This is a genomic window from Bradyrhizobium sp. S3.2.6, assembly GCF_040546885.1.
Lineage (GTDB): Bacteria > Pseudomonadota > Alphaproteobacteria > Rhizobiales > Xanthobacteraceae > Bradyrhizobium > Bradyrhizobium cytisi.
The window spans coordinates 162,770-219,396 of the sequence record NZ_JBEPOS010000007.1; the positions used below are offsets into that span (position 1 = coordinate 162,770).

Consider the following 56,627-nt stretch of genomic DNA (forward strand, 5'->3'; position numbering starts at 1 on the left):
GTTTCGAGCAATTGGCGCCAAAACTGTCGGTGCACGGCTTCAAGATCCTGCTCGATCTCGTCGCAAGCGCGCAGGGCAATTTGCGCGCGGTCGAGATTCCCTACACCTTCGGCGCCCGCCAGCATGGCGAGAGCAAGCTCGATTCCATGGTGGCGCTCGACTTCCTTGGCCTGGTGCTGGCGAAGCTGACCAACGATATCGTCTCGCTGCGTTTCATCCTGTTCGCGATGGTGGGTGGCATCGGCCTCGTGGTGCATCTCACCACGCTGTTCATCGCGCTCCAGCTGATCAAGGTGCCGTTCGCGGAGGCGCAGGCCGCCGGCGCCATCGTCGCCATGACCACCAACTTCGTCCTCAACAACTTCCTCACCTATCGCGACCAGCGGCTGAAGGGCTTTGCGATCCTGCGCGGCCTGATCATGTTCTATATCGTCTGCAGCGTCGGCCTGCTCGCCAATGTCGGCGTTGCTTTCTCGGTCTACGACCAGGAGCCGATCTGGTGGCTGGCGGGCCTCGCCGGCGCGCTGATGGGCGTAGTGTGGAATTACGCGATGTCCGGACTGTTCGTCTGGCGCAAGAAATAGCGCGTCAAGGCTTGCAAGGAAGCTTGTATGGGCGGGGCTGACGCGCGGATCGTCCGCAATACGGCGCTGGTGATTCTTGCGCTGGTCGCACTGCGGCTGGTCGCGGCCGCCTTCACTCCGATCACCTTCGACGAAGCCTATTACTGGATGTGGTCGAAGAACCTGGCGGGCGGATACTACGACCATCCGCCGATGGTGGCTTACGTCATCCGCGCCGGCACCATGATCGCCGGCGACACCGAGCTCGGTGTTCGTCTGGTCTCGATCCTGCTCGCGCTGCCGATGAGCTATGCGATCTATCGTTCGGCCGCGATCCTGTTCGGCGGTGCCCGCGTGGCGGCGACCAGCGCGATCCTGCTCAACGTGACGATGATGGCCTCGGTCGGCACGCTGATCGTGACGCCGGATGCGCCGCTGCTGGTCGCCTCCAGCTTCGTGCTGTTCTTCCTCGCAAAAGTGCTGGAGACCGGTCGCGGTATCTGGTGGCTTGCGGTCGGCGCCGCAATCGGCGCGGCGCTGCTGTCAAAGTACACTGCGATGTTCTTTGGTGCCGCGATCCTGATCTGGCTCGCCTCCGTGCCGAAACTGCGGCGCTGGTTCCTCTCGCCCTGGCCCTATCTCGGCGGCCTCGTCGCGCTCGCGCTGTTCTCACCGGTGATCCTCTGGAATGCGGATCATCAATGGGTCTCGTTCGTCAAGCAGCTCGGGCGCGCCAGGATCGAGGATTTTCGCCCGGTCTTCATTGCCGAGCTGATCCCGACCCAGATTGCATTTGCGACCCCGCTGGTCTTCATCCTTGGCGCGATGGGGCTCCATGCGCTGACCTGGCGCCGGGCAGGCGCGCTCGCCTCGCGCGTGCTGATCGAGACGATGTTCTGGACCATCGTCGCCTATTTCGTCTGGCACTCGCTGCACGCCCGCGTCGAGGCCAACTGGTTTGCGCCGGTCTATCCGCCGTTCGTCGTTGCCGCCGCTGCCGCAGCCAACCTCGTACAGTGGAAACCGCGTGCGCGACGCCTGGTGGATTTTTGCCTGCGCTGGGCCGCGCCCACCGGCATCGTGATGTTTGCCGCACTGATCCTGCAGGCCAATACGGGGCTGCTGTCCGGCTATCGCCGCGATGCGACCGTGCGCAGCGTCGGCGTCGGCTGGCGCGAGCTCGCAGCTAACGTCGAAGCGGCGCGTGTCCGCAGCGGTGCGCCTTGCGTGCTCACGCCGGATTACGGCACCACTGGCTGGCTCGCCTTCTATCTGCCGCGCGGCACCTGCGTGGTGCAGCAGAACCAGCGCATCCGCTGGGTCAACATGCCCGAGCCCGATCCAAAGCTGCTCGCGGGCAAGCTGATCTATGTCGACGAGCTGCGCCCCGGCGGCCATCCGTTCCTGAACGACCTCTTCACGCAGGTGACGCGTGTCGCCGAGCTGCAGCGCAAGCGCGGCCCGCTCGTGGTCGAGACCTACGGCGTCGATCTGCTTGAGGGCGCCAAGGGCGATGTGCTGGACCGCTCGCCGCCGCCCGAACTTATGCCCTGAACCGGGCGCACCTCGCGGCACTCACCAGCGGGGGATTTCACCGGTCGGAACGGTTGTCGAGACGGCGTTGTTGTTTTTGGGAATGACAAGCGGGCTGAGGCAGGCGAAGGCCTCGATCGAATTGTAGATGAAGTTCATCATGCCATCGACCCCCATCACCGGGATGGTGCGATTGAGCGCCGCAACCCGAAGAAACCGGTTTTCCATCGGAAAACAGAGCTCCAGAAGTCTCTTCGCGCCTCGGGGCGAAACCGCATAACCTGCCGTGCCGAAGCAATTGACGAGCCGAAACGCGGCGACCTCTGCGCTTGACCTCCGAAAAACCGCCGCGCTTTCGTCGCTTGGCTGCTTGGGCGTGAACACCATCTCGGACTTGAAGCCGGGCGTCAGCTCAAGTTCGAGAACGGAGTCCGTATTGTAGCCGAGCGCGACGTAATCCCAGTCTTTGAGACGGCGAAGGAAATCCAGACGCTCGGTGATGTCATCGCGGACAATCGCATCGTCCTCGAACACGAGCGCCGGCACTTCGGATTGAGCCGTCTGTTGCCAGATCCGGAGATGTGAGGCCGCGCAGCCGACGGCACCGGGCGTGAACTGTGCTCCGGGCACAACCAGGTTCATCCCAAGCGCATCCTGCGATGAGAACGATGCGCCATCGGACGCCTCAAATCGTTCGAAGGCGATCTTCGACCCGGCATTCAGTCTCAAGAAGCTTTCGTACTTCTCCGGCTGACGGTTGAGGTTGACGACAAAGTTCTTCATGCAAGGGCCAGCTTCAAAGATCGGATAAAGCGCCGATCGCTGGTTGAGGCATATCAACCGCTCCCTTGATTCGCCACGCGCCGGCGTGCCGAGGCGAAGGCGGCGCCCAGCTTCGAGCAAGCTCCAGGGAATAATTGAGAATCGGCAACCTTCCTGCAGGCTCGGGAATCGGGTTGCTGCCCGCTCTCCCTTGATCCGGAAGGTCCCCGATGAATTATCACGACGGCACTCTCGCAAGAGCAAACGAGATCTCGACAGAGCCGTCTTCGCCGACGCGGGATGAATACTACAAGATCTGCCTTCAACACTTGAAAACGGGTGAGCTTGAGCAAGCCGAAGCCCGTTGCCGGGAAGGGCTGGCCTCAGACGCGAACCATGCCGGCTTGCTTCATCTGATGGCTGGCGTGTCCCTGCTCAACGGGAATTACGACGCCGCCGTGGAATGGGCTTGCCGCGCTCTCACGAGCGAGATGAAGGCGACCTATCTCGCAACGCTCGGGACCGCTCTGCAAGGGAAGGGACTTCAAGAACAGGCGTTCGAGGCGTTTCAGCGGGCGGTCGCGCTTGATCCGGTTGACCCGACTGTCTGGGAAAATTTTGGCAACGCCTTGAACAGGGCGGGACACGTCAACCAGGCGAGCCTTTGCTTTCTGATCGCTCGCGCTTATCAGAAATTGCCATTCCTTGCGGAGTGCCGTTCTGTCCCTCGCAACGGGTGGAATGCGCTCACAAGGCAATTCAATCCGCATCTTCAAAGCCGCCCGGGGTCGGGAGAAGCCCGCGACCCCATTCACTGCTTCTGGTCGAATGCGCCGCTGAGCGAGATGTCGCGTCTCTCGCTTCAATCGATGGTCCGGCAGGGCCATCCGGTGAAGCTGTACACTTACGACAATGTTGGCGCCATGCAGGCACGTGTGCCGCCCGGCGTCATGGTGGTCGACGCCGGAGATCTCGTCCCGGGTGCGATCTACCAGCATGCCGTCCTGAACAGCGAGATCCGCTACTTCAGCGACATCTTCCGCTATGCCGTTCTTCATGAATTCGGCGGCTGGTGGCTCGATACGGACATCGTGCTCGTGAAACCCCTGGATTTTGGCAGGGAGCACGTGTTTTCCGCGCAATGGTCGGGAGTCGAGAACGGGCATGTGTGCGTCGGCGACGTGATGCGCGCGCCCAAGGGCTCGCCTCACATGGCCAATCTGTATGCGCTGTCGCTGCAGCGGATGTTCAGCGAAAAGCGTGTCGAATACGGCGCGGTGGGGCCGCTGTTGCTGAGCGAATATCTGCTCGTGGCAGGCGACGAGGAGCTCCAATCCTCGATTCTCCCGCCGACGATCTTCAACGCGATCGACTGGCGTGAAGTGGATCTGTTTGCCGCCGAAGGCCGGGCCGGCTTCGATCTCTTGAGCGATTCCCGTGTAACGGGTGTCCATCTCTGGGGAAAAATGTGGGCCGAGAGAGGGCTGCGCTTCGATGCGGTCCCCGAGCAGAGCGTGGCCGGCTATCTCAAGAAGCTGGTGCTCGAGCCGAACTGGTTGACGCAGCTTGCGGCGAAATACGATTCCGACAAGGGCGCGGTCTACAAGGGCCAGCTCGCCCATCACTATACGCGAATCTATCACGAGCTGTTCCGATCGAAGGCCCTTGAACCCATTCGCATCCTGGAAATCGGTCTGTGCCGGGGGCGGGTCGAAGGCTGGACTCAGGATGAGGTGCCGTCGCTGCAGATGTGGCTGGACTACTTCCCGAATGCCGAGGTCATCGGCGCCGACATCGAGGATTTCAGCTGGTTCTCCCATCCGCGGGTCAGGATCCATCGCGTCGATCAGGGCGATCGCAGCATGCTGGAGCAGCTGGCGGCCAAGGAAAAGCCGCTGGACATCGTCATCGACGACGGCTCTCACGCCTCGGTGCACCAGCACCTGACACTCGGCGTGCTGTTCCCCTCGCTGAAGCCGGGCGGCTTGTTCGTGATCGAGGATCTCGATTGGCAGCCGCCGGAGATCCCGTCCAACGGCGCGCCCCTGGTCAAGGATGTGCTCAACGCCATGAAGGTGAGCGGCTCGTTCACGTCCAACGTCATGACCGAGGCCGAGGCGAAGTTGATCTCGGACGAAGTCGACGAGATCCTCCTCAACGACAGTTTCCGCGAGTTGATGTCGCGCGGCAAGCTGGGCGGCCTGGGCGTGCTGAGGCGCAAGCGGCAATAGGCGGACGCGCCAGCCGCCTCAGTCGATCATCTCGACCTTGGCCGCGGCCTGGCTCGGCCTGTCCTGGTCGCGCCAGAACCAGACGGTCACGACGCCGGAGCGGCCACGGATCTGCGTGTGCAGGGGGCCCGACAGGACACCGTCGGGGGCCCCGTGAAAGTCGGCCGCATCGAGCAGCGCGTCGGTCAATGCGAGCCGCGCATGGTTTTGCGCGGCGACCTCCATCAGCCGGCTCGCGAGATTGACGGTGTCGCCGTTTGCCGTGATGTGCTGGTGGCTCTCGCCGAGACGGGAGGCGACGATCGGGCCGAAATGCGCTCCGATCTTGAACCCGAGCCGGCCGCCGATCGCTGTTGGCAGCGACGCCATCCAGCGCTCGACGCCGCGATGCAGGTCGATCGCACATTTCAGCGCACGCGCCGCGTCATCCGGCATCGCGCTCGGCAGGCCGAACAGGATCATGGCGCCGTCACCGAGAAAGCTGGTGATCATGCCGCCGCAATCGACCGCGGCCCGGTCGATCAGCGCGTGGAACGCTTGCAGGATGTCCTGGAGTTCGTCCGGATCGATCTGCTGGCTCAGTGCGGTGAAATCGGAGAGATCGATGAAGACGATGGCCGCATCCTGCCGGACCGGCTTCGCCAGGAAATTGGGATCGCGTGCGAGCCACGCTTGCACGGCCGGTGCCTGGAATTGCGCCAGCGACCGGCTCTTGGCGGCGAGATATTGCGTGCGGCGGCCTCCTGCCCACAATTGTACGCCAACGAACAGTGCGACCGGTGGCACCGCAGCCGCGAGCGTGGTCGCGGCATCGAGCCAGACGCCGCGCGTGAACGCGAACAGATTGAGCCCGGCCCAGGCGACCATCACCGCGGCTGCCACGATGAAGCCGACCGCGCTCCGGCGCCAGGCAAGCAGGCCCACCAGCAGCATCGGCAGCAGGATCGCGGTGAGCGCGTCGACGATGTGAACCCTGCGGTCGCGCACGATGCCGTCGCCGGCGACGAGATGCGTGATCGCGGTCGAGATCACCTCGACGCCGGGCATCAGGGAATCGAACGGCGTCGGGAAGAAGTCGCCGCCGCCGGCAACGGCGGCGCCGATCACGACGATCCGGTTCTCGATCGCCTTGCGGTCGAGCGTGCCGTCGAAAATGCTCTGTGCGCTCACGGTGCGGATGGTGCGGCGCGGCCCGTAATAGGTGATCGGCAGCGCAAAGCCGGTGTCGGTCGGCACTGTGCGATCGCCGAGCATGAGATGATCGGGCGCGATCATCAGTGGCTTGTCGAGTGCGCGGCTTGCGACCCGCAGCGGAAACGACAGCTCGACCTTGTCGTCTGTCCGGAACAGCATCGGCACCGAGAGCGGCGAGCCCGATTGCCCGGTCGCGACGTTGACGATTCCGACCTCGGCGTGATCGGCGAACGCCGGCAAAGGCAGCAGGAAGCGCTCGGCCTGGGGCAGGCCGGCGAGCGGGCCTGCGCTTCCGGACGCCACGGTCTCGCTCGCGCTCGGGAAGATCGCGGCGGCTGCGAGCACCACGGGACCGGTGGCAAGCGTGTGAGCCAGCGTGGCGTCGCCGATCGCGGCGCTGCGGTCGATCAGCAGCAGGTCGATCGCGACGACCTTCGGCTTGAACTGCACGATGGTGTCGACGACGCGGGCGAGGTCGGCGCGCGGCAGCGGATAGCTGCCGCCGCGTTTCACCACGGTATCGTCGACGGCGACGATGGTGACGAGGTCGGGCGGAGCTTGCACGCCGCGGACCTGTGTTCGCCAATCCGTCAGCGTCGCCTCGAGCCGATCGAGAAAGCGCAGATGACCGTTGGCGTGACCCGCATAGATGCCCGCGCCCCACAGCGCAGTGAGGACAAGTGCCACCAGAATTTGAACGCGTCGCTTCATGCCGTCGTACTGCAATCTTCTTTGCTATCCCGGCCCGACCGGGCAGGCCTTATTGGCCGAGTCTTGCCATCAGCGCGTCGACGCGCGGCTGGCCCCATGTCTTGACGGTCAGCGTCTTGACGGTCAGCGGACCCGCCGCTTCCACGTCGACGCCTTGGCCGGGGCCCAGCACCACGCCGCGTCCACGCGCCGCCCTGCGGGCCACGCCGACACGGCCGTTGGCGACGAACACGGAGGTCTTGGCCTCGGCGACATCGACCGCCCATTTGGTGCCGCGGACGGCGGCGATCGCCTGCGGCGTCAGCACCTTGAAGGGATTGCCGCCGGGCTTCTTGGGCACCTCGACCAGCAGCGCCTTGCTGCTCAACTCCACGGAGTCAATATGTCCGTCGCGGTTGGCGTCGTTCAGTTCAAATCTGGCGCCACTTTCTGCGACGATCGTGATGCCGTTGTTGCAGCGCCAGGTCTGCGTCCCCGCGGCCGATGGTGTTGCCGTGCAGCCCGCATTGGCGGCCGGCTGTGCAATTGCAGATCCGATCAACACAAATGACCACGCCAGGGCGCAAAACCCGCCGCGCGAAATCCCTCTCATGCCAGCCTCCCTTTGGGTAGCTATTTTGTCGCTGCGTCCATTTCCAGCCCGGCGCGATCAACTTTCAGTCAAGGCGCGCCGTGCCGCGAGCGATCGTCGCGCGATGTGTGATGTGCGTGATCTGCTGCCGCCGTTGTGCTGACATTTGCAGTTGAACGCACCAGCCTCGCGCAACGTATCCCCGCTATCTTTCGGATATTGATGACCACGAAAACGACTTGGTTGGTGCGTCCAAAGATGCGGCCGGAGACGTCCGCCCACCGTGCCGAACCGGCCGAGAAGTATGGTTAACAGCTTCGCCTAAGTCCGTAGTTCTGCGGGCTTTTTTCTCGAAATGGCACAGCGTTAACGACCTGCCCTACATACGCCCGAACTTAATCCGCATTTAACTAAAAGTCGCCTTAATGACGCTCCGACCCTCTGCGAGATGCTGTTCCCGGAACGTGACCAGCGGCACTTCGAAGGGGGACTGAGTGACACCGTCCTGGACGCAAGGCGAATGAGTACGAGTATCGCTGCGCAAAGTTACGCGGCACGGAAGCCCAAGAATCCGAACAAGAATCCGAATAAGCATTCTCATCGGAAGTCTTCCCGGAAAATGACCACCCAAAACGTGCTCGGCGCGGCCGTGATTGGCTGCGTCGTGCTTGCCGGCTGGACCGTCTACAACAACATCTTCGCCGCCAGCGTCTATCCGACCGTCGGCAGCTCCGGCTACGACGAGCCCGTGGTCAAGCGTGCGCCCAAGGTTGCGCTGCGCGAGGCGGGCGAGGCCATCCGGGACACCTTTGCGCTGCTGCCCGACCGGCTGCAGGTGGCTGCACCGATTTCACGCGAGATGTTCAACGAGCGCTTTGCCGCCGCAGCGACGCAGGGCGTCGAGTCCAACGCGGCGAGCGCTGCGCCTGCGGCGAAGGTCGCCGACGCCAAGGAAGCGGCGAAGCCGACCGTCGTCGCCAGGGTCGCGGACGTGCTGAAGAGCCCGGCCAAGGCTGCCGAGAAGATCGCGGACGCCGCGAAGACCAAGCGCGCTGACGCGCCGGTGCAGCTCGCGTCGGCCGATCCGGCCGAGATCGTGCCGGCGCCCGAAGCGAAGCCAAAGTCGTTTGCCGATCGCGCCAAGGCCGCGGTGATGTCGATCACCGGTCCGCGCCAGTCGATGGTTGAAAAGCTCTGGGGCAAGCGCGAGCCGTCCGGCGGCTTGCTTGCTTATGCTTCGGCCGATGCCAGCGTGACCGCTTCCATCGCGCCGAAGGAGCAGAACCCGATGCTGGGCGGCTCGCCGCCCTATGACCGCTCGACCGCGGTCTACGACATCACGGCGAAGACTGTGTATCTGCCCGATGGCACCAGGCTCGAGGCCCATTCCGGCCTGGGCTCCAACCTCGATGATCCCCGTTCCTCGCGCGTGCGCATGCGCGGCGTGACCCCGCCGCACATCTACGAGCTGAAGCCGCGCGAAGCGCTGTTCCACGGCGTGCCGGCGCTGCGGCTGACCCCGGTCGGCGGCGAGAACGCGATCTACGGCCGCGACGGTCTGCTCGCGCACACCTTCATGCTCGGGCCGAACGGCGATTCCAACGGCTGCGTGTCGTTCAAGGACTATTACGCGTTCCTCGACGCCTATCGCAACAAGGGCATCCGCAGGCTCGCGGTGCTGGCGCGGGTCGACTGAGGCGCGCTCAAGCCGCCATGGCCTTGCGCAGCGCCGTCTCGGTGGCGATCGCTTCCCGCACCATGGGCCGCGCCCGCATACGTTCGAGATAGGCCGACAATGACGGCCATTGCGCGATGTCGACGCCTGCGGCACGGAGCAGCAGCAAAGCCCAGGTGAGATGTGCATCGGCAACGGTGAAGCTGTCGCCGACGAGGAATTCACGATCGGCAAGATGTGCTGCCGGCACCGACAAGGTCTGAGCGATCCTCGCGCGCGGCTTGGCGAGCGAGCCCTCGTCCTTGTACCAGAAGGTCGGAAACAGGAACGCCTTGTGGATCTCGGCGCCGGTGAAGCTCAGCCATTCCTGCAGGCGGTAGCGATCCGCTTCGCCCGGCCGCGGAGCAAGGCCGCGCTCAGGGTTGAGGTCGGCGATGTATTGCAGCACCGCCGCGCATTCCGTCAGCCGCTCGCCGTTCTCCAGCACCAGGACCGGCACCGCGCCCTTCGAGATGCCGCGAAAATCGCTGTCGTCGTCCGCGACTGTCTTGCTCGCGAGATGCACCAGGTGATAGCGCGCATCGAGGCCAGCTTCCATCAGCGCGATGCGGCTCGCAAGCGAGCAGGCCATCGGCGAGAAATAGAGTTGCAGCATCGCGTTGCTCCGTTATGTCAGCGCATCGCCGCGCGCGATGATCGCGAAGCGGTCAGATAGCTCGGCGAGTGCAACCTCGTGGACGGTCCGGGCGTCCAGCGTGCCGCCGCGCCCGTCAGGCAGATCGCGCGTGGCGCAGGCGTCGGCATCGATCGTGGTGCGAAAGCCGAGGTCGAGCGCGGCGCGCGCCGTGGAGCTGACGCACATATGCGTCATGAAACCGGCCAGTACGATGTTCTTCCTGGCGGTTGCGGCAAGGCGCGCCTGCAAATCCGTGCCGGCAAACGCATTCGGCAACTCCTTCTCGATCACCAGCTCGCCGGCGCGGGGGCTGAGCTCGGCGACGATGGCGCCGCGGTCGGCGCCGCGATCGAACAGGCTGCCGGCCTTGCCGCGATGGGCGATATGGACGATCGCGGCTCCGCTCTCGCGGGCCCGTGCCAGGAGTGCAGCCGCCCGCGCGATCGCGGGCCGGGCGTCGGGCAAGGCGAGCGGGCCTGCGAGATATTCGTTCTGGATATCGATCAGCACCAGCGCGGCGTCGCCGAGACGCGGCGGGTTGAGATCGGCACCGGCGAGCTGCAGCAGGGTCTTTGCGGTCGTCATGGTCTTTGACATCTCCGGGGGCAAGAGGCGCGGCAAACATAGCTCCGGGAATGCCTGCCGATATGCAGGGAAATTGCAGCGGGTGGCTGCGATATTGCAGGCTGCTTCCGGCCGGTATAGCCTCGGTCGATGAACTGGGACGATCTGCGCATCATCGCTGCGGTCAGGGACGAGGGCACCTATGCGGGCGCCAGCGCGCGGCTGCGCATCGACGAGACCACGGTCGGGCGCAGGCTGTCGCGCATCGAGCGTGCGCTCGGTTTGCGTCTGTTCGAGGCCGCCGACGGCGTCCGCAGGCCGACGCGGCAATGCGAGGCGGTGCTGGCCCATGTCGAGGCGATGGCCGCACATGCCACCGAGATCGGTCGCCTCAGTGAGAGCCTGGCAGGTCCGGTGGGACGCCTGCGCATCGCCTCCACCAACACGGTCGCCGAGGAGGTGCTGGCGCCGCGCGCGAGCGACTTCCTGCGCGCCAATCCCGGCCTGACGCTGCAATTCCTCACCTCGAGCGAGAACGTCAACTTCTCGCGCTGGGAAGCCGATCTCGCCATCCGGCTGCGCAAGCCCGACAAAGGTGACTTTGCGATCTCCAGGCTCGGCGATATCAGCATCTATTATTTCGAGCCTGTTACGACCGAGGGTGAGCCGGTGCTGTGCGCCTATCCGGACGAGCTCGGTGACATTCCCGAGATGCAATTCCTGCGCACGAGGCAAGCCCGCGCGCGCTGCGTCACCGACAACGTCCGGGTCATCCGTAACCTGATCCGCTCGTATCAGGTCGCCGGCGTGTTGCCGGAGTATGTTTGCGCGGATCTGCTCGGTGATCGCCGCCTGCGCGCGACGCTGCTGCCGAAGCGCCGCGACGTCTGGCTGCTCGTGCAGAACCACCTCAAGCGCGACGCAGCAACGCGCGTGACGATCGACTGGGTGAGAACGTGTTTCCAGGACATGTCGTGCAGTTGATCGCCAGCAGGCGGCCCTTTGAACGCAGCTTCGCAAATTGACGACCAACTCAAGTAGGCCCGGGATTGCGCGCGCCCATAGGTTGCGCAATCCTGTGGCGACGACAATCCCGGGCAGGGCAGGCGATGACCACTCTTGAGAGCACCAACCGGCCGCGCGCCAGATCCAGCGAATGGAAGGCGATCGTCATCCTGATCCTGCTCGTCCCCGTGCTGTGGTCGCCACCGTTCCTGCTTCGAATTTTCCTGTATCAGCCGTTCAACATCCCGTCCGGCTCGATGACGCCCACGCTGGTGGTCGGCGACTACGTCTTCGCCGCCAAATATGCCTACGGCTACGGCCGCTACTCGTTTCCCTTCGCGCCGTCATGGATCTCCGGCCGCTTTCGCGCCGCCGATCCCGCCTACGGCGATATCGTCGTATTCCGGTCGCCGAAAGATACGTCTGTCGATTATGTGAAGCGCGTGGTCGGGCTGCCCGGAGATCGCATCCAGATGCGGCAGGGGCAGCTCTTCCTCAACGACCAGCCGGTGACGCGCGTTGCGCTCAAGGACGTGTCCGCCGGCGCCGCCTGCGGCGGCGAGGTCGGTGCAAAGGTGAAGCGCTGGCGCGAGACGATGCCGAACGGCGCGAGCTACGTCACGTATGACTGTGTCGACAATGGTTTTGTCGACAACACCGAAGTCTACGCCGTGCCTCCAGGCCATTTCTTCGCGCTCGGCGACAACCGCGACAACTCGACCGACAGCCGCTTCAAGTCGGCGATGGGTTTTATTCCGATGGACAATCTGGTCGGCAAGGTGACGCGGATCTTCTGGTCGCTCGATTCCAGAGGCGAGCTGCGCCCGGAACGGATGGGGAAGGTGGGGTAAGGGGCCGTCATTCCGGGCTCGCGCCCAAGCGGGCGCGCTCCGGAATGACGGGCCCAAAACAAAAACCCCGGCATCGCTGCCGGGGTTTCGCACTTCAACGTTTGCCTGAGTGGCTGGATCAGAAGTCCATGCCGCCCATGCCGCCGCCCGGGGGCATCGCCGGACCGGCGCCGCCCTTCTTGGGCAGCTCGGCGACCATGGCTTCCGTGGTGATCAGCAGCGCCGCAACCGAGGCTGCGTTCTGGATCGCGGTACGGACCACCTTGGTCGGGTCGATGATGCCCTTGGTGACCAGGTTGACGTACTCGCCGGTCTGGGAGTCGAAGCCGTAAGCGTAGGTCTTGTTCTCCAGGATCTTGCCGACGATCACCGAGCCGTCTTCACCGGCGTTGATCGCGATCTGGCGAGCGGGCGCGGACAGCGCCTTGCGCACGATCTCGACGCCGGTCTTCTGGTCGTCGTTCTTGGTGCGCAGGCCCTTGAGCTGCTCGGAAGCACGGAGCAGGGCGACGCCGCCGCCCGGGACGATGCCTTCCTCGACAGCCGCGCGGGTCGCATGCATCGCGTCATCAACGCGATCCTTGCGCTCCTTCACCTCGACCTCGGTCGCGCCGCCGACGCGGATCACCGCGACGCCGCCTGCGAGCTTGGCGAGACGCTCCTGGAGCTTCTCACGGTCGTAGTCCGAGGTGGTTTCCTCGATCTGCGCCTTGATCTGGGCCACGCGCGCCTCGATGTCGGCCTTCTTGCCGGCGCCGTTGACGATCGTGGTGTTCTCCTTGTCGATCATCACCTTCTTGGCGCGACCGAGCATGTTGAGCGTGACGTTCTCGAGCTTGATGCCGAGATCTTCCGAGATCGCCTGGCCGCCGGTCAGGATCGCGATGTCCTGCAGCATGGCCTTGCGGCGATCGCCGAAGCCCGGAGCCTTGACGGCCGCGACCTTCAGGCCGCCGCGCAGACGGTTCACGACCAGGGTCGCGAGCGCTTCGCCTTCGACGTCCTCGGCGACGATGATCAGCGGCTTGCCGGTCTGCACCACGGCCTCGAGCAGCGGGAGCAGCTCGTTCAGCGAGGAGAGCTTCTTCTCATTGATGAGGATGTAGGCGTCATCCATCTCAACGCGCATCTTGTCGGCGTTGGTGACGAAGTAGGGCGAGATGTAGCCGCGGTCGAACTGCATGCCCTCGACGACGTCGAGTTCGGTCTCGAGCGACTTGGCTTCCTCGACGGTGATGACGCCCTCGTTGCCGACCTTCTTCATGGCGTCGGACAGGAACTTGCCGATCTCCGCGTCACCGTTGGCCGAGATGGTGCCGACCTGGGCGATCTCGTCGTTCGAGGTGACCTTCTTGGAGTTCTTGACGAGGTCGGCGACCACGGCTTCCACGGCCAGGTCGATACCACGCTTCAGGTCCATCGGGTTCATGCCGGCGGCAACCGACTTGGCACCTTCACGAACGATCGCAGCAGCAAGCACGGTTGCAGTGGTGGTGCCGTCGCCGGCCGCATCGGCGGACTTGGAGGCGACTTCGCGCACCATCTGCGCGCCCATGTTCTCGAACTTGTCGTCGAGCTCGATCTCCTTGGCGACGGTGACGCCGTCCTTGGTGATGCGGGGAGCGCCGAACGACTTGTCGAGGACGACGTTGCGACCCTTGGGACCGAGCGTGACCTTCACCGCGTTGGCGAGGATGTCGACGCCGCGCAGCATCTTGTCGCGCGCATCTACGCCGAATTTGACTTCTTTAGCTGACATCTGGATTTTTCCTTGAGGGGTTTAGCTGGGGGAGAGAGGGGGCTGTTAGGCCGCCTTCTTCTTGGAAGCGGGGACGTCGAGGACGCCCATGATGTCGCTTTCCTTCATGATCAGCAGGTCGACGTTGTCGATCTTGACCTCGGTGCCGGACCACTTGCCGAACAGCACGCGGTCGCCGACCTTCAGGTCGATCGGGATCAGCTTGCCGGCTTCGTCGCGGCCACCAGGGCCGACGGCGACGATTTCGCCCTGCGAGGGCTTTTCCTTGGCAGTGTCGGGAATGATGATGCCGCCGGCGGTCTTCTCTTCTGCGTCGATGCGCTTGACCACGACGCGGTCGTGAAGCGGACGGAATTTCATGCAGTCCTCCTAAGTAGTTGCACGGTATGGGAATTTTTAGGCGTTAGCAGTCTGTGCCCACGAGTGCTAGCACAGGTGAGGCTGAAATAGGACAGGAATTTTGCGGGGGCAAGGGCTTCTAGCAGAAAAATCGGCACTCAGAAGGCCTGTCTGCCAGAATCCCTTTACCATCGTTAACCGGTCTTGGAGGGCCCTTGGGGCCGTATTAGCACGGAGCCGCGTCTGCTGCTAACGCATTGAATTTCAACAGCTTGTTAAACTTTTGGGCTTGAGATGGATTGTCAGTTTGCGTCACATTTCTCTCATGTGAGCGCATCTCCACCGGGTGGCTCGTCAGCAGCGTACCGGCAAGCCATCCCTGAATATGCGCTCCTGCAAAGGAGGTTGGCATGGGCTTGCGGGCGGGCGCCGTTTCCGACGATTTCCGGAAACAGCTATTGGGTTACGGGCTGACGACGGCACAGATTCTCTATCGGATGCCGGATCATCCTTCGCTGCTTCAGACCTATGTCTGGCAGAACTACGACATGTTTCCGAAATTCCCGGCGCTGAAGGATTTCCTGGCGTTCTGGGAAGAGAAGCTCGACGGCCCGCTTCACTCGGTGACGGTCGCGCATTCCAAGCTGATCAAGCCCGCCGAGCTGCGCGCCGTGGATGGCGTGTTCCGGCTGAATTGAGGGCTTGGACGGTGCGGTAGGGTGGGCAAAGGCGCTCGCACTTCGCGCGCCGTGCCCACCATCTCTCCGCGCTTCCATTTGCAATGGTGGGCAGGCTTCCCGCTTTGCCCACCCTACGAGATATGTTTCCGTGCTAGCCTTTCCCGATAACACCAGGGGAGGCCGGCCCATGGCCAAGAAGACAAGCAAGAAAACAAGCAAGAAAACAAAATCGCGCAGCGCAGCCCAGACTGCGGTGAAGAAGCGGAGCGGCGCCAAATCCGCCGCGCGATCCTCCGCGCGCAAAGCCGTGAAAGCGAAGGCGCGCACGACGCCCGCCAAGACAACAACCAAGGCCACAACGAAGAAACCCGCGCGCCCGAAGCAGCGCATCGCCATCAGCCACCATCGCGAGGAAGATTTCAAAGCCGACGGCCTGCGCGCCTACGCAAAATACCGCGACCTCGGCATCGCCGCTGCAAGCCATGGCCTCGCGCAAGCCCATGTGATCCGCCTGCAAGGCCCCTGCGATCCTGCCGAGGTCTCAAAACTGCACTTCCACGACGTCGACTTCCAGATGGTCTACGTGCTCAAGGGCTGGGTGAAGACCTACATGGACGGGCAGGGCGAGACCTTGATGAAGGAAGGCAGCGCCTGGACCCAGCCGCCGAAGATCAAGCACATGATCTTGGATTATTCTGACGACGTGGAGTTACTGGAGGTGATTTTGCCTGCGGAGTTCAAGACGGTGGAGTTGAAGGCGTAGCGGCCCGACTCGCTCCGTCGTCATTGCGAGGAGCCCTTGCGACGAAGCAATCCAGACCGCCGCCGCGGAAAGATTCTGGATTGCTTCGCTGCGCTCGCAATGACGGGCCCCCCGACTACCGCTCGAGATAGCCCAGTTCTTCGCTCATGATCTTGCGCGCATATTCGCCGAAGACATCGATCAACCGGCCGCGCGCGGCATAGGGCGGATAGAGCAGCGCGATCGTGACGGGGACAGCAGGGTTGAAGGGACGCGCAATCAGGGCCGCGCCAGAGCTCTCGTCATGCGCGGCAATCGGATTGATGATGCTGATGCCGAGACCCGCCGCGACCAGGGCACAGACGGATGCGCCCAGATCGGTCTCGGCAACGACGCGGCGCGTGACGCCGGCCTGCGCAAAGATCATATCGATGCGATCGTGGAGCGGGCTCCCCGTGGCGAAGGAGATGAAGGCCTCATTGGCGAAATCGGCAGGGCGCAGCGTCTTCTTCTGCGCAAGACGATGCGCCTTCGGCATGATCGCGACGCAACGGGTCTTGAGCACCGGTTCGACATGCACCCCCGCAACCTCGCCGTAAAGCATTGCGAGCCCGGTGTCGCAAAGCCCTGAACTGACCCAGTCGTGCACGGCGCTCGCCGAGCCGGATCGGATCGAGATCATCACATGCGGATAGTCGACCTTGAAGCGCGTCGCGATGCGCGTCAGCAGGCCGCCGGCCAGGCGCGGCATCGCCGCAACGCTTAGCCGACCCATGCCGAACGAGCGGATGCTGGCTGCGCTGGTCTCCAGTCCCGCCAGGCCGATGAAAGTCTTCTCGACCTCCTGGAAAAAGCGCGATCCGTCCACGGTCGGACGGAGGCGGCCGCCGCTGCGGTCGAACAGCGGGAATTGCGTGATCGCCTCCAACTGTCCGATCAGGCGGCTGATCTGGGGTTGCGAGGTATGCATGCGCTGAGCCGCCTGCGTCATCGATCCCGTCACGAAGACCGCCCGAAAAGCCTCCACATGCTTCAAGCCCATGCGTCTGGTGGCCATATCAAATCCGTATAAGGGAGTGTGAAACTGGAATTTCATCAGATCGGTCTTTTGGACGATAGTCCAGAGCGTGACGCCGTTCGCACGGAGCTGCCCTATCGTTGCTCACCGAGCGCGGACGGCGTCACGAACATTCGCCAAGAGAGGGACGACATGAAAGCGACAACGATCAAGGCACTTGCCGCGGCGAGCGTCGCTGCAGGTCTTCTTTCCGGCGAGGCCATCGCTCAGGGTGCGGGCAGGCTGGACAAGATCCGTGAGACCGGCTCGATCACATTGGGGTATCCCGAGACCTCGGTGCCCTTCGCCTATCTCGACGGTAACCAGAAGCCGATCGGCTATACCGTGGAAATCTGTGAACAGGTGGTGCAGGCGATCAAGACGGCCCTCAAGCTCCCCAAGCTCGAGACTCGCTATAACCCGATAACCTCGGCGACACGCATTCAGCTGCTCGCCAACGGGACGATCGATCTCGAATGCGGCAACACGACCAATAATGTCGAGCGGCATAAACTTGCCGCCTTTGCTCCCACCACCTTCGTTGCGCAGGTCGTCCTCGTCGCGCGCAAGGATGGCGGGGTCGATGTCAACGACCCCACTTCGTTTCGCGGCAAGGCCATCTCCGCCCAGGCCGGCGGCCAGACTTTCAAGGTGATTACGCTGATCAACGCCAGGAACAATCTCGGCATCACGGTCGTGCCGGCCAAGGACACCGCCGAGACCTTCTTGTTGGTGTCGACGGGCCGGGTGGCCGGCTCAGCCAACGATGACGGTCTCGCTTATGCCACGGTCGCCTCGTCCAGGACGCCGGATGACTACCTGATCGGTAGCAAGGGTCTCGAGATGGCGCCTTACGGTATCGTCGAACCCAAGGACGATCCTGCTTTCAAGAAGGTGGTCGACGACGCCGTGATCGACCTGATGAAGAGCGGACAGGTTGCGGCGCTGTACGACAAATATTTCAATTCACCAATCCCGCCGCATGGCCTCAACCTGAAATTTCCGATGAGCGCCGCCCTCAAGCGGGTGCTGGCCAACCCGACCGATTCCGGCGATCCGGCAGCCTACGAATGACGCGCCAAGCGCTTTAGAGGTTATCGCAATGGCACAACACGACACGAGTCCGGCGGGCGCTGGGTCGCCACCGATCGACCTGCGCAGCGATACGGTCACCAAGCCGACCGATGCGATGTATGCCCGCATGGCCTCGGCGCCGCTCGGTGATGAGGGGCTGGATGGCGACCCCACGGTGCAGGAGCTGGAGGCCGTCGCAGCTGCGGCGTTGGGCAAGGACGCCGGCCTGTTCGTGCCGAGCTGCACCATGGCCAATCTGTTGGCGACGCTGGCGCAGTCGCAGCGCAGCGAACAGATCGTGCTGGAGGCGAATGCCCATATGTACAGCTCCGAACGTGGGGCGGCGACGTTTACCGGGCAGTTCTACCTCGCCATTGCCGGAAGCGACGGCGCGATGGACCTGAATTTGCTGGAAGACGCCTTGCAGGGCGAAGGGCTCAAGCTCAGGACCGCCCTTGTCGCGATGGAAACCTCGCACAACAACGCGAGCGGCGCCGTGCTGCCGCTGGAGCATATGCAGGCCGTGCACGCCATGGCCTCGGCCCGCGGCGTTCCGGTGCATCTCGACGGCGCGCGGCTCTTCAACGCCGCGGTCGCGCTCGAAACGGTGCCGGCCGAGGTTGCGAGGCATAGCGACACGGTCTCGCTGTGCCTGTCGAAAGGCCTGAGCGCGCCGGCCGGTGCTGTGCTCGCCGGGCCGCGCGCCGTGATCGACCGGAGCCGCAGGTTTCGCCGGATGCTGGGAGGCACGCAGCGCCAGATCGGCATCCTGGCTGCCGCCGGCCTCGAGGCGGTTCAGGTCATGGGTGCGCGTCTGGGCGAGGACCACCGGCGTGCGCGAGCCCTGAGTGATGCGCTGAACGCGATCAACCCAAAGCTCAGCGCGACAATCCCGCAGACGAATATCGTGCAGGTCGATGTCTCTCTCTCCGGGCGCGACAGCGCCGCGTGGTCGGGGGCGCTTGAGAAGGCGGGGCTGAGGGTGAGGCCCTGGGGGCGGCATCGCTTGCGCTGTGTGACCCATCGCCATATCGACGACGCCGATATTGATCGCGCGGTCGCGGCATTTCGCACCGTAGCTGGAGTCTTGGCTTAGACTCTCTCCGCCGTCATTGCGAGGAGCCCGCGACAAAATCGCGAAGCGATTTTGCGCTGGTGCGACGAAGCAATCCAGACTATCTCCAAGGATGCATTTCTGGATTGCTTCGCTTCGCTCGCAATGACGGCGGAGAGACCTACGTCAACACCCCCACGATCGCGCCCATCAGACACGTCGTCAGCGTGCCCGACACGATCGACTTCAGTCCGAGCGCATTGATTTCGTCGCGCCGCTCCGGTGCCATGACGCCGAGCCCTCGGATCATGATGCCGAGGCTGGCGAAATTGGCGAAGCCGCACATCGCGTAGAGCATGATCAGGCGCGAGCGCGGATCGAGCGTGCCCGGCGGCAGCTTCGAGAAGTCGACATAGGCGATCAGCTCGTTGAGCACGGTCTTGGTGCCCATCAGGCTGCCAGCGGTGACGGCCTGATCCCAGGGCAGCCCCATCAGCCAGCACACTGGCGCCATCACGAGGCCGAGCAGGCGCTGCAACGAGATTGCGGCGCCGCCGATGTTTGGCAGCAGGCCAAGGATGGCGTTGACGAGGTAGACCAGCGCCACCAGCACCAGCAGCATCGCGACGATGTTGATCAGCAGCTCGATCCCCGCGCCCGTGCCCTTCACGATCGCATCCATCGTGCTGGAGACTTCCATCTCGGGATCTTCCAGCGCGCCGCCGGTGCGCTTGCCGGATGTCTCCGGCACCATGATCAGGCTGACGAGGATCGCGGCCGGTGCGCCCAGCACGGAGGCAATAACGAAATGCGCGGCCGCGTCGGGGATCAGCGGCGCCAGCAGCGTCGCATAGAGCACCAGCACGGTACCAGCGATGCCGGCCATGCCGCCGGTCATCACCAGAAACAATTCGCTCCGGCTCATCTGCGCCAGGTACGGCCGCACGAACAGCGGCGCCTCGACCATGCCGAGGAAGATGTTGGCGGCGGTCGAGAGCCCGACCGCGCCGCCGACGCCGAGCGTGCGCTCGAGCAGCCAGGCCATGCCGCGCACGATCGGGGGCAGCACGCGCCAATAGAACAGCAGCGTGGTCAGCACGCTCATCACCAGCACGATCGGCAGCGCCTGGAACGCCAGGATGAAATCGGCGCCCGGCGTCTTCAAGTCGAAGGGCAGGGGACCGCCGCCGACATAGCCGAACACGAATGAGGAGCCGGCGCGCGAGGCCGCGGAGATGGCGCCGACCGCGTCGTTGATGGCGCCGAAGGCATGCGCCACGATCGGCACCTTCAAGAGCACGATCGCGGTGGCAAAAGTCACGACAAGGCCGATCAGCGCCTGGCGCACGGAGACCGCGCGGCGATTCTCCGCCAGCGCGAACGCGATCAGCAGCAATGCGAAAACGCCGAGTGTCGATTGCAGCCGCAGCATGATGTCCCCAAACCCCGATGATTATGGCCGCGCCTGCGTTGCAAACGCAATGCCGAATGGCCCAGGTGCCGCCCGCTGTTGACAAGCAGGCCGGCGTCAGCCACGCGGGGCACCTCGATACCAGGGGCGGACCAGCCGAGCGTGACCGAAGGGGCGATGCCAGAACAGCCAGTTTCAGCCAGTCCGGCGGTCAGCGCCGGTGAGCTCCTCCGCCACCGCGCCTTCCTGTTCTTCCTGCTCTCGCGCAGCCTGTCACGCTTTTCCAGCCAGATCGCGGCGGTCGCAATCGGCTGGCAGATCTACGACCTCACCGGCTCGGCCTTCGACCTCGGCATGGTCGGCCTCGTGCAATTCGCGCCGACCGCACTGCTCGTCTTTGTCGCCGGCCACGCCGCCGACCGTTTTGAGCGCAAGCGCGTGGTCCAGCTCTGCCAGCTCGTGGAAGCCGCGACCGCGCTTTATCTCGCAGGGATCACCTATCTCGGTGCGGTCAGCGAGGTGCAGATTTTCGTCGCGACCTTCGTGCTTGGCATCGCCGGCGCCTTCGAGAGCCCGACCACGGCGGCGCTCTTGCCGCTGATCGCGCCGCAGGGATCGCTCCAGCGCGCAACGGCAGTCGCAAGTGGCGCAGGGCAGGTCGCGACCATCACGGGGCCGGCGCTCGGCGGCTTTGCCTATGCGATCGCACCGCATCTGGCCTATGCGGTGATGCTGCTGTTCTGGATTTTTGGGATGATCCTCACCGGCTTCATCCAGCCGCGCCCGCAGGCCGTCGCCAAGGAGGGCACGAGCTCGGACAATATCTTTGCCGGCGTCCGCTTCATCCGCAGCAATCCGGCGATCCTCGGCACCATCTCGCTCGATCTGTTCGCCGTGCTGTTCGGCGGCGTCACCGCGCTGCTGCCGATCTATGCCCGCGACATTCTCCAGACCGGCCCGATGGGACTCGGCGTGTTGCGGGCGGCGCCAGCGGTCGGCGCACTGCTGATGACCGTGGTGCTGGCGCGCCATGCCATCACGCGGCATGTGGGCCTGCGCATGTTCCAGGCGGTGATCGTGTTCGGGGTCGCCACGATCGTGTTCGCGCTGTCGTCCTGGATGTGGCTGTCGGTGCTGTCGCTCGCGATCCTGGGTGCGGCCGACACCATCAGCGTCGTGATCCGCTTCTCGCTGGTGCAGCTCTCAACCCCCGACGAGATGCGCGGCCGCGTCGGCGCGGTCAATTTCCTCTTCATCAACGCATCGAACCAGCTCGGCCAGTTCGAGAGCGGACTGACGGCCGCGCTGTTCGGCGCCATGCCCGCCGCCGTGCTCGGCGGCGTCTGCACCGTCGCGGTGGCGCTGCTCTGGATGAAGCTGTTCCCCACCCTGCGGCAGGTGGAAAGTTTGGAGTAGGACCACTCTCTCCCCGTCATTGCGAGGAGCCCTTGCGACGAAGCAATCCAGACTGCTTCCGCGGACGCATTTCTGGATTGCTTCGCTGCGCTCGCAATGACGATTGTTGAAGCGGTACGCGAACTTACTTCGCATCACCCCCGCTGCTAACGCCCCACGCTTCCTACTGTGCATGGGGTTGTTTTCGCGTTTTGGCTTCAGCCGCGTCCCACGAACGGCATCTTGGTGGCCATGACGGTCATGGTCAGCACGTTGGCGTCGAGCGGCAGGCCGGCCATGTAGGCCACCGCATCGCCGACCGCTTTCGCATCCATGCGCGGCTCGTGCTTGGTGGTGCCGTCCGGCTGCAGCACGCCTGGGCCGTTGACCATGCGGTCGGTCATGGGCGTGGCGGCATTGCCGATGTCGACCTGGCCGACCGCGATGTCGTACATGCGGCCGTCGAGGTTGGAGGCCTTGGTGAGGCCGGTGATGGCGTGCTTGGTCGAGGTGTAGGCCGCCGAGAACGGCCGCGGCGCATGCGCCGAGATCGAGCCGTTGTTGATGATGCGCCCGCCGCGCGGGCTCTGGTCCTTCATGATGCGGAAGGCGTGCTGGGTGCACAGGAACGGGCCGGTGAGGTTGGTGTTCACGACCGCCTGCCACTGCTCGAGGCTGAGGTCCTCGAAGTTGACGGCGGGTGCGCCCATGCCGGCGTTGTTGAACAGCACGTCGAGCCGGCCGCAGGTCGCCTTCACCTTGTCGAACAGCGCGGCGATCGAGTCCGGCTTGGTCATGTCGGCGGTGATGCACAGGCTCTTGCCTGCTGGGCCGAGCTTCGCGGTCTCCTCGAGCATGTCGAGCCGGCGCCCGACCAGCACCACGGTGAAGCCGATGTTCATCAGCGCCAGCGACGCGGCGCGCCCGACGCCGGTGCCCGCACCCGTCACCAATGCGATCTTTTTTGCTTCGCTCATCGTTTCCTGCCTTTTCTTCAGTTGTCAGGTTTTCGGTTCTTTTTCGTTCTTGTAGGGCGGACGCGGAATATTCTGATGCGCCGCGCGCAACGCCGCCGACCAGCGCGAGCGCAGGTCGTGGAAGTAGGGCTCGCCTGCCTCGATGCGATGGTTGAGATCGGCGTCGCATGCATCCGCGCGCACCACCAGCACGTCGATGGGGAGGCCGACGCCGAGGTTCGAGCGCATGGTCGAATCCATTGAGATCAGGCCGGTCTTCAGCGCCTCGTAGAGCTCGACGTCGTAATGCATGGCGCGGTCGAGCACCGGCTTGCCGTATTTGTGCTCGCCGATCTGCAGGTAGGGTGTATCGGTGGTGCACTCGATGAAATTGCCGGCAGTGTAGACCATGAACAGGCGCATGCGCGCACCCTTGATCTGGCCGCCGAACAGGAAGGAGACGTCGAAGGAGACGTCCTCGGATTTCAGCGCCGGCCCTTCGGTCGCGTGCACCGCCCGGATCGCCCGGCCGATGCGCTGGGCGGCCTGGAACATGGTCGGCGCGTTCATCAGCGTCTCGATCTCACCCGTGTCGGGGTCTTCCAGGCCCTCGGTCAGGGTGGAGAGCACCGACTGGCTGATGGCGAGGTTGCCGGCGCTGGCGATCGCCATGATGCGGTCGCCGGGCTTGGAGAAGATATGCAGCTTGCGGAAGGTCGAGACATTGTCGAGGCCGGCATTGGTGCGGGTGTCGGCGATCATGACCAGCCCGTCCCGAACCAGGATTCCACAACAATAGGTCATTTCCAGTCCCCGACGCGTTTTGGCTCAAGCAACAGCTAGTTGCGCGGAATTACTAGCCAATTTCAAAGGGCCGGTCCAATCCCAATGCGCCCCTGAATGAAGCTAGCTCTGCCGCTGCGACTGCGACTGCGATTGGCCGCCGCGGCCGGCCTGCTCGACCTTGACCGCGACCGTCAGCGTCTCCGCGCCGCCGCCATAGCGGGTGCCGCGCACCGGTGCTGCGCCGAGATAATCGAGCCCGATCGCGACGCGGACATGGGCGTCGGTGGTGCAGATGCTGTTGGCGGGATCGAAGCCGACCCAGCCGAGATCGGGAACATAGGCTTCCGCCCAGGCATGGCCGGCGTCCTGATGCACGGTGCCGTCGGAGCGCAGGAAGTGTCCGGAGACGAAGCGCGCCGGCACGCCGCCGGTGCGGGCGCAGGCGATGAAGATATGCGCGTAGTCCTGGCAGACGCCGCGCTTGAGCGTGAACGCCTCGGCCGCCGACGTGCCGCTGTTGGTTGGATCTTCGTCGAAGGTCATGTGGTCGCCGATTTGCGACATCAGCGTGTGCAGGAAGCCGAGCCTGTCGGTCTCGGCCTCGCTGCGCAACTGCCGCGCGACCGCTGCCATCGCCGGATTGACAGTAGTGAGGTCGGTGGTGCGCAGAAACATGTCGGCGGGAAAGCGCTCGTCGGCGCCGCGCAGCACACCGCCGGTATCGTGGGTCTCGATCAGTCCTTCGGCGGTGATCTTGATGTCGGAGACCGGCCCGCAGGACAGCACATGGGTGACATTGCCGAAGGCGTCCTCATGGATGTCGAGCTTGGTGTCGGTCGAGACGTCGATCTGCCATTCCGCCACATATTGCCCGTCATGACTGCCCGGCGTCATGCGCAGGATCTGGATCACGCTCGTCGCCGGCGGCTCGTAGCGATAGGTCGTGGTATGCAAAATTCGCAGGCGCATGGTGGACCATGGTTTCTATGCGTCATTCCGGGACGATGCGATAGCATCGCTCGAGATTCCGGGTCTGGTCCTTCGGACCACCCCGGAATGACGAAGGTCAGATCAGATACTGCTTCGTGATGATTTCGCCCAGCCTGGAATTGTCGGTGATGAATTCCTGAATGAATTCATGCACGCCATGCTGGAAAATGTCGTTCATGTTGCTGTGTTCCAGCCGGTTGCGGATGCCGCGGGCGTGGCGTTGCGCCGGGCCCTGGCGGCCATAGTCGACGCCAATCTGGTCGAGGTTGCGAACGAGATTGTCGTAGCAGCTGGCAAGCGAGCGCGGCAGCGTGCCGTTGAGAATCAGCAGATCGGCGACCAGCCACGGTTTCAGCGTCTCGCGGTAGACCCAGTGATAGGCCGTCAGTGCCGACACCGAGCGCAGGATCGAGCTCCACTGATAGAAGTCGAGCGGACCGCCGACGTGCTCCTCTTCGGGCAGCAGCACGTGATACTTGACGTCGAGGATGCGTGCGGTGTTGTCGGCGCGCTCCAGATGCAGGCCGAGGCGCGAGAACCAGTAGGCGTCGTTGCGCAGCATGGTCCGGTAGGCCGAGCCGTCGAAGCGCAGCGAGGTCTCCTGCACGAAGCGCAGGAATTTTGCGAGGTCCTCGCGGGTGGAGGTGCCTTTGCTCCAGACCTCCTGAAGCTCGATCCAGGCCGAGTTGATGGTGTCCCACATCTCGCTGGTCAGCGCCGTGCGCACCGAACGCGAGTTCAGTCGCGCCGCCTCGATGCAGTTCCTGATCGAGGACGGGTTGTCGGCCGAGAACGAAAGGTAGTCGACGACGTTGTGCTCGTTGGCTTCCTCGTGGGTCTGATAGAAGCTTTCCGCGACGCCGGCGGTGAGCAACGCGGAGTCCCACTCGTTGGTCTTGCCGATATAGGCGGCGGGAAGCGCGGTGACGCGTAGGGTCGCATCGATGGTGCGCGCGAGGTATTCGGCCCGTTCGACATAGCGGGCGAGCCAGTAGAGGTTTTCGGCGGTACGCGACAGCATCTCTCTACTCGTCCAAAATCCAGGTGTCTTTGGTGCCGCCGCCCTGGCTAGAATTCACCACGAGCGAGCCTTCCTTCAGCGCAACACGTGTTAGCCCGCCCGGCACGATCGTCGTGCTCTTGCTGCCGGTGAGCACGAAGGGCCGCAGATCGACGTGGCGCGGGGCGAGGCCGGAGGCCGTGCAGGTCGGGCAGGTCGAGAGCGCCAACGTCGGCTGGGCGATGAAACCTTCCGGTTCGCGCTTGAGCTTCTCGCGGAAGGCTTCGATCGTTGCTTTGGTCGCGGCAGGGCCGATCAGCATGCCGTAGCCGCCGGAGCCGTGCACTTCCTTCACGACAAGCTCGCTCAAATTATCCAGCACGTAGGCGAGATCCTTCGGCTCGCGGCAGCGCCAGGTTTGCACGTTCTTCAGGATCGGATCCTCGCCGAGATAGAATTTCACGATCTCCGGCATGTAGGAGTAGATCGCCTTGTCATCGGCGATGCCGGTGCCGACCGCGTTGGCGAGCGTGATGTTGCCGGCCGCGTAGGCCGACATCAGCCCGGGCACGCCGAGCGCCGAGTCGGGCCGGAAGGTGAGGGGATCGAGGAAATCGTCGTCGACGCGGCGATAGATCACGTCGACCCGTTTCACGCCCTCGGTCGTGCGCATGAACACTTCGTTGTTCTTGACGATGAGGTCGCGGCCCTCGACCAGCTCGATGCCGAGCTTGTCGGCGAGGAAGGAGTGCTCGTAATAGGCGGAGTTGTAGACGCCAGGCGTGAGCAGCGCGACCGTCGGCTCGCCTGAGGCACTGTTCGGCGCGACCGAGCGGAGAGCGGAGAGCAGCTCGTCCGGATAGCGCTCGACCGGCGCCACCCGGTGGCGGGCGAACAGATCCGGAAACAACCGCATCATGATCTCGCGGTTTTCCAGCATGTAGGACACGCCGGACGGCGTGCGCGCATTGTCCTCCAGCACGATGAAGTCCTCGGCATCGACCCTGATGATGTCGATGCCGGCGATGTGCACGTAGACGTCGTGCGGCACCTGCTGGCCGTTCATCTCGGGGCGGAAAACCGGGTTCTGGAAGATCAGATCTTCAGGCACGATTTCGGCGCGGAGGATGTCGCGGCCGTGATAGATATCGCGCAGGAACATGTTGAGCGCGCGCACGCGCTGCTTCAGGCCCTTCTCCAGCAGCGACCATTCCTTGCCGGACATGATCCGCGGGATCACGTCGAAGGGGATCAGGCGCTCGGTGGATTCGGAATCGCCATAGACGGCAAAGGTGATGCCGATGCGGCGGAACAGGAGCTCGGCCTCCTGGCGGCGATATTCGAGCGCCTCGGGAGGCGTCTCCTTGAGCCAGCGGGCCAGCTCCTGATAGGCGGGGCGAAGGTCCCCGCCGGGAATGTTCATTTCGTCAAACGCGACTGCCATAGATCCCGACTTGTCCCCGCAAGGCGTTGCGCCATTTGGCAGGTCGTCAGGCCTTGGTGAAGACCGCAACGTCCTGGCCATGCGGCAAGAGTGCATGACTCTGAGGAGGTAGCAAGGGGCGGGCCAGCGCGATAAGCATGGAGAAAGGGCATTTGCCGGATATGGCCGGGAAGGTGCCTGAAAAAATGGCTGAGGACTGCTTATTTCGGCAGCAAAACCGCGTGACTTCAACGCGTTACCCCGGCAAATTCCGTGGGACAGCGAGGGACTTTAGGTATGAGCGAGATCGTCACGGCGGGCATTCTGGTCATCGGGGATGAAATCCTGTCCGGCCGGACCAAGGACAAGAATATCGGCTTCATCGCCGAATACCTGACCAATATCGGCATCGACCTGAAGGAAGTCCGGATTGTTTCCGACGACGAGGACGATATCATTGCCGCGTTGAATGCACTGCGGCATCGTTACAATTACGTATTCACCACCGGCGGCATCGGACCGACCCATGACGACATCACCGCCGACAGCGTCGCCAAGGCCTTTGGCGTGGGCATCGACCACCACCCCGAGGTGGTTGCCCGTTTCCGCGAGCGCTGGAGCGAGCAGGACCTCAACGAGGCCCGCCTGCGCATGGCCCGCATCCCCGACGGCGCCGAGCTGATTCAGAGCGCGACCATCCTCGCCCCCGGCTTCAAGATCGGCAATGTCATCGTGATGGCCGGTGTGCCCTCGATCATGCAGGCGATGATGGACATCGTCTCGCCCAAGCTGAAATCCGGCGTCCGCATGCTGTCCGAATCGGTCCGCGCCAATGCGCGGGAAGGCGACATCGGCAGCCCGCTGCGGGCGATCGCCGCCGCGCACCCCGACACCATCATCGGCAGCTATCCCTTCATGGACGAGGAGCAAAAGCCGAACACCAATCTGGTGGTGCGCTCGCGTGATGCGGATAAGCTGGCATCCGCGATGGCGGCGGTGAAGGAAATGCTGGCGGGGTTGAACATCACCCGGTAGCAAATGAACTGCCGACAGTCGAATGCAGGAGATGATGATGGCTGGTGAAGCACCGGAACTGAGCGCGCAGGAGCGCGCGGGCAAGGCCTTCCCCGTTTCGTGGGACCAGTTCCACCGGGATTGCCGGGCGCTGACCTGGCGGCTCAACGAGGTTGGCCCCTTTCACGCGGTGATCGCGATCACCCGCGGCGGTCTGGTGCCGGCGGCGATCGTGGCGCGCGAGCTTGGGGTACGCGTGATCGATACGGTCTGTATCGCCAGTTACGATCACACCAAGCAGGGCGATCTCCAGGTCCTCAAGGGCATCTCGGATCAGGCGATGAAGCTCGGGGGCGGTACCGGCAAGGGACTCCTGATCGTCGATGACCTCGTCGACACCGGCAAGACCGGCAAGCTGGTGCGCGAGATGCTGCCCGACGCGCATTTCGCCACCGTCTACGCCAAGCCGAAGGGGCGCCCGCTGGTCGACACCTTCATCACGGAAGTCTCGCAGGACACCTGGATCTTCTTCCCCTGGGACACCGCGCTCTCCTACCACCCGCCGCTCCGCGACGGGGCGGCGTAAGTATCGCCGTCATTGCGAGCGAAGCGAAGCAATCCAGACTGCTTCCGCGGAGACATTTCTGGATTGCCTCGCTTCGCTCGCAATGACGGGCGGAGCCAGCCATGCCCCTGCAAAACCGCGTCACGCCGACCGGCGAGATCATCGCCACCACGCATCGCGGCCTGTTCACCGGCAATCGCGGCATCATCCATGATCCCGCGACGAAGACGCTGCTGAAGAAGCGCTGGTCGTCGCCGGCCTGGCTCACCTGCACCTGCGAATTCCGCGGCCGCCGCCGCGAGGTGATGGCGCAGCAGAGCTGGACCGAGCTGTTCTTTCTCGATGAAGCCACCGCGCTCGCCGCCGGGCATCGTCCCTGCTTCTATTGCCGACGCGACGATGCCAATCGCTTCCGCGCCGCGTGGGAGAAGGGCAACCGCGTGCACGACGTCCGCATGCACGACATCGACACGGTGCTGCACCACGAGCGGCTCAATCACGGTAAGAAGCGGCTTCACACTCTGCTGGTGCCGGTCGCTCAGCTTCCCGACGGCGCGATGCTGCAGCAGGGCGACAAGAGTTATTTGATCACGCAGGGCAGGGCGCTGCTGTGGTCGGCTGCCGGTTATGTTGCGGTGGAGCAGCATCCGGACGAAGCAACGCTGCTGACGCCGCCATCGACGCTACGCACGATGAATGCCGGCTTCCGGCCCGTGCTGCATCCGACCGCGTTGCCTTAGCGCAGCGGCTTACCCTCTTCATCCACCGTCGTCCGCGCATCGCGCAGTGCCCATTCGCGGATCACCTGGCGACAGCGGGCGAGCTCGGCCTCGCTCGCCGCATCCGGAACCTTCAAAGCGCGTTCCACCATCGCCTTGCAGATCAGCAGAACGGAGCGGTCCTCCGCGTGCGTCGGCGGTGCAAGCGCAGCCAGAGTGGCGGCGACGAGCACAGGTCGGATCACCACCATCACCCGAGCTTGTCGCGCGCGAGCGCCGCACCCGCGCCGAGCGCCATCAGCTTGGCTTCCGCGATCTCGCGGCGCATCGGCGCCATGCCGCAATTGGTGGTGGCGATGATGTTGCTCTTGGGCACGAACTTCGAGACCGCGTCGATCACCTTGACGACGTCCTCGGCCGTCTCCACCGTATCGCTGGCGACATCGATCACCCCGGCCTGCACGATCTTGTTTTTCAGCAGCCCGAGCAGATCAAGCGGCACTTTGGAATTGCGGCACTCGATCGCAACCTGCTGGATCGGGCTCGCATCGATCGCCGGAAAAATCTGCTCATACTGCCGCCACTGCGCGCCGAGCGTCTCCTTCCAGTCGGTGTTGGCCTTGATGCCGTAACCGTAGCAGATGTGCACGGCGGTGGCGCAGGTGAGCCCCAGCGCGGCGCGCTCCAGCGCCTTGATGCCCCAGTCGTTGACCTCGTCCATGTAGACGTTGAAGGCGGGCTCGTCGAACTGCACGAGATCGACACCGTCGGCTTGCAACGCCTTGGCTTCCTCGTTCAAAAGCTCGGCGAAGGCGAACGCCATTTTCACCCGATCGCCATAGTAACGATCGGCGATGGTGTCGATGATGGTCATCGGGCCGGGCAGGGTGAATTTCAGTTTCTTCCTCGTGTGCGTGCGCGCCACGCGCGCCTCGTCGGCATGGACGCGGCCCTTCAGGCGGAGCGGCGCGACCACCTGCGGCACCATCGCCTTGTAGCGATCTTTCCGGATGCCCATCTCGACCTTGTGGGCGAAATCGATGCCCTCGATCTTCTCCAGAAAACCGTGCACGAAATGCTGCCGGGCCTGCTCGCCCTCGGTGACGATGTCGATCCCGGCGTCCTCCTGGACCTTCATCGCAAGCATCGTCGCGTCGCGCTTGGCGCGTGCAAGCTCGTCACCTTGCGACTTCCAGGGCGCCCAGAGCATGTTGGGCTCGGCGAGCCATTCCGGCTTGGGCAAGGAGCCCGCGATCGTCGTTGGAAACAGCATGGGTCCCTCCCGGCGGGTTGTGATTGCGCCTCTGTCTGCCATGTCTTAACGTCGAGGTACAGAACAACAAAAGTCGGCCCCGCCGCGCGTCATTGCGAGCGAAGCGAAGCAATCCAGAAACTTTCCGCGGCGGCAGTCTGGATTGCTTCGCTGCGCTCGCAATGACGGAGGAGAGAGCGTACCGAATACAAACAAAGGAAACGCCATGATCGAATTCTTCTTCGACTGCTCCAGCCCGTGGACCTATCTCGCCTTCCACAATATCCAGCCGCTGGCCAAGGAGCTAGGCGCCGAGATCATCTGGCGGCCGATCCTGGTCGGCGGCATCTTCAACACCGTCAATCCGAGCGTCTACGCGCAGCGGGAGACGCCGGTGCCGCTGAAGGCGCGCTACATGAAGAAGGACCTTCAGGACTGGGCGCGCTCGACGGGCCTAGCGATCAAGATGCCGCCGACGGTGTTTCCGGTGAACAGCGTCAAGGCGATGCGCGGCTGCATCTGGTTGGGCAAGGCGATGGTGCCGTTCGCAACCGCCTTGTTCGAGACCTATTGGGGTGACGACAAGGACATCTCGCAGGACGCGGTGCTGGCCGAGATCTGCACGAAGGTCGGCGTCGACGAGCAGAAATTCTTTGCTGGCATCTCGGAGCAGGCGATCAAGGACCAGCTCAAAACCAATACGGAAGAGGTCGTCGCGCGCGGCGGGTTCGGTTCGCCGACGATTTTCGTCAACAAGACCGACATGTATTTTGGCAATGATCGCCTGCCGCTGATCCGCGAGGCGCTGCTGCGTAACAAGGCGAGCGCGGCCTGATGGTGCGGGCCGTCGTCTGCCGCGCGCTCGGCGCACCCGAAATGTTGCGGTTGGAAGAGTTTCCCTCGCGCGCCCTGAAGCCGGGCGAGGTTCGGGTCGCGATCCGCGCCGCCGGGTTGAACTTTCCGGATGTACTGATGGCGGCCGGCGAGTACCAGCTCAAGCCCGAGCTGCCGTTCACGCCTGGCATGGAAGCCGCCGGCGACGTGACCGAACTCGGCGCAGAGGTGAAGGGCGTCGCTGTCGGCGACAAGGTCATCGTCAGGATGCGCCACGGTGCCTTCACCGATGAAGCGGTCGTGACGCCGTCACAGCTCACGCCACTGCCATCGAACTTTGATTACGCCGAGGGCGCGACCTATCTCGCCGGCCACGGCACCGCCTATCACGCGCTGATCGATCGCGGCAGGGTCCAGCCGGGCGAGGTGCTCTTGGTGCATGGCGCTGGTGGCGGCGTCGGCCTTGCCGCCGTCGAGATCGGCAAGATGCTGGGCGCGACCGTGATCGCGACGGCGTCCAGCGACGAGAAGCTGGCGATCGCCAAGGCACGCGGCGCCGACCATCTCGTGCGCTACGACCGCGAGCCGTTTCGCGACGCCGTCAAGCGCATCACCGATGGCCGTGGCGCCGACGTGGTGTTCGACCCCGTCGGCGGCGAGGTGTTCGAGAACTCGATGCGCTGCATCGCCTGGGGTGCGCGGCTGCTGGTCATCGGATTCACCGGGGGCATCGGCTCGGCGAAAACCAATCTGCTGCTGATCAAGGGCGCCAGCGTGCTCGGCGTGCGCGCGGGAGAAGCGGTGCGGAAAAATCCGGCGCTCGGCGAGGCGCGCCTGAAGGCGCTGCTGCAATGGGCGGAGGAGGGTAAGCTGCGCCCGAATATCTCGCACCGCCTTCAGCTGGAAGATTGCGCCAAGGCGATGCGGCTGTTGCTCGACCGCAAGGCGATCGGGCGGGTGGCACTGGTGATGGAGTGACGTGCCGTGGTGACGGTGCCGTAGGGTGGGCAAAGGCGCTCGTGCGCCGTGCCCACCACCTATCTGCGAGTGAAACGAAATGGTGGGCACGCTTCGCTTTGCCCACCCTACGAGAGCCTCACTTATACTCCGGCTCGTTCCACCACGGAAAATAATCCGGCATATCGCTGGACACCTTGTTCTTGAACTGCGCCGGCCGCTTTTCCAGGAACGACACCACGCCTTCCTTCACGTCCTCCGAGCGGCCGCGGGCGTAGATGCCGCGGCTGTCGACCTTGTGGGCTTCCATGGGATCGTCGGCGCCCATCATGCGCCACATCATCTGGCGGATCAGCGCCACCGACACCGGCGCGGTCTTGGCTGCGAATTCCTTGGCGAGCGCGCGGGCGGTCGGCAGCAGATCATCGGGGGCGACGACCTTGCTGACGAGGCGGCCGGCGAGCGCTTCCTGCGCCGGGAAGACGCGGCCCGAATAGCACCATTCCAGCGCCTGCGAGATGCCGACGATGCGGGGCAGGAACCAGCTCGATGCCGCCTCCGGCACGATGCCGCGCTGGGAGAACACGAAGCCGAAACGCGCGGCGTCCGATGCGATGCGGACGTCCATCGCGAGCTGCATGGTGACGCCGATGCCGACGGCAGGACCGTTCACCGCGGCGATCACGGGCTTCAGGCACTTGAATATGCGCAAGGTCACCTGACCGCCGCCGTCGCGGACCTGCGGATCGCTGTAGTCGACCTTGCCGTCGGCAAAACGCTTCACCGGGCCGCGACGCGCGTCGCGATCAAACGTGTCTGCACCGGACGAAAGGTCCGCGCCCGCGCAAAAGCCGCGGCCTGCGCCGGTGACGATGATGGCGCGGACGTTGTCGTCCTTGTCGGCGGCGTCGAACGCGTCGATCAGCTCGGCCTGCATCTGCGCGTTGAAGGCGTTGAGCTTGTCGGGCCGGTTCAGCGTGATGGTGAGGATCTGCTCGGCGACCTCGTATTTGATCGTCTCATACGCCATAGTGGTTTCCTTCCCTTGTCTCTTTGTCGTTCTCTCTAGCACGTCATTCCGGGGCGCGCGAAGCGCGAATCCGGAATCCATTTCTCCACACCACTTGTGCGGATGAATGGATTCCGGGCTTGCGCCAAGAGGGCGCAACCCGGAATGACGAGAGTGTGTTTAGTTCGCCGGTGGCTTGGGCCAAGGCTTCTGCGCGCTGCGCAGGCTCTCAAACGCCTTGGCCATGCCGAGCACGCCGATATCGTCGAAGCGGCGCCCGACGATCTGCGCGCCGATGGGAAAACCCTTGGCGTCGAAGCCGCCATTGATGGAGACCGCAGGGTTCTCCGACATATTCCACGGCACGGTATAGGCGATGTGCTCGAACGGCTTCATCGGATCGTTGGTGGGCGAGGCCCAGTCCGCCGCATAGTTCACATTCGGCGCGGTCGGCGAGATCACGTAATCAATCTCGCAGAACAGCTTTGACGCCGCCGCACGGATCGCCATGGTCTGATTGAAGCCACGGATGACATCGACGCCCGACAACTTTGCGCCGGACTCGCCCCATCTAAAAATATACGGCAGCACCTTTGCCTGTTCGGCCGCCGTCAGCTTCGACAGATCGTCCCACATTCGTGCGCGCCAAAAGTTGTCGAGGCCGTCGAGCATCTCGCGCGTGAGGATGCCGTCGACTTCGGTGACGACGCTGCCTGCGGATTCGAACGCCTTTGCGGCCTTCACCGCGACCTCTCGCACGGGCCTCTCCAGCGCCATGCCGGTGCCGGGATCGAGCATCAGGCCGATGCGCAGCTTGCGCGGGGATTTTTCCAGACCCTTCCAGTTGAGCGGCTCGGCGGGCAGGCTCGTGCCGTCGCGCCGGTCGGGCTTTGCGATCACGCTCATCATCAGCGCGCAATCATCGACCGTGCGGGTCATGGGGCCGGCGACGCGGCCGACATAAGCGGGATCGATCGGCACGCGGCCAAAGCTTGGTTTCAACCCGACGAGACCGCACCAGCCCGCGGGCAGGCGCACCGAGCCGCCGATATCGGTGCCGAGATGCAGCGGGCCATAGCCGGCTGCGGCTGCGGCGCCCGCACCGGCGCTGGAGCCGCCGGGATTCTTGGAGAGGTCCCAGGGATTGCGCGCGAGCGCGTGGAAGGAGGAGAGCCCCGAGGACAGCATGCCGTAATCGGGCATGGTGGTCTTCGCGAACATGATTGCGCCGGCCTCACGCAGCCGCGCGGCGGGCGGAGCGTCCTTCTCGGCCGGGACGAGCTTGACACTGGCAGCCCCCAGCGGCACCGGCACTCCCTTGGTCGCGATGTTGTCCTTCACCGTAACAGGCACGCCGTCGAGCGCGCCTGACGGCTCACCGCCGTTCCAGCGCGCGGTCGAGGCCCTTGCCGCCTCGCGCGCGCCGTCGGGATCGAATGCATAGAGCGCCCTGAGGTGTGGTTCCCACGCAGCGACATGCGCGAGCACGTCCTCCAGCACCTCGCTCGGCGAGAACTGCTTGGCGCGATAGCCTGCGATCAGATCGACCGCGGAGAGATCGTGCAGCGAGGTGACCGCCTCTTCGACGCCCTTCTTGTGCATCGTTAAACCACCGGCATGCGCGTTTCGATGATCCGGGCGAACATGCTGGCGCCGATCGGCAGGATCTTGTCGTCGAGCACGTAGCCGGGATTGTGCACCGGCACGGAGCCCTCATGCCCGACCCAGAAATAGGCGCCCGGAATGGTCTGCAGCATGTCGGCAAAGTCCTCGCTGCCCATCTTCGGCTGGCTGCGGGTGATCACCTTGGCAGGATCGACGATGGTGCGCGCAACGTCCTCGACCACCTTGGACTGCTCGACCTGGTTGACCAGCACACCAAAGGTGTCGCGGATGTCGACGTCGATCTCGCACTGATAGGCGCTGGCGATGCCGGCGCAGATCGTGCGGACGCGTTGGCTGATCAGGGCGCGGACTTCATCCGAGAAGGTGCGGATGGTGCCGCAAAGATGCGCTTCGCCGGGAATGACATTGTAGGCGGAGCCGGCATGGATCTGCGTGATGGACACCACGGCGGCCTGGAGCGGCTCGACATTGCGGCTGACGATGGTCTGGATCGCCTGCGCCAGCGTGGTCGCGATGATCACCGCGTCCTTGGAGCGCTCCGGCATTGCGCCATGCGCGCCATAGCCGGTGATGCGGAGGTCGAAGAAGTCGGCGCCGGCCATCGCCGGGCCGGGCAGGATCGCAATCTCGCCGAGATTGAGGTCGGGCGCGTTGTGCAGGCCGTAGAGCTCGTCGCAGGGGAATTTCTCGAACAGGCCGTCCTTGATCATGGCGCGGGCGCCGCCGAGGCCTTCCTCGGCCGGCTGGAAGATCAGGTGCACGGTGCCGTCGAAGTTCCTCGTTTCCGCGAGGTAGCGCGCGGTGCCGAGCAGCATGGTGGTGTGGCCGTCATGGCCGCAGCCGTGGAAGCGGCCGGGGATTTTCGAGCTCCATTTCAGATTGGTGTTCTCTTCCATCGGCAGCGCGTCCATATCGGCGCGCAAGCCGATGCGCTTGCCGCTCGCGCCCTTGCCCTTGATGACGCCGATCACGCCGGTGCCGCCGAGGCCGCGATGCACCTCGATGCCCCAGCCCTTCAGCTTGTCGGCGACGATGCCGGAGGTGCGGACCTCCTCGAAGCCGATCTCGGGATGGGCGTGGAGGTCGCGGCGGATGGCGGTGAGTTCGTCGGCATAGCCGTCGATGCGGTCAATGGTGGGCATGTGTCCTGTCCGGTTAGCGTGATGGGGGCGTGAAAACGGGGCCGTTCGGCTTGATGCGGATACCCGGCCGCAGGCGCGTCCAGGGCAGCGAGGCGGTATCGGCCGGCATCGCGCCGGGCGCGGCGCAGATCATCAGCTTTTCCGCGATCGGCTCGAAATCGGCGCGGAAATGCACCGAGCTCTTGTTGACCAGAATCTTCTCCGCCGTCGGCTCGATGCCGACATAGCGGTACATCGCCTGATCGGCGAGCTGCGCCTTGTGCGAGGAGACGACGATTCGGACGTCGCCGATGCGCAAGGCCGCGGACGGGCCCATCTCCATCTCGCGGCCGCCATAATAGGGGCCGGGCGCGATGAAGCGGCCGTCGGAGAGCTTTTCGACGACAAAGGTCTCGGTATAGGGCTCGTCGCCGGGAATGCCGGACTTGCCGCCGAGCGAGAGCGTGATGGTGGCGCCGACGCCGGCCGCATGCGCGGCCTTGGCCGACGCCGGATCGTAGATCGCGCCGGTCGCGGCGCTCGCCTTGTTGCGCACCAGCGCGCGCAGCATGCCGGTGGTGTCGGAATCGCCGCCGGCGCCGGGATTGTCCTGGGTATCGGCGATGATGATCGGCTTGCTCGCGCTCTTCGAAAGCTCCATGGCGTGGCGGACGCCATCATCGGGCGACCAGATCTTGCCGTCGAAATCGTTCTCGTGGCTTTCGATCAGCTTGACGATCGCATCCGCCGCACGGTCGGCATCTCCTTGCGTCTTGCCATAGGCGAACACGCTCGGCCCGCAATCGCGGAAATCGGCCGCGGGGAAGCCCGGCGCGAAAGAGAGCGTCGGAACCGCATCGCTCTCGAGAGCGGCGAGCTTTTCGTAGATGCCCTTGGTGGGAAAGTCGTTGGTGCATTGCCAGCTGATCGCGATCAGGAAGGGCAATTGGCGGAACGACTTTGCAAAGGGCTGCTTGGTCTTCAGCAGCAATGCGAGGTGCCTTGCAGAGGCGCGGCCGGTCTCGGCCATGTCGACATGCGGATAGGTGCGGTAAGCAATCAGCGCGTCCGCATGCTCCATCATCTCGGGCGTGACGTTGGCGTGGAGGTCGAGGCTCGCGACCAGCGGAATGTCCTTGCCGATGACGCGGCGCACGCGCGCCAGAATCTCGCCTTCGCCGTCGTCGAGATGCTCGGTGACCATCGCGCCATGCAGATCGAGATAGACCGCGTCGAGCGGGCCGGCGGCCGCGATGCCGTCGACCATCACCTTCACGATGCGCTCGAAGGCGTCCTTGGTGACATGCGCCGAGGGGCTTGCACCACAGGCGATCGTCGGAACGAGTTCCCAGCCATTGGCCTCAGTGCTGTCGACGAAGCCGGCAAGGCCGACATTGATGCGCCGCATCACCTTCAGCACGTCGGCACCTTCAGTCATCGCCGGCCAGCCGCCGCCATGCTGGAAATCCGCGTACGTCGCCTTCGTCGGAGCGAAGGTATTGGTCTCGTGCAGGAAGCCGCCGACGGCGATACGTGTCATCAATACAAGTCCAGCGATTGAAAGTTCGCGACGTTAGCCTTGGCGCTGAGGCGAGGGCAAGGTGGGGAGCCCATGTCGCCGCGCATGGCTTTAAGTCATTTTCGAATGCTGGTGATCGCTCCCGTCATTGCGAGCGAAGCGAAGCAATCCAGAATCTTTCCGTTGCGGCAGTCTGGATTGCTTCGCTCCGCTCGCAATGACGGAGTATGTGGATCAAGCCGTCGCCGCCACACCCTCCGACACCGGCCGGAAATTCGCAAAATCCCAGCCGCGGCCCGGCGCTGCTTCGAGCAAGGCCCGCGTGTAGGCCTCCTGCGGATGCGTCAGCACCGCGCCGGCCGGGCCCTGCTCGACGACGCGGCCGTGCTGCATCACCACGACCTCGTCGCAGATCTGGGCGGCGACGCGCAGATCGTGGGTGATGAACAGGATGGCGATGCCGAGCCGCTTCTGGATCTCGTGCAGGAGTTCCAGCACCTGCGCCTGCACGGAGACGTCGAGCGCGGAGACGGCTTCGTCTGCAACCAGCACATCGGGATCGAGCGCGAGCGCGCGCGCAATGGCGATACGCTGGCGCTGGCCGCCGGAGAACTGGTGCGGATAGCGCGACACCGCATCGGCCGGCAGGCCGACCAGCTCGAGCAGCTCGCGGGCGCGCTTCATGGCATCGGCATGCGAGACGCCGTAATTGATCGGGCCTTCCGCGATGCTCTCGCCGACGGTGACGCGCGGGTTGAGCGAGCGGTAGGGATCCTGGAACACGATCTGGATCTTCTGCCGGTGCGGCTGCAGCAGGCGGCGCGAGATGTCGGAGATCTCGCGGCCGGCCAGCCGCACGCCGCCGGAGGTCGGATCGATCAGGCGCACGATGCAGCGCGCCACCGTCGACTTGCCCGAGCCGCTTTCGCCGACGATGCCGAGCGTGCGACCCTTGCGCAGCGTCAGCGTCACCTTGTCGGCGGCGACGACCTCGCGGCCTTTGCCGAAGAACGCGCGCTCCTTGTAGACCTTGCTGAGCTCGTTGGCCTCCAGCACCACCGGTTCCTTGGTCTCGGGCCGCGCCGCGCGCGGCACCAGGCTCGGCACCGCGGAGAGCAAATTGCGGGTGTACTCCATGGTCGGATTGCGCAGGATGGAATCGAGCGTGCCGGTCTCGACCAGGCGACCTTGCCGCATCACCGCGACGCGGTCCGCGATCTCGGCGACCACGCCCATGTCGTGGGTAATGAACAGCACGGCGGTGCCGTGATCGCGCTGGAGGTCGCGGATCAGGGTCAAGATCTGCTTCTGCGTGGTGACGTCAAGCGCGGTGGTCGGCTCGTCGGCAATCAGCAGCTTCGGCTCCAGCACCAGCGCCATCGCGATCATGATGCGCTGCCGCTGGCCACCGGAGAGGCGGTGCGGGTAGGAGGCGAAGATGCGCTCGACCTGGGGCAGGCGCACCTGCTCCATCATGTCGAGGATCCGCTTCTTGCGTGCCCTGGCATCGAGATCGGTGTGGGCGCGCAAGACTTCGTCGATCTGGCGACCGACGGGCACGACCGGATTGAGCGCGGTCATCGGCTCCTGGAAAATCATCGCCATCTGCGTCGCGCGCAGCTGGCGCAGGCGGCGGTCGGTCGCGGTGAGGATCTCCTCGCCGACCAGCTTGACGCTGCCGCTGGTCGGAACCAGCGTGCCCTTCGGCAGCAGGCCCATCGTGGTGAGCGAGGTCACCGACTTGCCCGAGCCGCTTTCGCCGACGAGGCACAGCGTCTCGCCCTGGTGCACCTGGACCGAGATGCCGTCGATGATCTTGGGCCCGCCCGGCTTCTTGCCGACGGAGACGACGAGGTTGTTGATGTCGAGAACTGGGTTGGTCATCAGGTCACTCCGTCGTCATTGCGAGGAGCGAAGCGACGAAGCAATCCAGAAATCTTTCCGCGGAGGCAGACTGGATTGCTTCGCTTCGCTCGCAATGACGGAACAAGGGGCACGGCCGGCGAGACAAATCACTTGCCCTCCCGCTGCTTCATGCGGGGATCGAGTGCGTCGCGGGCGGCGTCGCCGATCAGATTGATGCTGAGGATGGCGATCGAGAGCAGCAGGCCCGGCCAGAAGATCAGCGTCGGCTTGAGCTGAAAATACTGGCGGCCCTCGGCCATGATGTTGCCCCAGGTCGGCGTCTCCGGCGAGATGCCGGCGCCGAGGAAGGAGAGGATGGCCTCGGTGAGGATGGCGGAGGCGCAGACATAGGTGCCCTGGACGATCAGCGGCGCGATCGTGTTCGGCATCAGATGCCGCCACATGATTTTTGGCAGCGACGAGCCGACCGAGATCGCCGCTTCGACATAAGGTTCTTCGCGCGCCGACAGCACCACCGAGCGCACCAGGCGCGCCACGCGCGGGATCTCGGGAATGGTGATCGCGATCAGCACGGTCCAGATGCTGGCGCCGGACAGCGAAACCACGGCGATGGCGAGCAAAATGCTCGGCATCGCCATCAGGCCGTCCATGACGCGCATCAGGACGGAATCGATCAGCTTGAAGAAGCCGGAGACAAGACCGATCGCAAGGCCAATGACGATCGAGAGGATCGCCGAGCCGATGCCGATCAGAAGCGAGATTCGGCCGCCATAGATGACGCGCGACAGCAGGTCGCGGCCGTAGGCGTCGGTGCCGAGCAGGAATTGCGCCGAGGAGGGCTTCAGCCGCAGTGACGGTGCCAGCTGGATCGGATCATGCGGCGCGATCAGCGGCGCCAGGACCGAGATCAGCACGATCAGCGCGAGCAACACCGTCGCCGTGGCGATGATCGGTGTCGAGGTGAGGAAGCCGAAGCGCGGCCGCAGCGGCGACGTGATCGGAATGGATGACTGGGGAAGGGTATCGACTGACATTTGTTGTTGTCCTAGCCTCAGTACCGGATCCGGGGATCGAGCAGCGTGTAGGCGACGTCGATCAGGAGATTGACGACGACGTAGATCAGCGAGGTCAGCAGGATCATCGCCTGAATCACCGGATAGTCGCGCGCCAGCACCGCATCGACGGTGAGGCGGCCGATGCCGGGGATGTTGAACACGCTCTCGGTCACGACGACGCCGGAGATCAGTAGCGCGAAGCCGGTACCGATCACGGTGATCACGGGCACAGCGGCGTTGCGCAGCGCGTGCCGCATCATCACCGCGACCTCGTTGATGCCCTTGGCGCGTGCCGTTCGCACGTAATCTTCGCCGAGCACATCGAGCATCGCCGCGCGCGTCATGCGCGCGATCAGCGCGATGTAGATGAAGGAGAGCGCGCAGGTCGGCAGGATGATGCGCTCGAAGAACTGGCCGAAGCCGCCCGAGATGCTCTTGAAACCCTGCACCGGCACCCAGCGCAGGTCGATCGCAAAGACCTCGATCAGGACATAGCCGACCACGAACACCGGCACCGAGAAGCCGAGCACGGAGAGGCCCATCACGAAACGGTCGATCCAAGTGCCGTGCTTCCAGGCCGCGATCACGCCCAAGGGCACGGCGACGATGACGGCGAGGATGATGGTCGACAGCGCGATCGAGATCGACGGCTCGACGCGCTGGCCGATCATCTTCATGACCGGCAAATTGGAGATCAGCGACGTGCCGAGATCGCCGTGCAAGAGCTTGCCGACCCAGGTGATGAACTGCACGATCAGCGGCTCGTTGAGGCCGAGCGAGGCGCGAATCCGCTCCAGCCGCTCCGGCGTCGCATTGTCGCCGGCGAGAATCGCGGCCGGGTCGCCGGGCGTCAGCCGCAGCAACAGGAACACGAACAGCGCGACGACGCCCATCACGGGCACCGCAGCCAGAACGCGGCGAATGAGATAACCTAGCATGAACCTATCTCCGGCTGCGGAACTTGCGACGCCCAGAGGGCACCCGTGGATTCGATCGTGTCTATCATGCGTGCCTGTCGTTCGGGCTGGAAAAGCCGGCCGGAGAACCGTCGTCTCGGGGCAAATTGTGTGCCAAGGGCAGGGCGGTCGCAAGAGGCCGCCCCGCATCGGTTTTGCGACCACTCAGGATGCACTGCGCATCTCGCGCTCAACCGCAAGTTCGCCCCGAAGCGAAGGGACGGTTGGCGGCGCGTTGAGCCCGCGCCAGCCGTCGATGGTTGCGGCAATCATTTGCGCGGTCGCGGCCGATAACGTCCAGCCGAGATGGCCGTGGCCGGTGTTGAAGAACACGCCGGGCATCCGGCCTGCTCGCACCACCGGCATCATGTCGGGCATCATCGGACGCAGCCCGGCCCACGGAATAATGCGAGACGTCTCGACCGCCGGGAAATTGCTGCGCACCCAGTCGATCAATGGCTGCACGCGGTCGGCGCGGATGTCGCGGTTGAAGTCGTTGAACTCGGCCGTGCCGGCAACGCGAAAACGATCCGCGCCGAGCCGGCTGGTGACGATCTTGGCGGCTTCGTCGAGCAGGCTGAGGGTCGGCGTCGCGCTACGGCTTTCGTCGGTATCGAGGTGCACGGTGATCGAATAGCCCTTCACCGGATAGACGTTGACGCGCTCGTCGAGCATGGCGGCGAAGTGACGGCTGGCAACGCCGGCGCAGACCACGACGCCATCAACCTTCAGCACGCCGCGCGCGGAGGCGACCGCGTCGCTTGCGGACAGATCAGCCCAGCCGATGACGAAGCCGCCGCGGACTTGCGCGATGGAATCGATATTGGCCTCATGGATGAAGGTTGCGCCGCGACGCTTGCAGGCATCCGCCAGCCCGCGCGTGAACTTGTGGATGTCGCCGGCCGCATCCGACGGCGTGTAGAAGCCGCCGTAATAATCCTTGCGCAGCGTCGGCTCGATCGTGCGGATTTCCTCTGAAGTCACCGGGCGCCGATCGAGCCCACCTTCCTGCAGCAGTGCGTTGACGCGCAGGCCGGACTCGAAACCCTTCCTGTCGTGATAGATGTGGAGGATGCCGCGACGTTCGAGATCGAAGTCGATGCCTTCGCGTGCCGCAATCTCGAACAGGTGCTTGCGGGCTTCGATCGCGAGCCGCGTGGTCAGAATCGTGTTGGCGCGGTAGTTTCCGATATTGGCGACGAACTCGCTCATCCAGGAATATTTGTGCCAGTTCGGCCGCGGGTTCATCAGCAGCGGCGCGTCGCGCCGGAACATCCAGCGCAGGCCTTTCAGGATCGTGGCGGTGCTATTCCACACCTCGGCATTGCTGGCGGAGAGCTGCCCGCCGTTCGCAAACGAGGTCTCCATCGCGGCGTAGCGATGCTTGTCGAGCACCGTCACCTCAAAGCCGCGTTCGAGCAGGGCATAGGCAGTCGTTACGCCGGTGATGCCGGCGCCAATGATGGCGATATGAGTCATGATGAAGTCGGGGCTCCCGTGAGTTAGAGTCGGCTAACCGCCGGCCCGAAAGCCGTTGGCGGCGCCCCATCTGTCACGGTTACCTGAGAGCTTGATCCGACACGGACCTCGGCGAGGGCGGACCTCACAAGGCCAATACGGACTATCCCCTTCGGTGGACGTCACGATGTCTCATTCGTGCCGTCTCTCTCCAGATCGTCCTGACGAAACAGTCCTTTTGCCTGAGAGTTTCCGGGGCGGTTGCTCCGTCGGCGCCGCAATGAAAGCGGGAAGCCTTCATTGCGATCTCTCCCGCATCGTCGCGTGGACCATCGAGCAGTACGATGCGCCTTATTTTTAGACAAGGCTAAATTTGAACCGCGCCTGCCAACACATTGTGCAGTGCGAAGTTGATTCAATTACTCCAGCGTCGCAAGCAACCCGGCCATCAAGCGCCCGCGTTCAACCAGGCTCTCGACCTCGATGAACTCCTCGAGCGTGTGGCCATTGCCGCCGCGCACGCCGAGACCGTCGAGCGTCGGAATTCCCATCGCGCCCGTAAAGTTGCCGTCGGAGCCTCCGCCGGAGCTCGCACGCGGTAATTCCGTGCCGAGAGATTTGGCTATGCCGCGCGCCTTTTCATACAGCGCCATGGTGCCGGCATCCGCCTCCCACACCGGCCGCGTCACGCCACGCGTCACCTTGAAGCTGACGTCGTTCGCGGTGCCCGACAGGGCCAGCATCCGCTCGACGCCGCGGTCGAGATCGGCCTGGCGCTTCGCCATGGAGAGCGCTTCGCCGGTCGCGGTCGTGGCCACGCAATTGACCCATTGTCCGCCATGCACGACGCCGACCGAGAAGGTGCAGTCTTCCGTCGTCATCGCGTCGATCGCAAGAATCTGCCTTGCCATCTCGCGGATGGCCGAGCGTCCCGCCGACAGGGTCGCGCCCGCGTGGCTCGGCCGCCCCGTCGCTTCCAGATTGAATCGCGCGATGGCGTAACGTCCGGTGGTGACGCCGTTGTCGGCGCGGCCGGGCTCGGGCACGAGCACATATTTGTTGCGCGCAGCTTCCGCCTCGATGATGTCGCGCGTCGAGGGCGTGCCGACTTCCTCGTCGGGCGTGAACAGGATGGTGATCGGCAGCGGCGTTGTGAAGGACGCGCGCGCCAGCTGCCGGATCGCTTCCAGCGAGAGATAGTTGCCGCCCTTCATGTCGTAGATGCCGGGGCCGTAGCACTTGTTGCCCTCGCGCCGCCATTTCAGCTTCTCGATGGTGCCGACCGGGTGGACGGTATCCACGTGCCCGGCGATCAGGATGCCCGGCTCGCCCTGCTTTGGATGCGGGAAGCGCGCGCGGACGACGCCGCCAAAGCCCTGACGGCCGGCGATGCGCTCGATGGTCGCACCCATGATCGCCATATCCCGCGCTGCGATATCGAGCATACGGTTGACCGCTCCTGCGTCCCAGGTCGGGCTCTCGCATTCCACCCAGGTGCGCAGGCCCTCGAGCATCGCCTCGGAATCGAAGGGAAGATTGGCTGGATTCATCTTGATGTCTCTCAAGCTTCAAAAGATGGAATGCGCATTGCATCAGCGCGGACAGGACAAGCGGAAAGAGTTGTAGAGCCAAACCGGTCATTGCGGAGCCCCGTGCATGCGATGCCATGGGCTGCACCGAAACCGGATTGACGCGCTCAACACTGTCTGCAAGTCTCGAAAAGATAAAGGCATTGCATGAGGTTAGTTCGCCTAAGGAACGAACCGAATGCCCAACCAATAACCTGCCTTTGAACAGTTTCACGCCAGGAGAAACTTTCTATGTTGAGCTTGATGCGCCGGGGGCGACGCGCGTTCGCCTCCACACTCGCGCTGTCGGTCGTCGCGCTTGCGACGGCGATGGCCTCGCCGGTGTTTGCGGCCGGCAAGACCATCACCGCGGTGATGCATTCGGATCTGCGCATCATCGATCCGATCTTCACCACCGCCTACATCACGCGTGACCATGGCTACATGGTCTATGACACGCTGATCACGACGGATGCGAACTTCAAGATCCAGCCGCAGATGGCGGACTGGAAGATCTCCGACGACAAGCTCACCTACACCTTCACGCTGCGCGACGGCCTGAAGTGGCATGACGGCGCGCCGGTGACGGCGGAAGACTGCGTCGCCTCGCTGAAGCGCTGGGCCGCCGTCGACGGCATGGGCCAGCAGATGATGACCTTCACGGCCAGCATCGAGGCGACCGACGCCAAGACCATCACGCTGAAGCTGAAGGAGCCGTACGCGCTCGTGCTGGAATCGATCGGCAAGCCGTCCTCGCGCGTGCCCTTCATGATGCCGAAGCGCCTCGCCGAGACGCCGCCGGACAAGCAGATTCCGGAGCAGATCGGCTCCGGTCCGTTCAAGTTCGTGCAGGGCGAATTCCAGCCCGGCGTGAAGGCGGTCTACGTCAAGAACACCGACTACGTGCCGCGCAAGGAGCCGGCGAGCTGGACCGCCGGCGGCAAGGTGGTGAAGGTCGACCGCGTCGAGTGGATCACCATGCCGGACTCGCAGACCGCGGTGAACGCGCTGCAGTCGGGCGACATCGACTTCATGGAAGTGCCACCGTGGGATCTGCTGCCGGTGCTTGAAGGCAATCCCGACCTCAAGGTCGATACGCTGAACAAGTTCGGCTACCAAACGCTTGGCCGCATGAACTTCCTCTATCCGCCCTTCGACAATCCGAAGATCCGCCGCGCCGCCTTCCTGGCGATGAACCAGAAGGACGTGCTCGACGCGCTGGTCGGCAACCCGAAGTACTACAAGGTCTGCGGCGCCTTCTTCATCTGCGACACCCCGTTCGCAACCGACGTCGGCTCCGAGACGCTGGTCAAGGGCAACGGCATGGCGGAAGCCAAGAAGGCGCTCGCCGAGTCCGGCTATGACGGCACGCCCATCGTGGTCATGGTGCCCGGCGATGTCGTCACGCTGAAGGCGCAGCCGACGGTCGCGGTGCAGCTGCTCCGCGAAGCCGGCTTCAAGGTCGACGCGCAGGCGACCGACTGGCAGACGGTGGTGAGCCGTCGTGCCAGCCAGAAGCCCCCGAAGGAGGGCGGCTGGAACATGTTCTTCACCAACTGGGTCAGCGCCGACGTGTCCAACCCGATCTCCAATCTCTCGATCGGCGGTCAGGGCAAGAAGGGCGGCTGGTTCGGCTGGGCGGAAGACGCCAAGATCGAGAACCTCAAGGACGACTTCGTCCGCGCTGCCTCGCTCGACGATCAGAAGAAGATCGCGACCGAGATCCAGAAGGAAGCCTATGACCAGGTGATCTACGTGCCGCTCGGCCAGTATCTGGCGCCGAGCGCATGGCGGAAGTCGCTCTCCGGCGTGCTCGACGGCCCGGCGACCCCGGTGTTCTGGAACATCGACAAGTCCGAGTAAGGCCAACTCCGAGTCAGGCGAAGGCGCGTCAGCGCGCCTTCTGTCCCGACCTATCACGCGGCGCCGCTGTCATCAGCGGCGCTGCTCGCCAGGAGAATTCGTCGGGAGAACTTGTCGGCAGAACTCGTCAGGAGAACTTCAATGTTCCAACTCATGCGCCGGGGGCGTCGGGCGTTCGTCTCCACACTTGCGATTTCAGTCGTGGCGCTCTCGGCACTGGCCTCGCCAGTTCTTGCCGCAGGCAAGACCATTACCGCCGTGATGCATTCGGATCTGCGCATCCTCGATCCGATCTTCACCAGCGCCTACATCGCGCGTGATCATGGTTACATGGTCTACGACACGCTGATCGCGACGGATGCGAACTTCAAGATCCAGCCGCAGATGGCCGACTGGAAGATCTCGGACGACAAGCTCACCTACACCTTCACGCTGCGCGATGGACTGAAGTGGCATGACGGTACGCCGGTCACCGCGGAAGACTGCGTCGCCTCCCTGAAGCGCTGGGCCGCCGTCGATGGCATGGGGCAGCAGATGATGCTGTTCACCGCCAGCATCGAGGCGACCGATCCCAAGACCATCACGCTGAAGCTGAAGGAGCCGTACGCGCTCGTGCTGGAATCGATCGGCAAGCCGTCCTCGCGGGTCGCTTTCATGATGCCGAAGCGTCTCGCCGAGACGCCGCCGGAGAAGCAGATTCCCGAGCAGATCGGCTCCGGGCCCTTCAAGTTCGTGCAGGCCGAATTCCAGCCCGGGGTGAAGTCGGTCTACGTCAAGAACACGGACTACCTGCCGCGCAAGGAGCCGGCGAGCTGGACCACCGGCGGCAAGGTGGTGAAGGTCGATCGCGTCGAATGGATCACGATGCCGGATGCGCAGACCGCATTGAACGCGCTGCAGTCGGGCGACATCGATTTCATGGAAAATCCTGCCTTCGAAATGTTGCCCAGCATCGAAGCCGACAAGGAGCTCAAGCTCGAAATCCTGAACAAGTTCGGCTTCCAGACCGGCGCGCGGATGAACTTCCTCCATCCACCATTCGATAACGTCAAGGTCCGCCGCGCTGCACTGCTGGCGGTCAACCAGAAGGACGTGCTCGACGCGCTGATCGGCAATCCCAAATACTACAAGACTTGCGCCGCGGTCTTCATCTGCGACACGCCGTTCGCGACGGATATCGGCGGTGAGACCCTCGCGAAGGGCGGCGACATTGCTGCGGCCAGGAAGGCGCTCGCCGAGTCCGGCTACGACGGGACACCAATTGTGCTCATGGCGCCGGGCGACGTGCTGACGCTGAAGGCTCAACCGATCGTCGTGGCCCAGCAACTGCGCGAAGCCGGCTTCAAGGTCGATCTGCAGGCGACCGACTGGCAGACGGTGGTGAGCCGGCGCGCCAGCCAGAAGCCCCCGAAGGAGGGCGGCTGGAACATGTTCATCACAAACTGGGTCAGCGCCGACGTGGTCAATCCGATCTCCAATGTCGCTGTCGGCGGGCAGGGCAAGAAGGGCGGCTGGTTCGGCTGGGCGGAGGACGCCAGGGTCGAGCAGCTCAAGGACGCCTTCGTTCGCGCGGCCTCGCTCGATGATCAGAGGAAAGTGGCAACCGAGATCCAGAAAGAGACCTATGATCAGGTGCTCTATGTCCCGCTCGGTCAGTATCAGGCGCCAAGCGCGTGGCGGAAGTCGCTCTCCGGCGTGCTCGACGGCCCGGCGACGCCGGTGTTCTGGAACATCGACAAGTCCGAGTAAGGCAAGTCGGAACAGGGAAAGATGTTTCCCTGCACCTTTCGTCCAATCATCACGCGGCGCCGCCATCATCAGCGGCGCCGTTGTGGTTTGGCGGTCCTGCGTCGGCGAAATCCGCCGAACTTTAAGTCTTCCAGACTCCAATCATTGCTATTTGTTTCCGAACTGAAATAGATGGTTGGTCCTCGGACATCACTTTCCCTTCCATCGATTTGAATCCGTTGGTTTGATTCCCTTGCTCGATTTTGCATTGCAGGCGATGGCCGAACAGTCGGATCGCGCGCCGTCGCGCTGGCGCCGGCCATTGCTGCGCTGGCTGGATGGCGTTGAGGCAGGCTGGGCCGTGCCGCTCCTCATCGCGTGCTTCGTTGCGATCTGGGCGCTGTATCTCGCCATCGCCTATGCCGGCGGCGGGCTGCATCCCGACACGCTCGAGGCCTGGACGCTGGGACGCAATTTCGCCTTCGGCTATCACAAGCATCCGCCGCTGATGGGCTGGATCGCGACTGCATGGACCGCCGTCTTCCCGCCCAGCGACTGGTCGCTGCAACTGATGGCGATGGTGAACGCGGGCCTCGCGCTGGTCTTCGTCGATTGCGTCGCGCGGCAATTCGTGACCGGGCACAAGCGCATCCTGGTGCTCCTGCTCCTCATGCTGACGCCGGCCTATCAATTCCACGCCCAGCGCTTCAACGCCAATGCCGTGCTGCTCGCGATCTGGCCGCTTGCCATATGGTGTTTTCTACGCGCGTTCGAGACCAGGTCCGCTGTCTGGGCGGTCGCGCTTGGATGCACCACGGCGCTCGCCATGGCCGGAAAATATTACTCGATCTTCCTGGTCACGAGCTTTGCATTCGCCGCGCTGGCGCATCCGGCGCGGCGCGCCTATTTCAGCTCGGCGTCGCCCTGGATTTCGGTCGTCACCGGGCTCGCGGCGCTGTCACCGCACATCTACTGGCTCGCGACCACGGGCGCATCGACCTTCACCTACGCGCTGAACCACGCCAACGGCAATGCCGTCAGCTCGCTCGGTGACGTCAGGAATTTTCTGCTGGGACTCCTGGCGGCCATCAGCGTCGCCGCCGCGATCTGGGTGCTCATCGCGGGTACGCGGCTCAAGCAGTTTCCGGCCGACTTCGCCGCGATGAGCCCGGGCCTTCGGCTTCTCTTCTACGTCGCCATCGGCACCATCGTCCTGCCGGTGCTGACATCGCTCGCGATGGGCACGGATCTGCCGTCGCTATGGGGCTTGCAGGGATTGTTCCTGTTCGTCGTGCTGATCGTCTGCGGCGCGCGTTATCCCGTCGAACGGTTCTACACCGTCAATGTGGCGGTCATTGTCGCCGGCGTTGCGCTTGTCGCCGTGCTGGTCGCCGCGCCGATCCATGCCGTCTATCGCAATAGCCACGGTTATGAAGAGGGACGGAATCTTTAAGCGCAGGCAGCCAGCGAGCTCACCCGGCAATGGCGCGAGCTGACCGGCGAGCCGCTCAGTGCCGTCAGCGGCGACGATGCGCTGGCCTTCGCCACGGCCTTCTACAGTCCGGATCATCCGCATTATTCGCGGCCGTTCGAGCACCAGTACGATTGGGGCCTGCCGCGCCAGACGACGCTCGACCGGGGTTGGGCAGCGCTCTGTTTCCGTGATCAGGATGATTGCGGCCGCTGGATGGAATGGGTGTCCGCGCGCGCCGAAAACTTTGTCAGGCGGGAATTCACCGTGGAGGCCTCGCTGTGGGGCCGGCCGGGCCTGAGCCGGAACGTGGTCGTGCTGATGGTACCGCCGCGCGCGAGCAGCGGCGCATCGCCCGAAAGCGCAGCGCAGGATTTCAGCGCCAGCAGGCGCAATCCGGAATAGGCGCGCCGCTCAGCAATGGCTGTCGCGCACCCGTTCAAGGCCTTCGCTTGCGAAGGGCGGTGTGGAGGCGGGCCGCTTTGCGTCAGCAGCCTTTCGCTGCGCCTCAGTCTGTTCCGACGCGTGATCGGTTTCGTTGCGTTTCGGTTCCATGAGGCGATCTCTCGAAAATGCTGCAGGACAACATCGAGGCGCCTGCGAAGTTCCTCACACGATGGGCCGATGATGCGGCTTGAACAGCCGTCCCTTCTCCACCACCAGAACGATCGCGAGCGCTGCGAGCGTCGACAGGAAGAATCCGATCGAGAACGGCAGCAGCGTGCCGTCAAAGCTCTGGCCGATCGCGGTTCCGACCGCGATGCCGATCAGCGTCGTGATCGAGCCGTAGAGCGAGGAGGCGGTGCCGGCGATGTGGCCCTGCGGCTCCATCGCGAGCGCGGTGAAATTGGCGACCATCATGCCGAACGAGAACATCATCAGCGCCGACAGCACCATGAACAGCGGAAGCGGCAGCACACCGAGGATCTCGGTCAGCAGCATCACGCCGGCCACCGCGGTGTAGAGCGTCAGCGCGCCGTGTGAGATCACGCGCATGCCGAGCGTGCCGACAAATCTGGCGTTGAGGAAACCGGCAATGGCGGTGCCGGCCGCGATTGCCGCAAAGGCGAGCGGGAAATAGTGGCCGAGGTGATAGATGCCGGTGAACACCTGCTGCGCGGAGAATACGAAGGCGAACAGCGCGCCCATGACGGCGCCGGCGGCCGTCGCATAGCCGATGGTCTGGCGGTTGGTGACGGTCTGGCGGAAGGCCGAGAGCACGTCGGCCGGCGCCAGCGATCTGCGTTCGGACTCGGGGAGGGTTTCGGGCAGCCGCAACACGCTCCATGCGAGCGCGAGCACGCCGTAGAGCATCAGCACGACGAAAATGCCGCGCCATTGCGTGACCAGCAGCACGGCCTGTCCGAACGAGGGCGCGATCACGGGCACGGCGATGAAAATCATCATGGCAAGCGACATCACGCTCGCCATGCGGCGGCCGGCATAGCAGTCGCGCACGATCGAGGTCGCGATCACGCGCGTCGCCGAGGTGCCGAGGCCCTGAAGCGCACGGGCGAGCAGCAGCGTCTCGAACGAGGGCGCTGCGACCGCCAGCACGCTCGCCACCGCATAGACCGCCATGCCGCCGAGCAGCACCGGCCGGCGCCCGAACCGGTCCGACAACGGACCCATGACGAACTGTCCCGCGCCGAAGCCGATCAGGAAGGTCGACAGCACGAGCTGAAGATGGTTGGCGTTGGGAATGCCGAAAGCCGCCCCGATATTGGGCAGCGCCGGCAGCATCATGTCCATCGCGAGCGGATTCAGCGCCATGATGGACGCGATCACGACAACGAATTCGGGAAAACCCATCGGACGGTGCCCGGAGGACACCCAGTCGTCGGCATTGACGTCGGACAAGCAGCTCACCTTTGATTCCAGAGCGAACATCTAAGGCCCATGCTGCATCGCACAACCCATGTTTTGGGATGGCTGTCAGGCGGGACCGGGAGGGACAACAAATGGTGAAGAGGTCGCCGGCTCAGGCAGATCGAGATCGTCGCCGCCGTCACGCGCGACTGGCCGCCCGCGCGTCGCGCCAGGCACAAGTTTGAAACCAGGGATTCACCATAACACCGGGGACAACCAGTCGGGGAGATGAATCCGCAACGCATCCTGTCCAATGTGGCCTGACCGGACGCCGATCAGGCGGCGTTGAGGGGATATAGCGAGCAGGCAGGGTATCAGGGGTGTCGGACGTCACCGGAACAGCACGATGGTCGGGACCGTCGGCCGAGATGGCCGGCCAGCGCAACGCCCGGCTTGCCTGCCTGATCGCACTGGTGGCGGTGCTGGTGCTCGGCAATCTCGCCAACTATGCCGCGCCCGATATGAATTACGGCTGGGACATCCGCGTCAACTGCGCCGCGGTCGAGGCCCATGTCGACGGGCTCGATCCGTACTACGTGAAAAATCTGAAGGGCACCCGGTTCTCTTATCCCTATCTGCCGGCGACGCTGGACGCCTTTCGTCCGTTGTGCGCAGGCGGCTTTCTTGTCGACCATCGCCGCGGCGTCTTTCTCGCCATCGCCGTGCTCTGCGGCGTGGTACTGCCCGGAATCGGCCGGACACGCAGCTTGCGCGACGTGGCGCTGAGGGGACTTTACGTGCTCGGCGCGTTCGTTGGTTTCGAATGGGTGCTGGCCTCGGGCAATTTCGCGATCCTCGGCGGCGGACTGACCGCCGCAGCACTTGCCCTTCTGCTTCGCCCCGCGAAGCCCGATGATCGGCATGATGTCCCTCGCATGGCAGGGGCGGCACTGCTCGGCATCGTGATGTCGTTCAAGCTGGTCTTCTGCCCGGTACTGGCCGCGCTCTATTTCCTGCCGCTGCCGCGGCGGCGGAAACTTGTCCTGATGACGGTGGCGGGCCTCGGCTTCGCGCTGCCGATCCTGGTTTCGCTCGTCTTCTATCCAGGCTTGTTCTCGAGCTGGTTGCTCGCGATCACGGGCGGGATCCCCGGTCAGCATTCTGTCCAGATCGAGGAAACCAATCCGTCGCTGCTGCTGTGGGCACAGACCATCGTGGACCGCGTTGGACTTGCCGACAGCAAGCCGCTCGTGTTCGCCATTTACGCGCTGGCGGCGAGTGCGCTCGTGCTCGCGCCACTCGGCTGGTCGCTGCTGCGCGCGATCCGCAACAATGAGGGATCGTTGCCGGCGCGCCTCGACCGCTGGCTGATCGATCATCCCCAGGCCGCGATGCGGATCACGGTGCTTGCGATGTACGGCCTCTATCTCTGCTCGCCGCGCCTGAAGGAATATGCGTTCTTCGAGCTCGCGGTCTACGCCGCCGTCCTGATCGTCGATCTTCCGGCCGCAGCCCTTGCAGCGGTCCTGACCATCGGCGTTGCCGTTCCGACGCTGGTCTCGATCACGGGGGTTACGATCGAAGGTGGTTTTGTCCAGCTCGCGGTCGCACTGATGTGCTTCTGGATCCTGTTGCTCGATTTTCGAGCCGAGCCGGAACGCCTCGAGCAGAAGGCCGTGCGTCCATGACGAGCGTCGCCTCGTCTGCAGACGCAGGAGCGGAGCGGTCGCTTGCCGCGGGGGCGCCGCGGAGGAGCCGGCTGAGCCGCTTCCTGCTGATCTTGGCCGTATTGCTCCCCACGGCGGTCGCCGTCGATCTCAGCGTCAACAACACTTTTGGCGCGGACGTGCGGGTCAATTGTGCGGCAGTCGATGCTCATCGCGAGGGACGCGATCCCTATTTCGTCAGAAACCTGAAGGGCACCGATCTTTCCTACCCCTATCTTCCGGTCACCCTCGATGCCTTTCGGCCGCTCTGTGCCGGCGGCTTTCTCGTCGCGCATTACAAGGCCATCTATCTCGTTCTTGGGCTGATCTGCGTGCTGCTGCTGCCCGGTCTCGGCAGGGGCCGCGAGGGCCTGCGCGATGTCGTGCTGCGTGGCGTGTTCGCGCTTGGGGGTTTTCTCGGGTTCGAATGGGTTTTGGCGAGCGGCAATTTCGCGATGCTGAGCGGCCTGCTGACGGCTGCATCGCTTGCACTGCTGCTGCGTCCCGCGCAGTCCGAAGGGCGCAAGGATGCGGGCTTCGTGCCGCAGCTCGCCGGTGCGGCCCTGCTCGGCCTCGTCACCTCGTTCAAGCTGGTGTTTGTCCCGGTCCTCGCCGCGCTCTATCTCCTGCCGCAGCCGAGACGTCGCAGGCTTGTCCTGATCGCGGTGGCGGCGGGCATGTTCGCGCTGCCGATTCTGGTTTCAATGGTGTTCTATCCCGAGCTGTTTTCAAGCTGGTTGAGCGCGATCTTCGGCCAGATTCCCGGACAGCATTCGCCGGGAAGCGAGGATAATCCGTCTCTGCTCTTCTTCGCCCAGACACTTGCGGACAGCGTGTCGCTCGCCGGCAGCAAGCCGGTCGTTGCCATCCTCTATGGGCTCATCGCGGTCGCGCTCGTGCTCGCGCCGCTCGGCATTTTCGTCTGGCGCATGGTCAGGGCACGGGGCAGGGGCGCCAAGACCACGCCGGCGAAGACCTCGCCGCTTCAGGCCCTCGACGACTGGCTGATGGCTCATCCCGACGCCGCGATGCGCATCACCGTGCTCGCGATGTACGCGCTCTATCTCTGCGCGCCGAGACTGAAGGTCTATGCCTTTTTCGAGGCGGCGCTTTATGCCGCCGTTCTCATCGTCGACCTGCCTGCGGTGATGGTGGCGATCGTGCTGACGATCGCGATCGCCATTCCGTTCGTGGTGGCGGTCTCCGGCATTGCGTTCGTGGACGGATTCGACCTGCTCACGGTCGCGATCGTCTGCTTCTGGATCCTGCTGTGGGCGCAGTCGGCGTCGTCAGCTCAAATGGTGCGGGCAGCCGGGGTCGAACCGGCACAGCGCTTGCGCACCGAGGGATTTTAAGTCCCTTGCGTCTACCAATTCCGCCATGCCCGCTTGATCCAAAGAGATCAAACACTTAAGTCCCGTCCAGCCGTCTGGAATTGGCGCTTGCCGTGCTGGGCGGGCGGTTCTTCCTTAAGCGAGCCGGCGGCACAAGGCAAAGCCTCAATCCGGACATCTGGCCCTGCTTTAGGCATTCTCAATTCACGGGGACTATTTTTCCGGCCATGGCTGCTTCGCTTTCCTCTTCCCTGCGCGCCTGCTGCGCAGTTGCCGCGCTGGTCGCGGCCGGCTTCGCGCTGTCCGGCTGCGCCGGCGTGAGCGAGACGATCGCTCCGGGCTTTGCCGATCCCGCCAAATACGAATTGTACGACTGCAAGCAGCTCGAAGGGGAGCGCAAGGCGCTCGCCGCCCGCACCGCCGAATTGCAGAAGCTGATGGACAAGGCGGAGACAGGGACCGGCGGCGCGGTCGTGTCCGAGCTCGCCTATCGCAACGATTACGTCGCGGTCCGTGGCTCGGCGCAGTTGGCCGACGACGCCTGGCGCAGCAATCGGTGCCGGGAAACGCCGCCCAATGCGGCGCCGGCGACCACTGTGCCGCAGCGGCCGGACATCAAGCCCGCTCCGAAACGCTAGGGCGCTGCGGCTCCCGCGTCAGGGCCGCCAGCCGTAGATCCAGTCCTGCCGCGCCAGCATACGGTCCGGCCCGAGTGCGCGGATCGCGAGATCGCGCGCGAGCGCGAACGGGCCGCCGAGATGATAGATCCGGCCTTGCTGCCGCGCGGTGCGCTGCACCTTCCTGACACGGGCCTGACGTATCAGGCCATATTGCTTCAGCGCAGCCGCGACGCCGGCTGCATTCTCGGCAGCCTCGACGCTCAGGTGCCGGGCGAGCACGGCTGCATCCTCGATCGCCATGCCGGCGCCCTGGGCTGCGAACGGCAGCATCGCGTGCACGGCGTCGCCGAGCAGCGCGACCTGACCCTCGCTCCAGGGGCATCCGTCCGGAACGGCGAACAGCGCCCATTTGCGCCAGCTGTCGACGGCGGCGAGCATCATCCGCGCCGTCGGCGGCCAGCGCGGCGCTGCGAACGCGTCCATCACCTCGAGAGGATCGCCGGGCGTGCTCCAACCCGGTCTGTTCCAGGTGCCCGGCAGCACCGCGACCACGTTGAGCTGGCGGCCGCCGGCGATCGGGTAGGCGACGAGATGGGCGTTTGAGCCCATCCAGAGCTGGACCCGCCGCGCGGTGTATTCCTTGGGCAGCTGCGTGGCATCGAGCGTGCCGCGCCAGGCGATCAACCCGGAGAAGCGCGGCTGCACCTCGGGAAACAAATGCTGGCGGACTGTCGACCAGATGCCGTCGGCACCGATCAGGGCGCTGGCGAGATCGCTACGGCGGATGGTTCCGCTGCGATGGACGACCGTCAGTCCCCTGGCATGGGGAGCGACATCCTCGAACGTCGCGCCCAACTTCAAGTCGATATCGGGATGGTCTGCGATCGCGCCGGCGAGCGCGGATTGCAGGTCGGCGCGATGGACCACCCAATAGGGGGCGCCGGCGCGATGGGCCGCGGGTTCGCCGAGCGGCATCCGCAAAAGTTCGCCGCCGGCCCGCGCGCTCATGATCGAGACCGCGTCCGGGACGACCGCGCGCAGCTTCAGCCGTTCCGTCAGACCGAGCTCGACCAGCACGCGGCTGGCATTGGGGGAGAGTTGCAGGCCGGCGCCGACGTCCTCGAGCCGCTCGGCCTTTTCCAGCACGACGATGCGAAAGCCGCGGGCGGCCAGCGCAAGCGCAGCCGTCAGTCCTCCGATTCCGGCACCGGCGATGACGATCGTTCGCGGGAGGGCCACCCCTGACCGAGGTGAACGGTCAGGCCACCTTGTCCTTCAGCACGCATTCCGGCGGACGGGCTTCGCCCGCCTTCAGGTCGGCCGCGAAGCGGTACAGCGTCGAGCAGTACGGGCAGATGATCTCGTTGTCATTGCCGAGATCGAGGAAGACGTGCGGATGATCGAACGGAGGGTTGGCGCCGACGCACATGAACTCTTGCGAGCCGATCTCGATGACGGGGACACCGGCATCGTTATGGAAGTGCGGGACGACATGGTCGGACATCGTAACTCATCCTGGAGTGGCAATGGTGGCAGACACAATCACGAACTGACGCGGCATCATTAAGGCGCCGC

General features: G+C 64.3%; 49 protein-coding genes, 1 tRNA gene, 1 pseudogene and 2 riboswitches (1 of these 53 cut by a window edge). Of the genes and pseudogenes, 21 read left to right on the forward strand and 30 right to left on the reverse strand.

The window, feature by feature from the left end; all coding sequences use genetic code 11:
• Both ABID58_RS15990 and ABID58_RS15995 read left to right on the forward strand, forming a co-directional pair.
• A protein-coding gene (locus tag ABID58_RS15990) for a glycosyltransferase (RefSeq protein ID WP_354033322.1) crosses the window boundary here: on the forward strand, positions 1-584 show its 3' portion. The gene continues 544 nt to the left of window position 1, outside the view; 584 of the gene's 1,128 nt are visible here — the last part of the coding sequence; its start codon lies off the left edge, out of view; the stop codon is at positions 582-584.
• A gap of 27 nt (positions 585-611) precedes the next feature.
• A complete protein-coding gene (locus tag ABID58_RS15995) occupies positions 612-2,117 on the forward strand; it encodes a glycosyltransferase family 39 protein (RefSeq protein ID WP_354033323.1) in 1,506 nt (501 codons plus the stop codon).
• Positions 2,118-2,138: 21 nt separating this feature from the next.
• Here the strand turns inward: ABID58_RS15995 and ABID58_RS16000 are convergent, their stop codons facing one another.
• Together ABID58_RS16000 and ABID58_RS16005 are read right to left on the reverse strand one after the other, a co-directional pair.
• Positions 2,139-2,999: a glycosyltransferase family 25 protein gene (locus tag ABID58_RS16000; protein ID WP_354033324.1), complete on the reverse strand. Its 861-nt coding sequence runs from the start codon at positions 2,997-2,999 to the stop codon at positions 2,139-2,141.
• A 242-nt stretch (positions 3,000-3,241) separates the two neighbouring features.
• Positions 3,242-3,628, reverse strand: a complete 387-nt coding sequence (locus ABID58_RS16005) for a hypothetical protein (protein ID WP_354033325.1) — start codon at positions 3,626-3,628, stop codon at positions 3,242-3,244.
• Positions 3,629-3,703: 75 nt separating this feature from the next.
• Between ABID58_RS16005 and ABID58_RS16010 the strand changes: the two genes are divergently transcribed.
• Positions 3,704-5,089 carry a glycosyltransferase gene (locus tag ABID58_RS16010; RefSeq protein ID WP_354033326.1) on the forward strand — a complete coding sequence of 462 codons (1,386 nt, stop codon included), beginning with the start codon at positions 3,704-3,706 and terminating at the stop codon, positions 5,087-5,089.
• Positions 5,090-5,107: 18 nt separating this feature from the next.
• Here ABID58_RS16010 and ABID58_RS16015 read toward each other — a convergent pair whose 3' ends face one another.
• Together ABID58_RS16015 and ABID58_RS16020 are read right to left on the reverse strand one after the other, a co-directional pair.
• On the reverse strand, positions 5,108-6,994 hold the full coding sequence (locus ABID58_RS16015; RefSeq protein WP_354033327.1) for a CHASE2 domain-containing protein: 1,887 nt from the start codon (positions 6,992-6,994) through the stop codon (positions 5,108-5,110).
• A 49-nt stretch (positions 6,995-7,043) separates the two neighbouring features.
• Positions 7,044-7,586, reverse strand: coding sequence for a FecR domain-containing protein (locus tag ABID58_RS16020; RefSeq protein WP_354033328.1), 543 nt, complete (start codon positions 7,584-7,586; stop codon positions 7,044-7,046).
• 598 nt (positions 7,587-8,184) lie between these two features.
• On the opposite strand from ABID58_RS16020, the gene ABID58_RS16025 reads away from it, so the two are divergent.
• Positions 8,185-9,261 carry a DUF2778 domain-containing protein gene (locus ABID58_RS16025; protein WP_354033329.1) on the forward strand — a complete coding sequence of 359 codons (1,077 nt, stop codon included), beginning with the start codon at positions 8,185-8,187 and terminating at the stop codon, positions 9,259-9,261.
• 7 nt (positions 9,262-9,268) lie between these two features.
• Here ABID58_RS16025 and ABID58_RS16030 read toward each other — a convergent pair whose 3' ends face one another.
• Positions 9,269-9,895 carry a glutathione binding-like protein gene (locus tag ABID58_RS16030; protein WP_354033330.1) on the reverse strand — a complete coding sequence of 209 codons (627 nt, stop codon included), beginning with the start codon at positions 9,893-9,895 and terminating at the stop codon, positions 9,269-9,271.
• A 12-nt stretch (positions 9,896-9,907) separates the two neighbouring features.
• Positions 9,908-10,501, reverse strand: a complete 594-nt coding sequence (locus tag ABID58_RS16035) for a cysteine hydrolase family protein (protein ID WP_354033331.1) — start codon at positions 10,499-10,501, stop codon at positions 9,908-9,910.
• A gap of 129 nt (positions 10,502-10,630) precedes the next feature.
• On the opposite strand from ABID58_RS16035, the gene ABID58_RS16040 reads away from it, so the two are divergent.
• Positions 10,631-11,464, forward strand: coding sequence for a LysR family transcriptional regulator (locus ABID58_RS16040; RefSeq protein ID WP_354033332.1), 834 nt, complete (start codon positions 10,631-10,633; stop codon positions 11,462-11,464).
• 125 nt (positions 11,465-11,589) lie between these two features.
• Entirely contained in the window at positions 11,590-12,336 is a 747-nt protein-coding gene (lepB, locus tag ABID58_RS16045; RefSeq protein WP_354033333.1) for a signal peptidase I, read from the forward strand.
• Between the two features lie 118 nt (positions 12,337-12,454).
• On the opposite strand, the gene groL is transcribed toward lepB, so the two are convergent.
• Positions 12,455-14,095, reverse strand: coding sequence for a chaperonin GroEL (gene groL / locus ABID58_RS16050; RefSeq protein WP_148751550.1), 1,641 nt, complete (start codon positions 14,093-14,095; stop codon positions 12,455-12,457).
• A 45-nt stretch (positions 14,096-14,140) separates the two neighbouring features.
• Positions 14,141-14,455 (reverse strand): co-chaperone GroES, encoded by a 315-nt coding sequence (locus tag ABID58_RS16055; protein WP_027518760.1) that lies wholly within the window; start codon positions 14,453-14,455, stop codon positions 14,141-14,143.
• Positions 14,456-14,844: 389 nt separating this feature from the next.
• Here ABID58_RS16055 and ABID58_RS16060 point away from each other — a divergent pair, with 389 nt between their 5' ends.
• Together ABID58_RS16060 and ABID58_RS16065 are read left to right on the forward strand one after the other, a co-directional pair.
• Entirely contained in the window at positions 14,845-15,132 is a 288-nt protein-coding gene (locus ABID58_RS16060) for an usg protein (protein ID WP_148751551.1), read from the forward strand.
• Positions 15,133-15,301: 169 nt separating this feature from the next.
• The gene (locus tag ABID58_RS16065) at positions 15,302-15,877 is read left to right on the forward strand and encodes a cupin domain-containing protein (RefSeq protein ID WP_354033334.1); all 576 of its coding nucleotides are present in this window, start codon (positions 15,302-15,304) and stop codon (positions 15,875-15,877) included.
• Between the two features lie 115 nt (positions 15,878-15,992).
• Here ABID58_RS16065 and ABID58_RS16070 read toward each other — a convergent pair whose 3' ends face one another.
• Positions 15,993-16,913: a LysR substrate-binding domain-containing protein gene (locus ABID58_RS16070; protein WP_354033335.1), complete on the reverse strand. Its 921-nt coding sequence runs from the start codon at positions 16,911-16,913 to the stop codon at positions 15,993-15,995.
• A 153-nt stretch (positions 16,914-17,066) separates the two neighbouring features.
• Between ABID58_RS16070 and ABID58_RS16075 the strand changes: the two genes are divergently transcribed.
• Positions 17,067-17,987, forward strand: a complete 921-nt coding sequence (locus tag ABID58_RS16075; protein WP_354033336.1) for an amino acid ABC transporter substrate-binding protein — start codon at positions 17,067-17,069, stop codon at positions 17,985-17,987.
• Between the two features lie 28 nt (positions 17,988-18,015).
• Positions 18,016-19,083: a threonine aldolase family protein gene (locus ABID58_RS16080; protein WP_354033337.1), complete on the forward strand. Its 1,068-nt coding sequence runs from the start codon at positions 18,016-18,018 to the stop codon at positions 19,081-19,083.
• Between the two features lie 139 nt (positions 19,084-19,222).
• Here ABID58_RS16080 and ABID58_RS16085 read toward each other — a convergent pair whose 3' ends face one another.
• Positions 19,223-20,473: a NupC/NupG family nucleoside CNT transporter gene (locus ABID58_RS16085; protein ID WP_354033338.1), complete on the reverse strand. Its 1,251-nt coding sequence runs from the start codon at positions 20,471-20,473 to the stop codon at positions 19,223-19,225.
• Between the two features lie 156 nt (positions 20,474-20,629).
• Between ABID58_RS16085 and ABID58_RS16090 the strand changes: the two genes are divergently transcribed.
• Positions 20,630-21,868 (forward strand): MFS transporter, encoded by a 1,239-nt coding sequence (locus tag ABID58_RS16090; RefSeq protein ID WP_354033339.1) that lies wholly within the window; start codon positions 20,630-20,632, stop codon positions 21,866-21,868.
• A 197-nt stretch (positions 21,869-22,065) separates the two neighbouring features.
• On the opposite strand, the gene ABID58_RS16095 is transcribed toward ABID58_RS16090, so the two are convergent.
• The 5 genes from ABID58_RS16095 to ABID58_RS16115 form a co-directional block, all read right to left on the reverse strand.
• Positions 22,066-22,824: an SDR family oxidoreductase gene (locus tag ABID58_RS16095; protein WP_148752841.1), complete on the reverse strand. Its 759-nt coding sequence runs from the start codon at positions 22,822-22,824 to the stop codon at positions 22,066-22,068.
• Positions 22,825-22,848: 24 nt separating this feature from the next.
• Positions 22,849-23,607, reverse strand: coding sequence for a proteasome-type protease (locus ABID58_RS16100; RefSeq protein ID WP_148752842.1), 759 nt, complete (start codon positions 23,605-23,607; stop codon positions 22,849-22,851).
• A 102-nt stretch (positions 23,608-23,709) separates the two neighbouring features.
• Positions 23,710-24,558: a transglutaminase family protein gene (locus tag ABID58_RS16105; RefSeq protein ID WP_354033340.1), complete on the reverse strand. Its 849-nt coding sequence runs from the start codon at positions 24,556-24,558 to the stop codon at positions 23,710-23,712.
• A gap of 97 nt (positions 24,559-24,655) precedes the next feature.
• Positions 24,656-25,600, reverse strand: a complete 945-nt coding sequence (locus tag ABID58_RS16110; RefSeq protein ID WP_354033341.1) for an alpha-E domain-containing protein — start codon at positions 25,598-25,600, stop codon at positions 24,656-24,658.
• Between the two features lie 4 nt (positions 25,601-25,604).
• A complete protein-coding gene (locus ABID58_RS16115; protein ID WP_354033342.1) occupies positions 25,605-27,023 on the reverse strand; it encodes a circularly permuted type 2 ATP-grasp protein in 1,419 nt (472 codons plus the stop codon).
• 276 nt (positions 27,024-27,299) lie between these two features.
• Here ABID58_RS16115 and ABID58_RS16120 point away from each other — a divergent pair, with 276 nt between their 5' ends.
• The 3 genes from ABID58_RS16120 to ABID58_RS16130 all read left to right on the forward strand — a co-directional run bounded on the left by ABID58_RS16120 (position 27,300) and on the right by ABID58_RS16130 (position 29,321).
• Positions 27,300-28,037 carry a competence/damage-inducible protein A gene (locus tag ABID58_RS16120; protein ID WP_148752846.1) on the forward strand — a complete coding sequence of 246 codons (738 nt, stop codon included), beginning with the start codon at positions 27,300-27,302 and terminating at the stop codon, positions 28,035-28,037.
• A gap of 37 nt (positions 28,038-28,074) precedes the next feature.
• Complete coding sequence (gene gpt / locus ABID58_RS16125; protein ID WP_187435030.1) at positions 28,075-28,602, forward strand: xanthine phosphoribosyltransferase; 528 nt, start codon at positions 28,075-28,077, stop codon at positions 28,600-28,602.
• A gap of 101 nt (positions 28,603-28,703) precedes the next feature.
• Complete coding sequence (locus ABID58_RS16130) at positions 28,704-29,321, forward strand: hypothetical protein (RefSeq protein ID WP_354033343.1); 618 nt, start codon at positions 28,704-28,706, stop codon at positions 29,319-29,321.
• Here ABID58_RS16130 and ABID58_RS16135 read toward each other — a convergent pair.
• Both ABID58_RS16135 and ABID58_RS16140 read right to left on the reverse strand, forming a co-directional pair.
• Positions 29,318-29,551 (reverse strand): hypothetical protein, encoded by a 234-nt coding sequence (locus ABID58_RS16135; protein WP_354033392.1) that lies wholly within the window; start codon positions 29,549-29,551, stop codon positions 29,318-29,320. The two genes, ABID58_RS16130 and ABID58_RS16135, sit on opposite strands and share 4 nt — an antisense overlap.
• The gene (locus ABID58_RS16140; protein WP_354033344.1) at positions 29,551-30,573 is read right to left on the reverse strand and encodes a methionine synthase; all 1,023 of its coding nucleotides are present in this window, start codon (positions 30,571-30,573) and stop codon (positions 29,551-29,553) included. Before ABID58_RS16140 ends, ABID58_RS16135 begins: the two co-directional genes overlap by 1 nt.
• Positions 30,574-30,778: 205 nt before the next feature.
• On the opposite strand from ABID58_RS16140, the gene ABID58_RS16145 reads away from it, so the two are divergent.
• The gene (locus ABID58_RS16145) at positions 30,779-31,387 is read left to right on the forward strand and encodes a 2-hydroxychromene-2-carboxylate isomerase (protein WP_148752850.1); all 609 of its coding nucleotides are present in this window, start codon (positions 30,779-30,781) and stop codon (positions 31,385-31,387) included.
• Positions 31,387-32,364 (forward strand): NADPH:quinone oxidoreductase family protein, encoded by a 978-nt coding sequence (locus ABID58_RS16150; RefSeq protein WP_354033345.1) that lies wholly within the window; start codon positions 31,387-31,389, stop codon positions 32,362-32,364. Before ABID58_RS16145 ends, ABID58_RS16150 begins: the two co-directional genes overlap by 1 nt.
• A gap of 118 nt (positions 32,365-32,482) precedes the next feature.
• Here ABID58_RS16150 and ABID58_RS16155 read toward each other — a convergent pair whose 3' ends face one another.
• From ABID58_RS16155 to ABID58_RS16195, 9 genes are all read right to left on the reverse strand, one after another.
• Entirely contained in the window at positions 32,483-33,373 is an 891-nt protein-coding gene (locus ABID58_RS16155) for a crotonase/enoyl-CoA hydratase family protein (protein ID WP_354033346.1), read from the reverse strand.
• A 159-nt stretch (positions 33,374-33,532) separates the two neighbouring features.
• Positions 33,533-34,954, reverse strand: coding sequence for an amidase (locus ABID58_RS16160; RefSeq protein ID WP_354033347.1), 1,422 nt, complete (start codon positions 34,952-34,954; stop codon positions 33,533-33,535).
• 2 nt (positions 34,955-34,956) lie between these two features.
• Complete coding sequence (locus tag ABID58_RS16165; protein WP_148752854.1) at positions 34,957-36,120, reverse strand: M20 aminoacylase family protein; 1,164 nt, start codon at positions 36,118-36,120, stop codon at positions 34,957-34,959.
• A gap of 13 nt (positions 36,121-36,133) precedes the next feature.
• Positions 36,134-37,639 carry a M81 family metallopeptidase gene (locus tag ABID58_RS16170; RefSeq protein ID WP_354033348.1) on the reverse strand — a complete coding sequence of 502 codons (1,506 nt, stop codon included), beginning with the start codon at positions 37,637-37,639 and terminating at the stop codon, positions 36,134-36,136.
• Between the two features lie 213 nt (positions 37,640-37,852).
• Positions 37,853-39,502, reverse strand: a complete 1,650-nt coding sequence (locus ABID58_RS16175) for an ABC transporter ATP-binding protein (protein ID WP_354033349.1) — start codon at positions 39,500-39,502, stop codon at positions 37,853-37,855.
• A gap of 128 nt (positions 39,503-39,630) precedes the next feature.
• A complete protein-coding gene (locus ABID58_RS16180) occupies positions 39,631-40,518 on the reverse strand; it encodes an ABC transporter permease (RefSeq protein ID WP_148752857.1) in 888 nt (295 codons plus the stop codon).
• A gap of 17 nt (positions 40,519-40,535) precedes the next feature.
• The gene (locus ABID58_RS16185) at positions 40,536-41,477 is read right to left on the reverse strand and encodes an ABC transporter permease (protein WP_354033350.1); all 942 of its coding nucleotides are present in this window, start codon (positions 41,475-41,477) and stop codon (positions 40,536-40,538) included.
• 183 nt (positions 41,478-41,660) lie between these two features.
• On the reverse strand, positions 41,661-42,974 hold the full coding sequence (locus tag ABID58_RS16190) for a D-amino acid dehydrogenase (RefSeq protein WP_354033351.1): 1,314 nt from the start codon (positions 42,972-42,974) through the stop codon (positions 41,661-41,663).
• Between the two features lie 68 nt (positions 42,975-43,042).
• A riboswitch (glycine riboswitch) is annotated at positions 43,043-43,170 on the reverse strand.
• A 3-nt stretch (positions 43,171-43,173) separates the two neighbouring features.
• Positions 43,174-43,278, reverse strand: a riboswitch (glycine riboswitch).
• A gap of 94 nt (positions 43,279-43,372) precedes the next feature.
• Positions 43,373-44,503, reverse strand: a complete 1,131-nt coding sequence (locus tag ABID58_RS16195; RefSeq protein WP_354033352.1) for a M20/M25/M40 family metallo-hydrolase — start codon at positions 44,501-44,503, stop codon at positions 43,373-43,375.
• A gap of 270 nt (positions 44,504-44,773) precedes the next feature.
• Between ABID58_RS16195 and ABID58_RS16200 the strand changes: the two genes are divergently transcribed.
• The 3 genes and pseudogenes from ABID58_RS16200 (at position 44,774) to ABID58_RS16210 (ending at position 49,988) form a co-directional block, all read left to right on the forward strand.
• Positions 44,774-46,384 carry an ABC transporter substrate-binding protein gene (locus tag ABID58_RS16200; RefSeq protein ID WP_354033353.1) on the forward strand — a complete coding sequence of 537 codons (1,611 nt, stop codon included), beginning with the start codon at positions 44,774-44,776 and terminating at the stop codon, positions 46,382-46,384.
• A 141-nt stretch (positions 46,385-46,525) separates the two neighbouring features.
• Positions 46,526-48,133 carry an ABC transporter substrate-binding protein gene (locus ABID58_RS16205; RefSeq protein ID WP_354033354.1) on the forward strand — a complete coding sequence of 536 codons (1,608 nt, stop codon included), beginning with the start codon at positions 46,526-46,528 and terminating at the stop codon, positions 48,131-48,133.
• Positions 48,134-48,389: 256 nt separating this feature from the next.
• Positions 48,390-49,988: pseudogene (locus ABID58_RS16210) on the forward strand (glycosyltransferase family 39 protein).
• Positions 49,989-50,192: 204 nt separating this feature from the next.
• Here the strand turns inward: ABID58_RS16210 and ABID58_RS16215 are convergent.
• Positions 50,193-51,443 carry a multidrug effflux MFS transporter gene (locus ABID58_RS16215; protein ID WP_354033393.1) on the reverse strand — a complete coding sequence of 417 codons (1,251 nt, stop codon included), beginning with the start codon at positions 51,441-51,443 and terminating at the stop codon, positions 50,193-50,195.
• Positions 51,444-51,772: 329 nt separating this feature from the next.
• Between ABID58_RS16215 and ABID58_RS16220 the strand changes: the two genes are divergently transcribed.
• Entirely contained in the window at positions 51,773-53,080 is a 1,308-nt protein-coding gene (locus ABID58_RS16220; RefSeq protein WP_354033355.1) for a hypothetical protein, read from the forward strand.
• 1,317 nt (positions 53,081-54,397) lie between these two features.
• Here ABID58_RS16220 and ABID58_RS16225 read toward each other — a convergent pair.
• A tRNA-Leu gene (locus ABID58_RS16225) sits at positions 54,398-54,486 on the reverse strand.
• Positions 54,487-54,659: 173 nt separating this feature from the next.
• Between ABID58_RS16225 and ABID58_RS16230 the strand changes: the two genes are divergently transcribed.
• The gene (locus ABID58_RS16230) at positions 54,660-55,070 is read left to right on the forward strand and encodes a twin-arginine translocation pathway signal (protein WP_354033356.1); all 411 of its coding nucleotides are present in this window, start codon (positions 54,660-54,662) and stop codon (positions 55,068-55,070) included.
• Positions 55,071-55,088: 18 nt separating this feature from the next.
• Here the strand turns inward: ABID58_RS16230 and ABID58_RS16235 are convergent, their stop codons facing one another.
• Both ABID58_RS16235 and ABID58_RS16240 read right to left on the reverse strand, forming a co-directional pair.
• Positions 55,089-56,291 carry an FAD-dependent monooxygenase gene (locus ABID58_RS16235; protein WP_354033357.1) on the reverse strand — a complete coding sequence of 401 codons (1,203 nt, stop codon included), beginning with the start codon at positions 56,289-56,291 and terminating at the stop codon, positions 55,089-55,091.
• Between the two features lie 19 nt (positions 56,292-56,310).
• Positions 56,311-56,556, reverse strand: a complete 246-nt coding sequence (locus ABID58_RS16240) for a zinc-finger domain-containing protein (protein WP_007602543.1) — start codon at positions 56,554-56,556, stop codon at positions 56,311-56,313.
• Positions 56,557-56,627: the final 71 nt, after the last annotated feature.

Coding starts and splice junctions, on each gene's coding strand:
- ABID58_RS15995 (WP_354033323.1), top strand. CDS start 612: ATGGGCGGGGCTGACGCGCGGATCGTCCGCAATACGGCGCTGGTGATT.
- ABID58_RS16005 (WP_354033325.1), bottom strand. CDS start 3,628: ATGCGGATTGAATTGCCTTGTGAGCGCATTCCACCCGTTGCGAGGGAC.
- ABID58_RS16010 (WP_354033326.1), top strand. CDS start 3,704: ATGTCGCGTCTCTCGCTTCAATCGATGGTCCGGCAGGGCCATCCGGTG.
- ABID58_RS16015 (WP_354033327.1), bottom strand. CDS start 6,994: ATGAAGCGACGCGTTCAAATTCTGGTGGCACTTGTCCTCACTGCGCTG.
- ABID58_RS16020 (WP_354033328.1), bottom strand. CDS start 7,586: ATGAGAGGGATTTCGCGCGGCGGGTTTTGCGCCCTGGCGTGGTCATTT.
- ABID58_RS16025 (WP_354033329.1), top strand. CDS start 8,185: ATGACCACCCAAAACGTGCTCGGCGCGGCCGTGATTGGCTGCGTCGTG.
- ABID58_RS16030 (WP_354033330.1), bottom strand. CDS start 9,895: ATGCTGCAACTCTATTTCTCGCCGATGGCCTGCTCGCTTGCGAGCCGC.
- ABID58_RS16035 (WP_354033331.1), bottom strand. CDS start 10,501: ATGACGACCGCAAAGACCCTGCTGCAGCTCGCCGGTGCCGATCTCAAC.
- ABID58_RS16040 (WP_354033332.1), top strand. CDS start 10,631: ATGAACTGGGACGATCTGCGCATCATCGCTGCGGTCAGGGACGAGGGC.
- lepB (WP_354033333.1), top strand. CDS start 11,590: ATGACCACTCTTGAGAGCACCAACCGGCCGCGCGCCAGATCCAGCGAA.
- groL (WP_148751550.1), bottom strand. CDS start 14,095: ATGTCAGCTAAAGAAGTCAAATTCGGCGTAGATGCGCGCGACAAGATG.
- ABID58_RS16055 (WP_027518760.1), bottom strand. CDS start 14,455: ATGAAATTCCGTCCGCTTCACGACCGCGTCGTGGTCAAGCGCATCGAC.
- ABID58_RS16060 (WP_148751551.1), top strand. CDS start 14,845: ATGGGCTTGCGGGCGGGCGCCGTTTCCGACGATTTCCGGAAACAGCTA.
- ABID58_RS16065 (WP_354033334.1), top strand. CDS start 15,302: ATGGCCAAGAAGACAAGCAAGAAAACAAGCAAGAAAACAAAATCGCGC.
- ABID58_RS16070 (WP_354033335.1), bottom strand. CDS start 16,913: ATGGCCACCAGACGCATGGGCTTGAAGCATGTGGAGGCTTTTCGGGCG.
- ABID58_RS16075 (WP_354033336.1), top strand. CDS start 17,067: ATGAAAGCGACAACGATCAAGGCACTTGCCGCGGCGAGCGTCGCTGCA.
- ABID58_RS16080 (WP_354033337.1), top strand. CDS start 18,016: ATGGCACAACACGACACGAGTCCGGCGGGCGCTGGGTCGCCACCGATC.
- ABID58_RS16085 (WP_354033338.1), bottom strand. CDS start 20,473: ATGCTGCGGCTGCAATCGACACTCGGCGTTTTCGCATTGCTGCTGATC.
- ABID58_RS16090 (WP_354033339.1), top strand. CDS start 20,630: ATGCCAGAACAGCCAGTTTCAGCCAGTCCGGCGGTCAGCGCCGGTGAG.
- ABID58_RS16095 (WP_148752841.1), bottom strand. CDS start 22,824: ATGAGCGAAGCAAAAAAGATCGCATTGGTGACGGGTGCGGGCACCGGC.
- ABID58_RS16100 (WP_148752842.1), bottom strand. CDS start 23,607: ATGACCTATTGTTGTGGAATCCTGGTTCGGGACGGGCTGGTCATGATC.
- ABID58_RS16105 (WP_354033340.1), bottom strand. CDS start 24,558: ATGCGCCTGCGAATTTTGCATACCACGACCTATCGCTACGAGCCGCCG.
- ABID58_RS16110 (WP_354033341.1), bottom strand. CDS start 25,600: ATGCTGTCGCGTACCGCCGAAAACCTCTACTGGCTCGCCCGCTATGTC.
- ABID58_RS16115 (WP_354033342.1), bottom strand. CDS start 27,023: ATGGCAGTCGCGTTTGACGAAATGAACATTCCCGGCGGGGACCTTCGC.
- ABID58_RS16120 (WP_148752846.1), top strand. CDS start 27,300: ATGAGCGAGATCGTCACGGCGGGCATTCTGGTCATCGGGGATGAAATC.
- gpt (WP_187435030.1), top strand. CDS start 28,075: ATGGCTGGTGAAGCACCGGAACTGAGCGCGCAGGAGCGCGCGGGCAAG.
- ABID58_RS16130 (WP_354033343.1), top strand. CDS start 28,704: ATGCCCCTGCAAAACCGCGTCACGCCGACCGGCGAGATCATCGCCACC.
- ABID58_RS16135 (WP_354033392.1), bottom strand. CDS start 29,551: ATGGTGGTGATCCGACCTGTGCTCGTCGCCGCCACTCTGGCTGCGCTT.
- ABID58_RS16140 (WP_354033344.1), bottom strand. CDS start 30,573: ATGCTGTTTCCAACGACGATCGCGGGCTCCTTGCCCAAGCCGGAATGG.
- ABID58_RS16145 (WP_148752850.1), top strand. CDS start 30,779: ATGATCGAATTCTTCTTCGACTGCTCCAGCCCGTGGACCTATCTCGCC.
- ABID58_RS16150 (WP_354033345.1), top strand. CDS start 31,387: ATGGTGCGGGCCGTCGTCTGCCGCGCGCTCGGCGCACCCGAAATGTTG.
- ABID58_RS16155 (WP_354033346.1), bottom strand. CDS start 33,373: ATGGCGTATGAGACGATCAAATACGAGGTCGCCGAGCAGATCCTCACC.
- ABID58_RS16160 (WP_354033347.1), bottom strand. CDS start 34,954: ATGCACAAGAAGGGCGTCGAAGAGGCGGTCACCTCGCTGCACGATCTC.
- ABID58_RS16165 (WP_148752854.1), bottom strand. CDS start 36,120: ATGCCCACCATTGACCGCATCGACGGCTATGCCGACGAACTCACCGCC.
- ABID58_RS16170 (WP_354033348.1), bottom strand. CDS start 37,639: ATGACACGTATCGCCGTCGGCGGCTTCCTGCACGAGACCAATACCTTC.
- ABID58_RS16175 (WP_354033349.1), bottom strand. CDS start 39,502: ATGACCAACCCAGTTCTCGACATCAACAACCTCGTCGTCTCCGTCGGC.
- ABID58_RS16180 (WP_148752857.1), bottom strand. CDS start 40,518: ATGTCAGTCGATACCCTTCCCCAGTCATCCATTCCGATCACGTCGCCG.
- ABID58_RS16185 (WP_354033350.1), bottom strand. CDS start 41,477: ATGCTAGGTTATCTCATTCGCCGCGTTCTGGCTGCGGTGCCCGTGATG.
- ABID58_RS16190 (WP_354033351.1), bottom strand. CDS start 42,974: ATGACTCATATCGCCATCATTGGCGCCGGCATCACCGGCGTAACGACT.
- ABID58_RS16195 (WP_354033352.1), bottom strand. CDS start 44,503: ATGAATCCAGCCAATCTTCCCTTCGATTCCGAGGCGATGCTCGAGGGC.
- ABID58_RS16200 (WP_354033353.1), top strand. CDS start 44,774: ATGTTGAGCTTGATGCGCCGGGGGCGACGCGCGTTCGCCTCCACACTC.
- ABID58_RS16205 (WP_354033354.1), top strand. CDS start 46,526: ATGTTCCAACTCATGCGCCGGGGGCGTCGGGCGTTCGTCTCCACACTT.
- ABID58_RS16230 (WP_354033356.1), top strand. CDS start 54,660: ATGGCTGCTTCGCTTTCCTCTTCCCTGCGCGCCTGCTGCGCAGTTGCC.
- ABID58_RS16240 (WP_007602543.1), bottom strand. CDS start 56,556: ATGTCCGACCATGTCGTCCCGCACTTCCATAACGATGCCGGTGTCCCC.